This window comes from Streptosporangium sp. NPDC049376 (assembly GCF_044466505.1).
In the GTDB taxonomy this organism is placed as follows: domain Bacteria; phylum Actinomycetota; class Actinomycetes; order Streptosporangiales; family Streptosporangiaceae; genus Streptosporangium.
In genome coordinates, this window is the sequence record NZ_JBITMT010000023.1 from 1 (window position 1) to 56,605 (window position 56,605).

Sequence of the window (56,605 nt, forward strand, 5' to 3'; positions counted from 1 at the left end):
GGGTCACAGCGCCTCCTTTGTCGCAAGCTTTGTATCAATATGGTGCGTCATAACTTGCGACAAAGTCAACGCCCGACCATTGCGAGATCCCTGCCAGCCAGGCGTCCGTCGAGATTGGAACGGTGGACGACGGCAGCTCCACCCACGCCGGCCTGTTCACGCCACTGACCGTTCCGTTGTCGATCAGGCCCCGGTCCGCCTCCGGAACATGCGTATTCGCCGGACCGAGGCCAAGGCCTCGGGAATGTGGATTCGTCCGCGGGTGCACATCAGCCGGCCGGGGAGGTTCGCCGGAGTGGTTCGGGCCGGTCGGCCGCCCAGCGCAGCAGCCGGAACGCCCGTTCGCTGAGCCGGTCGGAGCCGAACAGCGCCACCGCCACAACCGTGACGGCGATCAACGACGGCAGGCCGAATATGGGCTGCGGCGCCCACACGGCGGCCGGAACTCCCGCCACGGCCAGCACGGCGGCGGCCCGCCTGCCCGGATGCGTTTCGTCGCTGACATGCCTCCATGTCATCGTCTGCTCTCCGCAGCGTCTCGACACGGGGTCACCCCGGACAACCCCGTGTTATGGGCCTGGTCATGGGTGCAGCACGAGCCAGCCGTTGACGCGGCCGTCCTTGAGCCTGCAGTGCGCCGCTGATGGCCAACGCGGGGGTCGTGGCCGCCACCGCCGAGGCCGCCCCCGGCACCTGGCGTCGCCTGGTCGGTCACATGCTGCGCGCCTACGCCGCCCCCGGCGCCGACCTGCCATCGCTGGAGCCCGCTCCCGCGCCGACGGCCCTGTACCGAGCCATGATCCGCCTCAATGGATCTGACGGTCTTCAACGTCATCGTTCCGCTGGGTCCGACCTGGGTGGACGGCGGCCTTATGCCGCCTCGCCCAGCAGGGTGAAATCGATCTCGGGCAGGTCGGGATCGAAGTCGTCGGGACGCAGACGCAGCACGTCGGTCATGTCCAACGCGGTGTGGAAGATCACGCAGTTGGCCAGCAACGAGTTGAATTTGATCATCCTCTCCTGCTCGGCCGGGTCGTTGTCGGCGATGACGCCGTCGTTGCCGAAGCGCAGCCAGGCCGAGAGCCCGTTGAAGCCCTCGACCTTGTTGGTGACCGCGGTGATGCGCCGCCGCGACGCGGGATCGGCGAGGAAGCGCAGCAGCGCCACGGTGCGCACGCTATGCCCGACCTCGCGAAAAACCCGGTAGATCTCGTTCTTGCGCGAGTGCGAGCCCAGTCGTCGCAGCAGGGTGACGGAGTTGAGCCGGCCCTCCCGGATGGAGATCGCCACCCGCATCAGGTCCGGCCACATCTTCTCGATGAGTTCCTAGTCGATCACATTCCGGTGCCCGCCTTCGCCACGGAACAAGAAGTCGATGTGGTGGTAGGCGACCTGGTCGGCGTGCTGGAAGAAGGTCAGCCCCTTAATTGCGGATACGCGGCATCAGATCGAACCCGAACGAGTGCGCGAGTGTGAAGACCGGGAACGACTGGCCCTGGGTGTCGGCGTGCACAGTCTTGGGCTGAACTTCGGAGGCATTGGCCAACAGCCCATCGATGATGTAGATCGCCTCCCACGCCCCGCACGGCACAAATCGGGAGAATAACGCGATGGGACGTTCCCCCGTGAACGCGGGTACGGCTCGGGTATGACGTGCTGGCGGCGGCTGAACGGGTGGCACAAGGCGGGGTCTGGCAGCGCCTGCACGAGGTGCTCCTGGCCAGGCTCAGGGCCGCGGGCGCGATCGACTTCTCCCGGGCCTCGGTGGACTCCTCCCACGTCAGAGCCTTAAAAGGGGGGGCGCAGACCGGCCCGAGCCCGGTCGACCGGGGACGATCCGGCAGCAAGCACCACCTGATCGTCGACGCCACCGGCATTCCCTTGGCCGTCATCCTGACCGGTGGCAACCGCGGGCGACGTCACTCAGCTGGTGCCGCTGCTGCAGGCGATCCCGCAGGCGTCCCGGCGTCGCGCCGGCCGATCGCGGCTACGACCACGACAGGTACCGCAAGCAGGTCCGCGCCCTCGGCATCCGCCCGCTGATCGCGCGACGCGGCACCGAGAACGGTTCTGGCCTGGGCAAACATCGCTGGGTCGTCGAGCAGGCCTTCGCGTTGCTGTACCACTTCCGCCGCCTGCGCATCCGCTGGGAAGTCCGCGACGACATCCATGAGGCCTTCCTCAGCCTTGGTTGCGCCTTGATCTGCTGGCGCCGTCTCAGTTCATGGCGTTAGGAGTTCTTAGCCTCCTCGAAGGCCCTCCTAAGCACTATAGTTCAATTATTCCGGAAATACGGAACAACAGAACAAGGGAGCTGGGATGCCCAGAGGACTGCTCGAAGAACGGGTCGCGGAGCTTGAGCGCCGGGTCGCCCTCCTGGAGGAGGCGCCCACCGACCGGCCACTCCCCGCGGACACCCCGCCGCGGCCCATCGCCGACGCGCCGCTCGACCTGCTCGATCTGATCCGGTCCAGAGCCGGAGAGGAGGCCCGCCCAGGCATGGTCATGTACGGCGGCGCGGTGACCTTCGAGGACCGCGACTACATGTGGGCGATGGAGCACGCGGCCGGCGAGGTGGCGGACGCGCGCTGGGCCGCGGCCGCGACCCTGCTCGAACGCCTCGGCAGCCGACCGCGTCTGGCCCTGCTCGCCGCACTCCTCAAGAAGCCGCGGACGCGCAGGGAGCTTCAAGAGGCGCTCGGCGAGACCTCGACCGGGCACCTGTACCACCACCTCAAGGACCTGCAGAGTGCGGGCCTGCTCATCCAGCCCCGGCGCGGCGAGTACGCGATCGCACCCCATGCGGTCGTACCGCTGATGACGATGGTCGCCATCGCCATAGATCTCGGCACCGCCGAGTCACCCCAGGAGGAGCACGAATGAGAAGCGCTCTGGGCGGATTACTGGACGCCCCTTCCCGGCCGGCGTGGCGGGCCTGGTCGAGAGGCGATGTGGAGGGCTGCGAACGCCACGCCGAGGTCCTGTCCGGCTCTTCCCGAGATCACCTGCTCTTCTTGTGCCACTCCGTGAAACAGTCCTACGAGAAGGCGTTGTCCCACTACGACGCCCTCGCCGCGGCGGGCCGCGCGCCGAGGGCGCTGGACGAGCCGGTCGTCGAGGCCTGGCTGCATCTGGGCCGCCCCGATCGGGCCATCGAGCACGTACGGCGGCGCCATAACGTCCGGCCGCGGGCCGTCGAGCAGGCGCTGCGCGTGCTCGACCCCAGGCTGACCCGCCCGCTAGGGGTACGGCTCGACGGCACCACCGTCCTTCCGTTCGCCGACCACGAGCTCACGCCGTACCTTCCGGCAGTGGCGGCGACCATCGACGGTGTCGACGTACTGGCGCATCTCGACACCGGCGGCACGTTCGTCGTCATGGGACCACGACGCGCCGCAGAGGCAGGTGTGGTGACCACCCCGGGCGGCACCAGCTCTCACGGGCTGCAGCGCGCCGAGCTACGTCACGGCATCATCGCCGAGCTGCGCTTGGGCGCCGCGTCGCTGACCAACGTGCCGGTTCAGGTGCTTTCTACCCTCGTCGGCCCCCAGGACCTGGTGATCATCGGTACCAACGTCCTGGAACAGTTCCTGTCCACCGTCGACCACCCCTGCAACCGCCTCATCCTCTCCCCGAGAGGCCGCCCCGACGCCGCCATCGAGCATTCCCACCTCCTCGCGAACAGTCCTGTGGCGGCGGAGTTCGGCTTTTACCTCTGGGCGGATCACTTCATGTTCGCGCGCGGCGGCTTCGGCCCACGCGACGACCTCACCTTCTTCATCGACTCGGGCATGGTCTACCTGGACGACGCCGTGAAGCCGCCGCGTCAGGCCTGCCTGCTGGCCACGCCCCGCCACTACCGCGCCTGGGGTGTCCCGCGTCACCTGACCGGCCGCCCACACTTCGACAGCCCCGAGCCGGTGTCTCTCGGCCCGCTCACCCGGAGGGACCCGCTCGTGGCCGTCGCGAGGTCGCGGACGACGCCGTGGCAGTCCTTCGGCGGCATACGCGTCGACGGCCTGCTAACGCACGGCTTCCTCAAGACGTACGCATGGACGCTGGACTTCGACAGGGGACGGTACGTGTTCCGATCGGCACCTGGCGCGGGCGAATAGGCAGTCAAATACAAGTTGGTGAGCAATGGAGAAGGGCACACTAAAAAACGGCCTGCCGTACTGAACGGCGGGCGTGGGAGAGCCGCTACGCCCGTGGCTCGGGCGATCTGATCCGGACCCCGTCCGCGACTCGGCGCGGGTGGCCAGGACCCGCCGCTCGGCTTCGGCTGGGCGGTACCTGTCAAACCTGTCGAGACATCAAGCTACGTTCGGTGTCTGTGCTGAGGCCTTGGCTTCATCGGCTTCGGGTGCCGCCGACGGCTCACTCACCCTGCACCGAGCGGCGCTACAGCAGAGCGCAGCCCTGGCCGAGCAAACCGCCGGACCAGCCGCGCGCAAGGCACACCGGATGTACACCACCTGCATCGCACCTGCCTGCACCGAACTCTAAGAATCCGCAGTTCAGAGCTATATCTGTTGGATTTTCACTGTTCGCTACGGGCCCCCCGAAAGCCCAGAGTTCCCGCGAACCCAAGGGGTGACGTTGGACCATTGGGGTAGTTGAGAAGTCATGCACCCTTGGGTGCGCCGAAACCCAAGATCGTTCATGGCGGCCGATCTCGGAGCGGTACCAGGCAGTGCCCGGGACACGGCGACGGCGGCCGGCCCGGCGCGCGGCTGGGACGCCTGAGCTGGTGTACGGAGTCAACCCCCGCGTGATCGGGCGTTTCCTGTCAGGGCAACGCTCGACACCGGACCATGACGTCCATGGACGGGCTGGCTACGCGCCTCCTCATCTTCACCACCACTACAAAAACCTCAACGAAGAGGAAGAGGCTTCACCGATCCTGAGATCCCTTCAACTGCTGAACCGACGTCTTCTGTACGGAGAACACGCAGTTCCTGGAGCTATGGCGATGATGGAGGGCTCAGGGAACTGCGTGGTTATTCCCTAGGCCCGCTCCCATCAGCGGCCCAGGGCCTTCTTTACCTGCGTGGCCTGCTGCTGGACGGCCTCCGCAAGTCCATGCAACTTGGTGCCTGCTTGGTCATTCCGGGTTGGGGAGATCGGCTGGTGGGCCCAGTGGGGGGTCGTTGGCCAGGTCGAACGCGGCGGCGAGGATGGTGAGGACCTGGATCGTGGCCTGAGGTGCCAGCTCGTACTCGCCGCGCCTTCGTTGTGTGATCAGCCTGGCGCTCTGTAGCGCGCGCAGGTGGTGGTAGAGCTGGCCGCTCGTCTGCTCGCCGTCTCCGCCGAGAGACTCTTGGAGGTCGGTGCTGGTGCACCGGCCCTGTTGTACGAGCGCGGCGAGCAGCGCCAGCCGCGGCCGGCTGCCCAGGGACTCCAGGATGGTGGCCACTGGCGCCCAATCGGCCGACAGCAACTCGGCGAGAGAAAGCTGCCTGTCCCAGAGGTTCTCGCCGCCGGCCAGCCGTGCTGCTCCGACATAGCCCACCGTCCCGAGCCTGTTCTCCTCCTTCGCCTGGCGGAGCATGCTGGTGGCTGCCGTGGTGAGGGGCGGCGACTTCGGGAGGCGTCGTGGGGCAGCGGTGTCGACTCGACTCTCCAGGTGGGCGATCCGGCGCTCTAATTCGGTGAGTTTGTCCTCGCTCATCGCATCCTCCTACGCTATTCCATAGTTACGAAATAGCGTAGATATCTGGTGCGGGTATGACAACATCCTTGGTAGGCGAGGTGTGGGCAGGACTCATGCTTGCCTTTGCGCGCCGAGAGCGGGATGTCGTCGTCCAGAGCGACGAGCTCGGCGATCCGGACGCCGGAGTAGAACAGCAGCCGGCTGATGGCGTGGTCGCGGGCGAGGGGGCGGCGTTCGACGGCGCGCAGGTAGCGCTTCTGCTGGTGGGCGTCCGTGGTCAACGGCTTCAACCGGCTCGACATCACCTCGATGTGGGGCGACGGCACGACCGTGGCCGCCGACGGCTCCCAGGTCGAAACGTGGGAGAACAACCTGCTGGCCGAGTCCCACATCCGCTACGGCGGCTACGGCGGGCTTGCCTACCGGCACATCTCCAACACCTACGTGGCCCTGTTCTCCCACTTCATCCCGTGCGGGGTGTGGGAGGCGGTCTACATCATCGAGGGCTTGTTGCGTAACGCCTCGGAGATCCAGCCCGACACCATCCACGCCGACACTCAAGGCCAGTCACTGCCGGTCTTCGGCCTGGCCGCGTTGCTGGGCTTCGACCTGCTGCCGCGCATCCGCAACTGGCACGACCTGATCTCCTACCGGCCCGATCCGGAGGTCCGCTACGCCCACATCGACTCGCTGTTCGGCGAGGAGGCGATCGACTGGCGGCTGATCGAGACCCACCGGACGGATCTGCTGTGCACCGCGATCTCCATCCGCCAGAACCGGATCTCCTCGGTCACCCTGCTGCGCAGGTTGGGCAACCACTCGCGCAAGAACCGCCTGTACCGGGCCTTCCGCGAGCTCGGCCGCGCGGTGCGCACCATCACGCTGCTGCGCTACCTGTCCGACCCCGACCTGCGCGAGCAGATCACGCAGGTCACCAACCGCAACGAGGCCTTCCGCGGGTTCGCCGACTGGCTGATGTTCGGCGGCAGGCTCATCCCGCACAACGACCCCGACTACCAAGAAAAGATCATCAAGTTCAACGAGCTGCTGGCCAACTGCGTGATCTACTCCATCGCCTGCGACATCACCGACGCCGCCAACGCCATCGCCGCCGAAGGCCACCCGGTCGACCCCGACGACCTGGCCACCATCTCCCCCTACATCACCCACACCATCCGCCGGTTCGGCAACTGGACGCTCAACCTCACCCCGCCCGCCGCCGCCCCCACCACCCGGCTCGATCTCGAACCCCGCGTCCTGTTCGCCCCCTGACGCCCGCCGCCCGCCCTGCCTTCGCGCCGACTGGGTCAGAGGCCGTCTGGGGAACCGGACGGATCGGTAGGGGCTGCGGTGGTCAGTGTGGTCAGCCTCAGGATCTTGGCGGCGTGGCCACGGGCTTGTTCCATGAGGGCAGCGGCCCGCTTGGCTGTGGTGTGGCCCTGGTCGTCCAGGTATCGCTGGAAGGCCCGTATGCCCGCGGTGATCTGCCGCCGGATTTCCTCTGCCGTCGCCTCCAATGTCGTCTGTTCGTGCAGGGGGGGCGGCCATGGTGCGCCCCCGTTGTCTGTCGGGCCGGATTACAAGGTGGTCTTGGCCTCGGTGAGGGTCTTGTGGACGACGCCGACGGAGACCTTCACGCCGGTGGCGATGGTGCGGATGGATTCGCCGCGCTCGCGGCGGGCGAGGATGGCGGCACGCTTGTCGTCATCGACCACGGGCCTGCGGCCGCCGATGCGGCCGCGAGCGCGGGCGGCCTCCAGGCCGTTCACGGTCTTGCGGACGATGTCGCGGCGGCGGTCTTCGGCCAGGGCGAGCGCCAGGTCGAGGATCAGGGACCGCTCGGTGTGCTCGCCGGCCGCGATGCCCTCCAGCACCTTGACGCCGACGCCGCGCTGGAACAGATCGTTCAGGACGATGAGGCCTTCCAGGAGGTTGCGGCCGAGGCGGTCGACCTCCTGGACGCACAGCAGGTCTCCGTCGCGGACGTAGGACAGGGCGGTCAGGAGATCGGGCCGGTCATCGGTGGCGAGCTTGCCGCTGATCTTCTCCTCGAACACCTTCCAGCAGATCGGATCGAGGGCGTCGTGCTGCCGCTGGGTGTTCTGCTTGTCGGTGCTGACCCGTACCAAGCCGATGAGCGCCATCGAAGAAGCGCCTTCCGTTCATCAAACGCGCCGTGAGAAGTAGTTGAACACTACTGACTGAAAAATGAACGGCAAGATGAACGCTTTGGCGGGGTGCGGCGATTCGTCCGGACGTGTTCGGGCCGGTGTTCGGCAGACGTTCGTTAGATGAACGCCCGGCCGCCTGCGCCGGTCCGCTCCACGGTGTCTTCCTGCCGCCTTTTGGCTGCCTCCTGACCAGCGGCTATCCCACCTCGTGGCCCGTTTCTGCCGTACTCTGGTGGCACCCCTCCTACGAGGACCTCGACCATGTCGCACACCCCGAAGGGGTGCTGGAACGGCTCGCCCGGTCCGGCTGGTGACGCTGCACGACGACCACGTCGAACTGACCCACGAGGTGCTGATCACCTCCTGTCCGCGACTGCGCGCCTGGATCGATCAGGAGCGTGAGCTGCTGCGCCTGGGTGAGGCCGCCGCCCTCTGGAACGAGCACGGCCGGGACGCCGGTGTCCTGTACCGGGGAGCGCGCCTGACCTCCGCCGAGCCGTTGTTGAGCCACCCCGACGACCTCACCGTCGCCGAGCAGGCCTTCCTGCGGGCCTCCGTGCGGGCGGCGGAGTCGGCCGACCGCGCCACCGCCCGGCGCAGGCGGCGTCGGTGAGGACGTGCGGCTGTGGGAAGTCGCCACCCGTCGCCTGGTCGGGACCCTGCCCACCAGTCACACCACCGCCGTCACCACCATGCAGTTCAGCCCGGACGGTGTCCGGCTGAACACCGCCGACGACGAGGGAGGCGTCCAGGTGTGGGACGTCACGACGCGCCGCCTGAGCGGCTCCCCCGTGACCGGCTCCGCCAGCGGTATCGCCACACTGGCGTTCAGCCCCGACGGTCGCCTGCTGGCCACCGGTGGGGAGGACAGGACCATCCGGCTGTGGAAGACGGAGCTGCCCCCGGATCCGCCCGCGGCGGTCTGCGCCGCCGTGGGGCGCTCCCTCACCCGGCAGGAATGGCAGCAGTATGTTCCCGGGGAGTCGTATCAGCAGATCTGCCCTTGACGATCCGCGGACCAAGCTCTCAGCGCGGGGCGAGGACGCAGAACTCGTTGCCCTCCGGGTCGGCGAGAACCGTCCAGGGAACGTCGCCCTGGCCGAGGTCGACGTCGACGGCACCGAGAGCTCGCAGCATGGCGACCTCCGCCGCCTGGTCGTCGCCGGGGTACGGCCGGAGATCGAGATGGACGCGGTTCTTCACGGTCTTCACATCGGGCGTGCGGACGAACTCAAGGTACGGCCCGACGTCCTTGGCCGAGCGCAATGTCGCATGGTCGTCGGTGACTTCGTGCAGGGTCCAGTCCATCGCCCCACCCCAGAACCGGGCCATGGCCCGCGGATCCACGCAGTCGACCACCACCGCGGCGATCGGCCCGGTGTCCTGGTAGATCGGCCGAGGCTCCAGCACGCAGAACTCGTTGCCCTCCGGGTCGGCGAGAACCGTCCAGGGAACGTCGCCCTGGCCCACGTCGGCGGACGTCGCGCCAAGGGCCCGAAGGCGCGCGACCAGGTCCGCCTGGTGGGCGGCGGAGGTGGTCGCGAGATCGACGTGCAGGCGGTTCTTCACCGTCTTGGGTTCCGGTACGGCGACCACGTCGATGTACAGCGCGGCGGGGTCGGGATAGGCGAAGCCCACGGGTTCGACGTTGGTCACGCCGGGTCCCTCGCTGGAGACGCCCCAGCCGAGGGCCTCCGCCCAGAAGCCGCCGACCACGGAGTCATCCCGGGCGTCCATCGCAATCTGTACAAGCCTCGTCGCCATGCCGCCGATCCTACGAGGGAGAACCGGCTCAGCCGGAGTGCAGGACCCGGAGGCGACCGGGTTCCGCCGGGTCCCGGTCGACGATCTGGACCGGTGCCCAGACCCACTGCCGGACGCTGATGCCCGGGGTGCGGGAGAACCGGATCCACCCACGGGTGCCCTCGACCGCGACGTGCGGCCATGCTTCGGCGACACGTGCCCGGTCCGTGCCGTGGGACCGCAGCGCGTCGGCGAGGACGGCGATCGTGTCGTAGCCCTCGAAGGCCACGAAGGAGGGTGCTTCGGCCAGCCGTTCGCGAAGGGCCGTCTCGACGCGTGCGCCGAGCGGGCTGAGGACTTCGGGCAGGTAGCGCAGGAAGGGGATCGCGACGCCGTCGTCGCCCAGCAGCGTCGCCCACTCGGCGGACTCAGGTTGCCCGGCCGGAGCGCCGATCATGATCTCGCCGAGGCGCGGGTCACGGCGGACGGACTTGACGATCGACGCCGCCGGTTCCGGGTGACCGACCAGAAGGAGAAGGGCTGTCGCGCGGTCACGGACGAGTGCGTCGCACACGGCCGCGGGGGTGAGTGCGAGCATGTCGAGTTCGGTGACGGTGCCGCCACGGGGGGCGAGGTGGTCCCGCAGGACGCGGGTCCCGGACGCCCAGTAGACACTCGGCTGGACCGCCACGGCGATCCGGCTGTGGCCCGCGCGGAGAAGGAAGTCCGCGTAGATCCGCCAGCCGTGGGACTGCGCGGGGGCCAGGCGCGCGACCCACTCCGTCGGCCGCTCGGTGAGCTCGTCGAGAACCGCCGACGAGCAGAGGAACGGCAGGCCGAGGGCGTCGGCCCTGGCTGCGGCGGCTCGGGCGACGACGCTGTGATACTCCCCCACGAGGGCGGTCACCCCCAGACCGGCCAGTTCGTCCACGGCCGCCGCGGCCTTCTGCGGATCGGCCGCGGTGTCCCTGACCACCAGTTCGAGCGGCCTTCCGGCGATGCCCCCGGCGTCGTTGACCTCGTGAACGGCCAGCTCAAGTCCGGCGATCAGGTGCCGGCCCGCCTCGACCCAGCCAGGCCGGGTCAGCGGGGCAAGAGCGCCGATCCGGATGGATGACTCGGCGGCCCGTTCCGCTCCAGATGACGACGATGACGTGTTCATGTGCTGGCGTCTCCTGTGCGGTGAGTCATTGAGCGGTTTGCCTGGATCACGGAGTGGCAAGGCCTGATCGTACGCGGCGGGACGCGCCCGGGTGACGAGGCCACCGCCGTCAGGGCCGGAACGCGTCGGCGTCGCGTGCACCAGTGCGCGAACGTCCGTGGTCCGCGTCCGAGCGGTCGTTCCACGGCGTCGGTGAGGAAAGGTCACGGTGGACCTCACCGGCAGCGGTACAACTGACCCTGGTCGGAGTGCTAGGCTGCCGTTCGTTCGGTATTGGATCGGTGTGGGAGGGAGGTGAGGTTTGATGACCGCGGTGAAGACCGCTGCCATGGGCAGCGCCCGGACCAACCTCACGTCCCGGGCCCCGGTCTGACCCACTTCTTCCCCCAGCCTTGAGCCATCGGGTTCGCCAGGCGGGGTGACGTCCGCGTCTCGTCGGGGCCCCTTCTCCGCAAGGGTCTCTCACGTTGCCATACACGTACACCGATCCATCCGGCCTGTTCAGGTACGGGTGGACCGGCGCACTCGACCGAACCTTCACCGAGCACTACGAAGCGGGCCTCGTGCCGGCCCGGATCTCCCGGGTCGATCGCGGCCTGTGCACGGCGATCACCACGTCGGGCCCGCTGCGGGCCACGTTCGCCGCGCCGTACCCGCCCGACCCGCTCCTGACGCCCTGCACCGGCGACTGGGCCGCGCTGCGCCCGGGCGCCGAACCGCACCTGGCGGCGCTGCTGCCGCGGCACAGCGCGATCGTGCGCTCGTCGGCGTCCAGGTCCTCCCACGGACAGGTGCTCGCCGCCAACGTCGACACGGTCGTCATCTCCCTGTCCCTGGCCACGCCCCTGGACGCGGCCAAACTGGAGCGGCTGCTCGCCCTGGCCTGGGAGAGCGGGGCGCAGCCGGTGATCGTCTTGACCAAGGCGGACCTGGCCGACGATCCCGAGGCCGTCCACGCCGAGGCCGAAGCGCTGGCACCCGGCGTGGACGTCCTGGTCACCAGCGTCGCCACCGGTCACAACATCGACGTGCTGGTCGCGCTGGTGCGCGGTACCACCGTGCTGCTCGGCCCCTCGGGCGCGGGCAAGTCCAGCCTCGGCAACACGCTGCTCGGCGAGGAGCGGCTGGCCACCGGCACGGTACGCGAGCAGGACGGCAAGGGCCGCCACACCACGGTCCGCCGCGAACTGGTTCCCCTGCCCGGCGGCGGGGTCCTCATCGACACGCCCGGCCTGCGCGGGATCAGCCTGCATGACGCCGCCGACGGCCTGGAGCAGGTCTTCGCCGAGATCGAACGCCTCGCTCGGGACTGCCGCTTCGGCGACTGCGCCCACGACACCGAACCGGGTTGCGCGGTTCAGGCCGCCATCGACGCGGGCGAGCTGGCCGGACGCCGTCTGGACAGCTACCGCAAGCTGCAACGGGAGAACGCCTGGGCGGCCGCACGTACCGATGCCCGGTTGCGCGACGAGCGCGTCAACCGGCAGAAGGCCATCACCAGTCACCTGCGCGCCACCTACAGGTTCCGGGACCAGCAGCCATGACCGGCCGCGTCCCACCGACCTCCTCGACCGCTCATCGGCCACCCGGAGGCCGCACCACCATGCCCGGAAGCCCGCACGACCCGGTCGGCGACCCCACAGTGGCGGCGTTCTTCGCCCTGCACGACAACCTGGCACGTCAAGGCTCCGGCTCCGACGTGCCCATCCGCCACCTGCTGTCCCTGGCCGGGCCGCCGACGCCGCGCCCGCGCGTGCTGGACGTCGGCTGCGGGCCGGGCCGCTCCTCGCTGGTGCCGGCCCAGGCCGGAGCCGAGGTCACCGCGGTCGACCTGCGTCAGCCGTACCTCGACTGGTTCGAGGAGTACCGCACGCCGCTGTCACAGCGCGCCCACGCGGCCGACCTGGCCGTACCCGGGATGCGCGAGGCGGTCGCGGCCACCCTGCAAGAGATCACCATGCGCCGCGAGCACGGCGCTGACTACCGGTACACCGGCTATGTCCTGCATCCGCAGAAGGACAAGGAGACGAACCCGACCATGACCTCTTCCTGGACCACCCGTCCCGAGAACGCCGGCGACGTCGCCGCCATCCGCGACATCAACCTCGCCGCCTTCCCCAGCCCGCACGAGGCCGACCTTGTCGAGGCGCTGCGAGCCGATCCGCAGGCGTGGCTGCCCGGCCTGTCCTGGCTGGCCGAGACCCCCGACGGCGATCTCGCTGGATACGCGTTGCTCACCCGCTGCCACGTCGGCGACTCACCCGCCCTCACCTTGGGCCCGTGCGCCGTCAAGCCCGACCATCAGCGGCGGGGCTCCGGGTCCGCCGCCATCCGCGCCGCTCTGCGAGCCGCCCGTGAGCAGGGCGAGAACCTGGTGCTCGTGCTCGGCCACGCCGAGTACTACCCCCGCTTCGGCTTCACCCCGGCCTCCGGGTACGGAATCCGCCCGCCCTTCGACGTCGAGGACAAGTACATGATGGCGCTCGCCTTCAACCCTGAACAGCCGGTCCCGAGCGGCGTCATCCGCTACCCGGCGGCGTTCGGCGTCTGACCTCCCGCTCCTCGAACGCGGCGAACGGCCCCCGGCACCGCTGGGGGCCGTTCGCCCGTCGCGAAGGTCGGTGGAGCGGCTTCGCGGCCGAGCATCCGTGGTGCGAGATGGGGCAGGTTCACGAGATCGCCAAGCATCATCCCAGGTCAAAGGGGGTAAGCCAATCGCAGCTTGGGGGTCCGGGCCGTACGCCGCTCCAACGAAACCGCGGCCACCGCCTACCGGGAGGGCGACCATGGGTGAGGCGTTCGCCGACATGCTGCCCTACACGCTGGGCCTGATCGTCTCACCGTTCCCAGTCGTGGCCGTCATCGCGTTGCTGATCAGCGCCAACGGGCGGGTCAAGGCCCTGCTGTTCGAGATCACCTGGCTGATCATGAGCTGGGTCGTGCTGCTGGCCCTCATCGCGCTGCTGGGCGCCACCGGTGCCACCGGCCACGAGTCGCCCGCCTGGGCCGGTTGGATCAGCCTGGTCATCGGCGTCCTCCTGCTCCTGACGGCCTTCTTCGGTGTCCGCAGGGCCGTACGCCGCAAGGAGGGCAGGGACCCGAAGGTACCCGGCTGGATCGCCGCGATGGACACGATGACCAAACCCAGGATCGCCGGAGTGGCGGCCGTGCTCATCGTGGCCAACCCGGTCAACCTCGCCTCCCTGGCCGGCGGTGCCGTCGCCGCGGGCCGGGTGCCACTGCCCGCGGGGCGGCAGGTGATCCTCGCGGCCGCGTTCGTCGTCATCGGCAGCCTCGGCGTGCTCGCCCCCTACGTCACCGCGCTCAGCAAGGACGGCCCGCAACGACTGCGGCGGATGCGCGGCTGGCTGATCCGGCACAACGGCGCCCTGTCCCTGCTGCTGATCCTGGTGTTCGGCATGCTGTTCCTCGCCAGGGGCCTGCGCGGCCTGCTGGCCTGAGGCGTACCCGCGAGTCAGTGAGTCCGTGGAGTCCGTGGGGTCGCGGTGAACCAGGTGCGGTCGTCGGTGAGCCACCGGCCCAGGGTCAGGTCCGCCTCGGCCAGGTCGCCGGCGAGTTCGGCTCCGTCGACGGGGTGGCGGCTGAAGGCGTGGGTCCAGGTTCGTTCGCCGACGTGGTAGTCGATGACGACGTCGACGCACGGCCCGTCCCGGCGGACCTCTCTGACCACGCGCCGGATGCCGTCGTGTTCGTGCGCGGTCGGCTGGGCCGTGTCGAACCAGTCCGGGGCGGTCCGCTGGAAGACGGCCGTGCCGTTCGGGGCGAGGTGTTCACGGCAGGTCCGCAGGAAGGCGCGGCGTTGCGCCGGGTCCGTGTTGATCATGGTGCTGGCGAGCAGGACGGCGTCGAAGACGCGTCCCAGACGCACCGTCTCGATCCGGTCCCGTACGGCGGGCAGCTCTCCCAGGCGTTCCAGCATCGCCGGGGACTCGTCGACCCCCATGACCGGGTGGCCGAGATCGGCCAGGGGCCGCAGGATCCGGCCGGTCCCGCAGCCGAGCTCCAGGATCGACGCCCCGGCGGGCAGAGCCGCGTGCACGATCTCCGCCTCCCCCATCGGCGGCAGGAGGTCGTAGAACTCAACGGCACAGCCGTCCGGGGTGATCTCCCCTGGACCGGACCCGTGGTAGGGGCTCAAGATCGTTCCCTTCTCGTCACTCGGAGCGGGCGGCCTGCGGTGAGGCGGTCGGATCATCGTCGGAGAGTTCCTGGACGGAGCGCATGTGACGCACCGGCGAGAACCACAGGATCACGGTGGGCACGAACAGTCCGACACCGGCGACGAGCACCGTCTCCCTGAGACCGATCCGGCCGCCCAGCGCCCCGCCCGCCAGCGAGCCGAGCGCCAGCGCGCCCCAGGAGATCATGCGCACGGTCGCGACGACCCGTCCGAGCAGGTGGTCGGGGGTGACGGCCTGCCGCAGACTGATGATCGTGACGTTGTAGATCGGAACCGCGAACAGTACGACGAAGTTCGCCGCCGCCGCGGTGACCAGCCCGATGCCGCCCCCGTGAACGGTCGCGAGGCCGAGCACCCCCACCCCGGGCAGCGCGGTGGACACCAGCAACGACCGCCCCGTGCCGAGGAAGCGTGTGACGGGTCCCAGGCAGAACGCGCCGCACAGCGCCCCCACGCTCCCCACCGAGATGATCAGGCTGACCCCACCGGCGCCGGTGCCGACGTCACGGATGAGGAACAGGAAGAACACGGCCGTCAGGGCGTCGAAGAAGAAGTTCCCCACGGCGCCGGCGATCATCGCCCAGCGCAGCACCGGATGGCGTAGCACCATGTCCAGGCCCTCGCGCAGCGAGGCCCGTATCGAGAGCGCCGTCCCGGACGGGGGCGGCGCCGGGCGTTCGTCCCTTTTGACGCCCAGCAGCGAAAGCGCGGACACGAGATAGCTGATCGCGTCGATGGCGACGACGACCGGCGGCCTCAGCACGCCGATCAGCAGGCCCGCGAGCCCGGGGCCCGCCACCTGGGCCAGCGATTCGGAGATCTGCAGCCTGCCGTTCGCCTCGACGAGGTGCCCACGCCCCACGAGGCCGGGAAGGAAGGCCTGGTAGGACACGTCGAAGACGACCGTCATCATGCCGATGACGAACGCCACCACGAACAGTTGCCCGATCGACAGGAAGCCGAGGCCGTACGAGACGGGGATCGAGCCCAGCAGCAGGGCCCTGACCGCGTCGGAGCCTATCAACAGCGGCCTGCGTCTCCCCCGGTCGACGAGCACGCCGATGAGCGGTGCGAACAGCAGGTACGGCAGGCGTTCGAGGAAGCCGAGGACACCGGCCTGCATCGGGGTCGCGTTCAGGACGACGACCGCGGTCAGCGGCAGCGCGACAAGGGTGATCTGCGTGCCGACCAGTGACAGGGACTGGCTCGACCACAGCAGCGCGAACGACCGGTTACGGACCACCGAGTCCGGTTTGAGACCGAGTTTCATCGTGCCGCTCCCCCATCCACTCGCTGCCCGCCTTCTCGCACGTCCCGGCACCGGATCACGGGCCGAGTTCCTCCAGCGCCTCGTCGAGCGCCGTCACGATCTGGGTCACGTCGTCCGCTGAGATCACCAGCGGGGGAATGATCATGATAGCCGGGCTTATCGCGAGTGCGGAGACGAGAACCCCCCGATCCTCCATCGCCAGCCGCAGATGGCTTGAGGCCGCCTCGTGAGCGGGCTCACCGTCCGGCCCGCGCATCTCGACGGCGTACATCAGGCCGGTGCCCCGGACCGCGTTCACATGCGGATGCCTTTCGGCCACCGCGGTGAGACCGGCGTACAGCTCCGCGCCCCGGTGCTTCACGTTCTCCAGTACGCCGTCGCCGGTCAGCGTGTCCACCACGGCGATGGAGGCGGCCAGCCCGAGGGGGTGACCGTCGTTCGTCGAGCCGATGAGGAACTTCTGGTCGTAGTCGAGACCCAGAATCCGTTCGTAGACCGCGTCCGACAGGACCACGGCCGACAGGGGCGCGTATCCGGCGCTCAGACCCTTGCCGAGGGTGAGCATGTCCGGCTGGACACCGACCTGTCCGGTGCGGGTGAACTCGCCCGTGCGGCCCATCCCGGTCGTCACCTCGTCGACGATCAGATAGATCCCGTGGTCCTGGCAGAAGGCCGCGAGCGTGTGCAGGTACTCGTCGGTGAGCACGTGGCCGCCCTCACCCACCACCGGTTCGACGACGACCGCCGCCACGCGTTCCGGACCGTAGGAGGTGATGAGCCGTTCGAGGTCTCCGGCCTCGCCGGGCCGCCCCGCGGTGAACGGGCCGGGAGCGTGTTCGACGTCGGGCAGCAGGGGGCCGGACTGTTCGTGCACGTACGGCATGCCGGTGAGCGCGCCTCCGGCGGCCCCGAGGCCGTGGTAGCCGCTCCACAGGCCGAACACCGCCCTGCGGGCGGGCGCACCGTCGGCGCGGTGCAGGAAACGGGCCAGCAGCACCGCCGTCTCGACCGCCTGCGCGCCGTTGCTGCAGTATCGGATCTTGTTCATCGTGGGGGGAAGGTGCGGCACGAGGGCGTTGGCCGCCTCGACGGAGATCGCGCTGGGCCGTCCGTAACCGATCAGGTTGGCGTAGGCAAGGGTGTCGATCTGCTTCTTGACGGCCTCGCCGACGGCCTGGTGGCCGTATCCCAGCGTGACGTTCCACAGCCCGGAGCGGGCGTCGAGGAACCAGCGTCCGCCCCGGTCGCGTACCCGCACCCCCCGTCCCTCGACCAGCATGCTCTCCGGCCTGAGCGTCCGAAGGTAGGCGCCCATCGTGGGGCTGTTCCACAGCGGGTAGTCGGCAGGATCGATCAAGGCTTCACCTCTCCGATGTCCGATTCGGCCGGGGCCGTACCTCTGACGGCCTCGATCACGCTCATTCCCGGCGGACCGGTGACGACCTTCTCGAACCGCCATCCGCCGTGTTCCAGCAGCCGCCGATACTCCGTCAGCGTGCGTTCCCTGGCCCCCTCGTACAGGACCATCATGGCGACGTCGCTCCAGCTCTGCTGGGAGGCGGGGACGCCGTGTTCGGGAAGCAGGTCCTCGAACAGCAGAAGGCGGGCCTCCCTCGGCGCCCCGCTCGCGACGGCGCGGAGGATCCGGACCGCCGCGGCGTCGTCCCAGTCGTGCAGCACCCGGGCGAGCAGATACAGATCGCCCGGCGGCGGCGGGACGAACAGATCGCCGGGATGGAGTGCGTATCGGCCGGACACCCCCTGACTCTCCAGGTACGGCCCGGCCAGAGTCAGGACCTGTGGCTGGTCGACGAGGACCGCCGTCGCCCCGGGCGCCTCCTGGAGCGCCCCGGCGGTCAGGACGCCGACGCCGCCCGCGACGTCGACGATCACCCCGCTCTCCGGCCAGTCGAGCAGCGGCAGGCACGGCAGCGACAGCAACCGCGCCTGCTCCACCATCGCCCTGCCGAAGGTCGTCTGCTCCTGCGGCCGCGGGGCGAGATACTCCCAGAAGCCCGTGCCGAGGACCCCGGGCGCCGCCGCGTGGCCCGTGGTGAGGGTCTCGGTCAGCGCGTGCGCGACGTCGGAGATCCCCAGCGTCGCGAACGTCGCCTGCAACGACATCGGGTGCGAGGCGCACAGCAGCCGTCCGCGTCCGGTGAGCGACACCTCATCCGGCACCGGGTCGAACGTGACGATCCCGTGGCCGGACAGCAGGCGCAGCACACGGCGCAACGCGTCCTCGTCGGCACCGGCCTCGGCCGCCAGCCACGTGACCGGGCGGGCGCCGCCGGCGAGCAGATCGGGGACGCCGAGCCTGCTGATCGCGCACACGCAGTGCCACGCGACGCCGCTCTGGTAGATGTCGAAGAGCGCGCGGATGTCGGCGATCGGCTCGGTCGCCGTCTCCGCCGAAGGGGCGCCGTTCATCTGTCGCACGCTAGATCTCCTCGCCGTGCAGCTCCGGGACCATGGTGACCTCAAGCCGTTCCAGGCCGTTGAGGAAGTTCGACCGCTGACGCACGGCCTCTCCCGCGGGCTCGACGGCGGCGACGCGCCGCAGCAGGACGCGCAGAAGACAGCGCAGTTCGATCCGCGCCAGCGCGGCGCCGACACAGTAGTGCGGCCCGCCGCCGAAGCTCATGTGCGGGTTGGGCCTGCGGTCGATCAGGAACCGCCCGGCCTCGGGGAACACCTCCTCGTCACGGTTGCACGAGGGGAACCAGACCACGACGCGGTCTCCCTCGCGGATACGGGCGGCTCCCAGTGTCGAGTCGGTCATCGCGGTGCGCATCGCGTGCATGGCCGGGGAGGTCCACCGGAGGATCTCCTCGACCGCGCTGTCGATCAGGCCGGGATCCTCCTTCAGCCGCCGCCACGCGCCGGGATGCTCGATGAACGCCAGGAGCGCGCCCGACATCGCGTGCGGGGTCGTTTCGAGGCCGCCGTTCATCAGGCCGTCGCAGTTGAGGATGACCTCCTCGTCGGACAGGGGGCGTCCGTTCACGGTCGCCTGGGCCAGCGAGGTCACCATGTCGTCGCCCGGGGCGTTCCTGCCCTCTTCGAGCCGATCGGCGAAGTAGGCGAAGACGCCGGCGTGCGCCGCCGTCCGCGCCGAGGCCGCGGCGGGGCCGGGGTCGGTGTCGTCGAAGGCGACGGCGATGAAACGGGCGAGTTCGTCACGGTCGCCCGGCGGGACGCCCATCATCTCGAACAGGAGCCATGTCGGGATCGCGACGGCGAGGTCGCGGACGGCGTCGAACGCCTCGCCGCGTTCGAGGAGCGTCCGCACGAGATCGTCGATCATCCGTTCGAGCCCCGGCTGCAGTGCCGCGACCGCCCGGCCGTTGAACCATGAGGAGTGGGCGGCGCGGAGCGCCCGGTGCTCCGTGCCGTCGGACACCACGAGCATCCGGCCGGAGGCGGCCTTCACCGCCGCCTCGTTCCCGCCGAGCCGCATGCCGAGCGCGGAGCCGAACCTGCCCGGGTGTTTGACCACCTGGCCGCCGAGCCGGTGCGTGGTGACCGACCAGAAGCCCCCCGCGCGTTCGGACTCGCACCAGGCGATCGGATGGGTACGGCGGGCCTCCCGCCACACGTCGAGGTGCCGGTCGCCGACGTAGAGGAGCGGGTCCGCGATGTCGAGCCCCACTCCTCCCGCCGTCCATGTGGGACTGCGTCGGCTCATTGCCCGCGCTCTCCCCGTCCGGGCTTCGCCCGGTGCCCGTCGATCGGTCCGCCGGTCAGGCCAACGCCCACAAAACACGAGAATAAGCCCATAATCCACCCCGAATTCCTCTTTGGCCGCCATTCTTGTGACACTGAAAACGCCGAAACCCGAAACGCTGGACGGCCCCGACAAATGTCCGATTTCGCGCCGCTTCCGGCACGGAAAGACGATCCGTCGAAAGCCGGGACCCGGACTCCGTTTTTCCTTTCAGGACATGTCATTGGGCCTGCTCCGCGGAGGAAGGACGCGCAGAAGATTGCGGTTGAGGATGAGCGCGTGCTCCCTGCGGGGCAGCCCGGCGAGGACCCGGGGCCCTCGGACGACCTCCTCGACCAGGCGTCCGAGCCCGCCGGAGATGCGGTTGAGCGGCCAGTCGGTACCAAAGATGATCTTGTGGTTAAGGCCGAGGCGGAACAGGTGACGCAGATGGGCGGGCCAGCCGCCGGGCGTCGCCGCGCCCGCGAAACCCCCGATGTCCAGATAGACGTTCCTCCGGAAGGCCGCGAGATACGCCGCGACGTCCACATGCGTGACGCCACCGTGCCCGAGGACGAAGTTCACCCGGGGGAAGTCCCGCACCGCCTGGTCCACCCGCAGCGGATGCGCCGGCGCGAAGTCGAGGCTTCCCGCGGTCGGGCCCGTGTGCACGAAGACCGGAAGCGACCGCGCCGCGCACACCTCGTAGTAGGGGTACAGCCCGGGGTCCGAGGGCGAGTAGCCGCACGGCGGATAGAGCTTGAGCCCGTCGAACCCGTAGGTGTCGACCAGTCTTTCGAAGAGCTCCACCCCCTCGGGGCCCCGGCGCGGGTCCACCCCGATGTACACCCAGAAACGGTCCGGGTGGCGGAGACGGATCTCGTGGTGACGCCGTGCCATCTCCTCGATCGTGAGCGGCGAGGCCATCCTGAGGGTGAAGTCCGGCACGAGGAGTACGGCGCGGTCCACCCCGGAGTCGTCCATCTCCCGCACCAACTGGTCCGCGTGATGGTCCTGGTGCTGGGCGACGTAGGCGTCAACGAGCCGGCCACGCCGTGGGGCGGCGCCCTCGGCCTCCAGACGGCGGTGCACGTTCGCCACGACGTCCTCGATGAACCTCATCGGGATGAAGTCGGTCGACGCCACGTGACAGTGACCGTCGTAGACCGGCACGGGCGGCGCTCCGCCCGCCCCGGCGTTCACGCGGACCTCTCCGTGGCGGCCACCGCGCCGTCGTCGCCCGCCAGCCGCCGGATGGTGCCGGCCATGATGAGCCTGCGATGCGATCGCCTGACTCCGGCGAAGACGGTCGTCCCCTCCCTGAACTCCCTGGTCAGCGAGTCGAGGGACACGCTCATCCGGAAGGAGGGCCAGCACGTCCCGAACAGGATCTTGTGGTTGACGCCCAGGTGGAAGAGCCGGTTGAGGTGCGCCTGCCAGCCGTCGGAGCTGAGGACGCCGGGGAACTGGCTGATGTCCAGGAAGACGTTCGGCCGGTGCAGGCACAGGTACGTCGACTCCTCGACGTGCGTGACGCCGCCGTGCCCGAGGATGAAGTTCACCCCGGGGAAGTCTCGCGCCGCCTCGTCGATCATCAGCGGCTGGCCGTGGGTGAAGTCCAGCGGGCCCCAGCCGGGACCCGTGTGGCTGAGCACGGGGACGCCCCGGTGCGCGCACACCTCGTAGTACGGGTACAGCCGGCGGTCGCTCGGGGAGTAACCGGCGGGGGGATAGAGCTTGAGCCCGGCGAAACCGTACTCGTCGAGACACCGTTCGAAGAGCGCGATCCCGTCGGGGCCCGACCGCGGATCGACCCCCCAGAACACCCTGAACCGGCCTGGATGGCGCTGCGACACCTTGTGGTGCAGTTCGGCGAGCTCCGGAGGTGACAGGATCCCGTCCGCGACGTGGGAGAAGTCGGGGGCGACGAGGAACGCCTGGTCGACGCCCGCGGCGTCCATCTCCGCGACGAGCCGATCCCCGTCGTGATCCTGGTACAGGGCGAGCAGCCGGTCGGTGACGCGTCCCAGCTTGACCGGCTGCCCGTGGGAGACCAGCCGGTGATGGACGTTGGCCGCCTGTTCTTCGAGGAACCGGCGCGGAACCGCCAGGTCCGTGGCGAGGTTGACGTGCGCGTCGACGACGGGCTCGTCCGTAGGCTGCCCCGTCATGTGGTCTGCGCCCCAGCCGGGCGGTCCGTCGATTCCTCGAACCTCATACTCGTCTCCTCCGGCGTTCCCGCAAAGAGTCGGTGACGCCATGAGCCGGGATGGCGGGTTTCGGGACTTGTGCGAACCGTATTCCGTTTCGCGCGGAGGGTGAGGTGAATTCCGCACCACCGCATCCGGACAATTCCACATCAATGAAATTGATAGTTCGCGTCCGCAATATTTGCGATTAATCCGCATTTGACATTACAAGGTGGTCAGACTCAAAGTCAACGTTGTTATCACTTCTGTTTTCGCGTATCCGGCTGAACAGGTGATACGGCGGTGAACCGCGCCGGAGGGGAGCGCGGCGACCGGCCCGTCACGAAGCCGCCAGGCCGGCGTCACGGATCCTGGCCCCCAGGATCGGCCCCGTGACACGCGTCGCGTCGGCCTTCAGCACGTCCATGTGCCCGGCCTCGATCCGGTGTGTCTCGACCGGCCCCTTGAGCGTCTCCCGCCACGCCTCGGAGGCCAGGCCGTCGTGACCCGGCTCCGGTGAGGCGTCGAAGAACAGGACAGGGCCGTGGAAGCTCCGCGACCGGTGTTCGGCCATGGCCCGGACGTTCTCCTCGGTGATCGAGACAAGGTCCTCGATCACCTTCTCCTCCAGCGTCCCCAGGGAGCTCCCCGACTCCCGCAGCACCGTGGCGAGCTCCGCCGCCGGTGGACGGTACGGCCCGTCCCAGCCCGGTGCGGTGATCCCGCCGAAGGCGAGGTGCAGCACGTCCGCCACGCCGTCCCGCACGACGCCGACTCCCGCGCCGCCGGGGAAGGAGTCGAAGAGCACGAGCAGGGCCACCTCCTCGCCCCGGCCTTCGAGCTCCACGGCGATCTGCTGCCCGACCACGCCGCCGAACGACCAGCCGACGATGACGCAGGGCCCGGCAGGGTGGATCTCCCGCATCTGCCGCAGCAACGCCTCCGCCAGGTCCGTGACGGACAGCGCCGAACGCCCGCCGAGAAGGCGGGGGTCCTGCAGGGCGTAGACCGGGTGGTCCGGCGGCAGATGGCTGATCAGCGCCGAGTAACACCAGCCCAGGCCGTTGATCGCGGGAACCAGGAAGATCGGCGCACGCTCTCCCCGGGGACGGTAGGCCAGCACGGCGCCGAGGTCGTCGGGCGGGCCACCCCGGGTGAGGTGCCGTTCCAGGAGCGCGACGGTCGGATGGTCGAAGATCGCACGCACCCCGAGCTCGACCCCCAGCACCTCCGCGATCCGGCTCACCAGGCGGACGGCCAGCATGGAGTGGCCTCCCAGTTCGAAGAACCCGTCGTCCGCCCCGACCGCGGGCAGCCCCAGGACCTCCGCGAAGATCCCGCTCAGGACCTCCTCCCGGGCGGTGTGCGGGCGGGACGGGACGAGGTCGCCGGCGGGACCGGGCGCGGGCAGCGCCGTACGGTCGATCTTGCCGTTCGTGGTCAGCGGCAGGGCGTCGAGCACCACCAGGGCCGACGGCACCATGTACTCCGGCACCCGTCCGGCCAGCCGGGCCCGCACCTCGGCGAGGTCCAGGCCGTTCCCGCCCACGGGGACGACGTAACCGACCAGCCTCCGCTCGTCCTCCGCCCGCTCCCCCGCGCGGGCCAGCACGACGGCCTGGTCGATCCGGGGGTCGTCCGTCAGCGCGGCCTCGATCTCCCCCGGTTCGATACGGAAGCCACGGATCTTCACCTGGTGGTCGGTCCGCCCGAGGAACTCCAGCTGCCCGTCGGACGCCCATCGCGCCAGGTCTCCCGTGCGGTACATCCGGGTGCCATCCGGTCCGAAGGGGTCGGCGACGAACCGCTCGGCCGTCAGGCCGGGACGGTTCAGATAGCCCCGGGCGACTCCGGCCCCGGCGATGTACAGCTCGCCGGGGGTTCCGGCGGGGACGGGCCGCAGGCGCGCGTCCAGCACGTAGATCTGGGTGTTGGCCATCGGTCGCCCGATCGGCGGGTCCCCGGGACGCCCGTCAGGGCCCGTGTCGACCGGCGCGAAGGCCGAATAGACGGTCGTCTCCGTGGGGCCGTAGGCGTTGACGACACGTGCCCCGCACGCGGCCAGCTTCCGCGGCAACCGGTCTCCGCCGATCACGATGAGCAGGTCCCGGAGCGCTTCGGGATCCGCCGTACGCACCATCTCCCACAGTCCGGGCGTGCCCGACGCGAGGCTGATCGAGTGACGGCGGATCAGCGCGCCCACCTGGTGAGGATCGCGTACGGCCTCCGCCGGGGCGACCACCACCGTCGCCCCGCTGAGCAACGGAAGGTACAGCTCCTGCCCGGCGACGTCGAAGGCGAGGTTGGTGGTCGCGAGCACCGTGTCCCCGGCCCCGAGGGGAAACCTCTCCCGCAGGTCGGAGAGGTAGTTCAGCAGTCCTCCCCTGGTGGCCGCGACGCCCTTGGGCCGCCCCGTGGAGCCGGAGGTGTAGACGAGGTAGGCGACGGTGTCTGAGGTCACCGGTGCCGGCAGGTCGGAACGGGTGAGGTTCTCCGCCGAGTGCCCGGCCATGCCGGCCACGGTGGCGTGGTCGTCGAGGACGACGCGCCGGACGGCTCCGGTCCCCTCCTGCGCGGTGTGGGTGTCGGTGAGGAGGATGAGCGGCCGGGTCTCGCCCAGCATGAAGGCCACCCGGTCCGCCGGGGTGCCGGGGGCGATCGGCAGATAGGCGGCGCCGGTCTTGAGCACCGCGAGGAGGGCCACCGGCGTCCACTCGGAACGGGCCAGCGCCAGCGCCACGTAGCGCTCGGGGCCTGCGCCCCGCTCCAGCAGGTACCGGGCCAGCCTGTTCGCCCGTTCGTTGAGCTCGGCGTAGCTCGTCGCGGCTCCTTCGTAGATGACCGCGGTGCGGCCGGGCGAGCGTTCCACCTGCCGTTCGATCAGCTCGACGACGTCGGCGCGCGGCAGCGCTCTGGCCGTGTCGTTCCACTGCCTGAGCAACCTGTGCCGCTCCGGCGGAGTGAGCAGCTCGATCTGGTCGATCGGCTGCCCGGGATCCGCCGCGACCGACTCCAGCAGGCGGGACAGCCGCGCCGACAGGGCGAGCGCGGTCGCCCTGTCGAACAGGTCGGCGCTGTACTCCAGCGTCCCGGTGAGTCCCAGCGGGGAGCCGTCCGCGCTGTGCCGTTCGCCCAGATAGAGGGTCAGGTCGAACTTCGCCGTGCCGCTCTCGGTCGGATGGGGAACGCTCTGGAGCCCCTCCAGGTGGAGGTTCGGCGCCTCACCCACGGCGGGCGAGAGGAACACCTGGAACAGCGGGTGCCGGGACAGCGACCGGGCAGGCTGCAGATGCTCGACCAGTTGCTCGAAGGGAAGGTCCCGGTGCTCGTACGCCGCCAGATCGGCGTCGCGCACCCGCCGCAGGAGTTCGTCGAAGGTCGGCCGCCCCGAGGTGTCGGTGCGCAGCACGAGGGTGTTCACGAAGAATCCGACCAGGTCCTCCAGGGCCTCCGCGTCGCGGCCCGCCGTCGCCACGCCGATGGGGATGTCCGTTCCACCGCCCGAACGGGTCAGCAGCACGGCCAGCGCCGCCTGTAGCACCATGAACACGGTCGCCCGATGGCGGTGCGCCAGCTCCAGCAGGTCCATGTGCGTCCAGGCGTCCGTCCGGAACGGGACCTCGCCGCCCCGGTAGGTCGCCTTGGCCGGGCGGGGGCGGTCGGCCGGGAGCGACAGCTCCTCCGGCAGCCCCGCCAGCGCGTCACGCCAGAAGGCCAGCCGGACGGAGATCCGGCTCTCCGGATCCCGCGGGTCCCCCAGCCTTTCCCGCTGCCACAGCGCGTAGTCGGCGTACTGGACCGGCAGCGGTTCCCACCCTGGTTCCCGCCCCGAGCGCCGGGCGGCGTAGGCCAGCGACAGGTCCGCGCTGAGCGGTGCCAGCGACCAGCCGTCACCCGCGATGTGGTGGACCACCATCACCAGGATCTGTTCCGCGGGGCCGGTGCGAATCACCTTCGATCGCACGGGAAGTTCGGCCGAGATGTCGAAGCGGTGGCCGAGGACTTCGGCGACCGCGGCGTCGATCTCGTCCGCCCCGCACTCGGTGAACTCCACCCTCACCCGCGCCTGATCCGCCGGGACGATCCGCTGGACGGGTTCGCCGTCCTGCTCGGCGAAGTGGGTGCGCAGGGATTCGTGCCGGGCCACCAGGTCGCGTACCGCCGCGAGGAACGCCTCGCGGTCCAGTTCGCCTCGCAGCCGCACGACCAGAGGCAGGTTGTAGGTGGCGCTCGGCCCGTCCATCCGGTGCAGGAACCACAGGCGGCGCTGGGAGTAGGAGAGAGGCAGGGCCGCCGGACGAGGGTGAACGGCCGCGGGTTCCTCCGCTCCGGGCCTCTCCGGCCTGGTTTCCGTCATGTCCGCCCCCTGTCAGTCGGTCGAATCGCGAAAGTCCGGCGAATTGCCGTTCCGGCCTCGAATGCGCGGAACCGGAGACGCCGATGTCCGGGCCGATGCCGTCCCGGCAATTCTCAATGAAATGGCGTGCGGGTCCGGTGATTCTGTCGGCGATATTCCGGGTTCCGGTCCTGATTCGCTTGTACGGGCCGCGACGGAGCGAAGGCAGGTCATTGCCGAACGACATGGACTCACAGGTGAACGGCGAAGTATCCGCAGGTGAAGGCGGTATTCGTCCAATGGCCACCGGTGGGGGAACCCCGTCGTTCTCTCTTCACGATCCACATTTCCACCCAGAAGAAAGGCAATGATTCATTCCGCGTCCGGGCGTGCGTTCCCGGGTGCGGGGTCGCGATTTTTCTGCGAACCGGTCTTCCATTTCGGGATCGAGTTGTTATTATTTCTGCATATGCTCACCGGAAATCGCGATAATTCCACGAGAGTGACCCGAACGCCGTAGCGGAAATTCGAGCACCGACGAGAGGAACCTCCGATGTCCAAGGAAGCGACCCTCTACTCCCCCGTCATCAAGGATGAGCGGGGAATTGTCTCCGTAGTGTTCGCCAAGGACCACCCTGGATATGACGACCCGGAGTACCAGAGGCACCGGGCGGGGATCGCCGAGGCCGCCCTGCGGTACGTTCCCGGGCAGCCCGTGCCGGACGTCGTCTACACCGAGGAGGAGCACGCGACCTGGCGCCTGGTGAACGCCGAACTCGCCGAGAAACACCGGCGGCACGCCTGCCGGGAGTTCCTCGCGGGCAAGGAACGCCTGGCGCTCCCGGACGACCGGTTGCCGCAGCTCGGCGAGGCCTCCGCCGCGATCAACGAGGCGACCGGATTCCGCTTCAGCCCGGCCGCCGGCCTGGTGGAGGTCCGTGACTTCTACGGTTCGCTGGCCGACCGCCGCTTCCAGGCGACCCAGTACATCCGGCACTTCTCCATGCCGCGTTTCTCCCCGGAACCCGACATGATCCACGAGGTGGTCGGTCACGGCAGTCATCTGTCGGCCCAACGGCTGGCCGACCTCTATGAGCTGTTCGGGAAGGCGGTTCGCCGGCTGCGCTCCAAGGAGGCCGTCGGCATGGTCTCCAGCGTCTTCTGGTTCGCCATGGAGTACGGCCTGGTCAGGGAGGACGGGGATATCAAGGCGTGCGGAGCCAGTCTGCTCTCCTCCTGTGCCGAGCTGGAGCGCTTCCAGGAGGCCGACATCAGGCCGCTGGACGTGGCGTCCATGGCCGGTCAGGGCTATCTGGTCGAGCAGTACCAGCCGGTGCTCTTCTGCGCCGACTCCTTCGCGCACATGGAGGAGTTCCTGTCGACGTTCCTGATCACCGTGAGTGACGCGGACCCGCTCGCCACCACCTGAGAACGTCCCCGTCCCGCTCCCCGAGGATCCGGACGGTCGCGCCGTACGCGGGTGGGCACCGTCACCCCGTGCGCGCCCCGCTCCGCACCGGTGTGGAGCGGGGCGGTGGGGCACGGGATGACGGCGAGCGTCGTGGACCGTCATCCGACGCAGTGCTTGATGAGGTCGCGGATGGTGACACCTCCGCTGGAGTTGAACGATCCGAAGTCGAAGGAGGTGTCGGTCTGGTCCTCCAGGTAGGCCACGAGCGCGACCAGGGCCATGGAGTCGAGCAGCCCGGCCCCCTGAAGGTTGGTGTCCGCCTCGACGACGAGGTCCGTCTCCTCGTTCCACCTGGCCACCCAGCCGACGAGGTCGTTCTCCAGGGCGGTCATGTCAAAGCCCATGCGCGGTTCCCTTCCTCTGTTCCTTCGTGCAGGACTGTTTCCCGTGCGGAACCGTCACCGGCCGTGTTCCGCGGCCCGCTCCTGCCGCCTGGCCTGCGCGGCTTCGGCGAAGTACGCCGCCGCGAGCGGCCGGCTCAGCTTCAGGTTGGCGGTCATGTAGCGGGGGTCGTTCCGCAGGGGCCGGTCGGAGAAGACCAGCGACGTGATCCGTTGATGGGGCTCAAGCGACTGGTTGGTCTTGTCGATCCGCTCACGGATCGACAAGACCAACGCGTCGTCCTTCGGGTCCGCCGGGGTGACGATAGCCCCGAGCCTGCCGGTTCTCGGAGTCGGGACCACGAGCAGTTCGACGACCCCCTCGACGCCGGCGAACAGGGACTCGATCTCGGCCGGGTGCACCTTGCGGCCGCTGTCGAGGACGATCACGTCCTTCTTGCGGCCCAGCAGGGTGAGGAAGCCGTCGTCGTCCAGCGTCCCGTAGTCGCCCGTCACGATCGTCCCGTCGGGACGGTAGGTCTCGTCGGCCGCGCCTGCCGTGTCGAAGTAGCCGGTGCTGAGCGGGGCGGGGCGGTGGACCAGCAACTCGCCGTCGGGCAGGAAGGTCACGGCCTCCGGGTCGATCAGCTTGCCCACGCTGCCCAGCCGGTGCTCCTCCTGCGTGTTCCAGGCGATCATTCCGGACTCGGTCATGCCGTAGGCCTCCAGCAGCCGCACCCCCTGAGCCCAGTAGGCCTCCAGGGTCTCCCGCCGGATGGGCGCCATTCCAGTGATCATGAAGCGGATTCCGCCGCCCAGGAAGTCACCGAGTGAGCCCCCGCCGGTCTTGTGGAAGAGCTGGAGCGCGGTGTCGTAGAAGACGGGCGGGGCGATCAGGAAGGTCGGCCGTTCGTCCCTGACCACACCGAATATCCGCTGGTAGGGCGCCAGAACCACGTCGGCCCCGATCCACAGGCAGCAGTAGACCGACAACCGCTGCTGGTAGTTGGACAGCGGCAGGAAGATCACATGCCGGTCATCCGCGCCGACGCCGAAACACTCGATGAAACGGCTGATGACGTACTCGGTACCCTTCCGGCTGACGTTGAGCCCCTTGAGCAGGCCCGAGGTGCCCGAGGAGAAGACGAGGCTGTGCAGGTCGCCCGGCTCGCCCCGGGGGGCGTCGGCCGGTACGACGTCCACCCCGGGCACGCCGTCCGGCCTCACCAGGGCGGGGTGGCCGGACGTCACCTCGGCGTCCGTGACGAGCAGCGCCAGTCCGTGACGGGTGACGAACTCGCCGGGGTCACCGATCACGGTCTCGTCCGCGAACGCCTTGAGCACGGCGCCGGTCATCATCGCGGCGAGGTCCCAGAGCACCCAGTCGATGCCGTTGCCCGCGCGGATGCCCACCACGTGGCCCGGCCGTACCCCGGCGGCGGTCAGCCGATCGGCGTACAGCACCGCCAGGTCGTGGAGCCGCCGGTGCGTCACCTCACGCCGGCCGCCTGTGGAGTCGATCTCCACGACGACCGCCGAGGCGTTGTCACGGTAGCGGTCGGCGAGTTCGTGAAGCCTCATTCCTGCCCTCCTTCTCCAACGTCCGTTCCAGGCTCGCGACGAGGTCGGTGAGCCGCCGGGTGACGAAGAAACCGATCCGTCCGCCGATCATGGATTCGTAGCCGCCGCTGCCGGTGTCCCACTCGATCCGGATCTCCAGCTCGCATCCGTCGTCCTCGACCGGCTGCCGGACCCGCACCGACCGTTCAAGCGAGGCCCACAGCCAGCAGGGGTCGGCCCGCAGCGCGACACCGTCCTCCAGCCGCCACGCGCGGTCGGCCCACACGACGTGGTCGTCACCCAGGGTCCCCCGGAACTCCGCCTCCGCCGACGCCGCCGTCGCGTCGGCCTCCGGGTCCGCCGCGAACGGATCGAGCAGGTACGGCCTGCCGTGGAGCAGGTCCAGAACCTGCCGGGCGGGGTGGGAGCTTCGGACCCGCAGGGTCAGCGGCGACGTCACCGCCTGGGGCCGGTCCCGCCGTCCCCGGTGGGCCGCGGCCTCGGTCAGGACGGCCTCCAGCGTCTCCAGGCCGCGTTCGAGGTCGGCCTCCGAGATCACCATCGGTGGCTGGATCCGCAGCACCCTGGTGTTGTACAGCGAGTAGGTGGAGGTCACGCCCGCCGCCAGCAGCCCGCCGAGCACCAGCCCCGCGATCGAGTCGTCGTGGAACTCAAGGCCGTGCATCATGCCCAGGCCACGATGGGCCGCGACCAGTTCGGGAAAGCGTTCCACGATCCGTGCGAGCCGGTCCCCGATCACCCGGGCCTTCTCCCCGACACCGGTGAGGAACTCCTCCTCCGTCGCGATGGCGATCGACTCCAGGCCGATCCGGCAGGACAACGGGTTGCCGCCCAGGCTGGAGCCGAAGGTCGAGGGAAGTGCCCGAAGCGTCTCCCACACCGCCTCGGTCCCCAGCACGGCGGAGATCGGGAGCATGCCCCCGCCGAACGCCTTGCCGATGCAGACGATGTCCGGGACCACGCCGAACCGCTGATGGGCGAAGAAGGCACCGCATCTGCCGAAGGCGGTCTGCATCTCGTCGAGGATCAACAGGGCGCCGTTCTCGTCGCACAGGCGGCGCGCCTCCCGCAGGTAGCCGGGAGGCGGCACGATCACCCCGGCCTCCGCCTGGACCGGTTCCAGCAGGACGGCGGCGGTTTCGCCGTCGACGGCCGCCGCCAGTTGCCCGACGTCGCCGAAGTCGACCAGTTCGAACCGCTCAAGGAACGGCCCGAACAGGGACTCGTGCTCGGGTCGCGCCGAGGCGCTCAGGGTGGCGAAGGTCTTGCCGTGGAAGCAGCCGCGGGCGCTGACGAACTTGGGACGCCCGGTCGTGGCGCGGGCGAGCTTGAGGGCGTTGTCGATCGTCTCGCCGCCGCCGTTGGCCAGGTAGGCGAACGGCAGCCGGCCGCCGGTGAGTTCGGAGAGGCGTTCGGTCAGGCGGATCTGCACCTCCTCGAACATGATCTTGGTGCTGTTCAGGACACCCAGGTCGAGCTGGTCCCGCAACGCCGCGATGAGGCGCTCGTTGGAGTAGCCGAACGACTGGTTGCCGTACTGGTCGAACAGCGCGAGAAAGGAGCGCCCGTTCTCGTCCAGCACGCTGCTGCCGGAGCCCCGTCCCTGGACTCCGCAGCCCATCACGAACGCCATCTTCGAGTAGGTGGGATGGTTGTGCGCCGCCTTGGACTCAGCGAGCACCTGACGGTGTGTCCGCAACACGGCTCCCCTTGGCGTAGTCGTCGTAGTCGTGGAAGAAGTACTGCAGGAGCCTGTTGCCGCGCCCCGCCTCGGTCCTGGCCCGCGCGGCGGCGCCCGCCAGGTCGAGTACGGCGACAAGGCTGAGCGGGGCCTCCCTGAACCTGACGTCCCGGTACGGCTCGTGCAGCGCGACGAAGCCGATCTCGGTGTAGAAACTTCGCAACCCGCCTCCGGCCTCGGCGAAGAAGTCGCCGAGGACGTGGGTCGCGCCGTGTTTCGTGACGCTGTGCACCAGCCCCCGGCGCATCAGCGACATCCCGATCTCACGATGGCGGACCTGGGGCAGGGTCATCAGGTGGCCGAACTCGACCAACCGGCCCGCGGCTCGCAGGCCCGTGACGTCCACGACGTCCTCACACGGCAGGCCGGCCACCGAATCCGGCACGATCTTGACCGTCCCGACCGCCTCCGTCCCCTGGTAGGCGACGATGTAGTCCGCGTGGGCGTCGAACCGGTCGAAGGTGTCGGCGGTGTCGGCGGCGTCGGAGAGGCGTCCCTGGTCCTGGACGTACACGGCGTCACGCAGCCGGAGCACGGCGTCCCGGTCGGCCTGTGACTGTGCCACACGGAAGGTGACAGAGCTCATTTCTGCTCCATTCAACCGGTTCGTCCGGTCAGCGAGACTGTCCGATGATCAACTGCTTGAAGTAGTCGAAATAGCCCGTGTGGAAGTGATGTAGCCGGTCACGGATCTCGACGTGCAGGTTCGGCAGCCGCGAGATCGGCAGGTTCGGCATCACGTGATGCTCGACGTGGAAGTTGTTGCCGTTGGTGAACCACGTCATCAGCCGGTTGGACCTGACGCTCCGCGTGTTGGCGAACACGTCCACGTTGAGCGTCTCGCAGCCGTGGTGCTCGGGCAGCTCGATCAGGGCGTGCACCGGAGCAGCGACGGTCAGCAGTGGCACCAGCCAGGCCCAGAGCATGAACGGCGAGCCGGTCACCACCGAGACGACGGTCAGCGTGACGAGCACGGCCAGGATCAGGAGGTGGTCGTAGCGGATACGCCGTGAGACGGTGCGGGTCTCACCGTCGAAGTCCCTGCCGAGCAGGGAACGCCCCAGGTTCACCAGGAACAACCGGTAGTGGTGGAACATGGTGAACCGCGCCGTCCAGTCCATCGCGCGCCGGAACCCGGACCCGCCGTCCGCGTCGCCGTACTGGTCTCCGTAGTCGAAGAACTCACGGTTCATCGCGGTGCCCAGATACCGATGGTGCCGCAGGTGGGCGACCCGGTAGGCGGTGAACGAGATGAGCATCGGCAGGCCGAGCAGGGTTCCCGCGATCGTGTTGGCCCGCTTGTTGCGGAAGGCCAGGTTGTGCAGGGTCTCGTGCTGAAGTTCGGCGGCGTGCGCGAACATGCAGCCGATCAGGACGACACCCGCGATCCTGGCCCACGGTGTGGGCTGCAGGGCGAGCACCAGACCGGCGGTGGTGAGGGCGCCGCACAGCAGGAGCTTGAGTGTGAAGATCGCTCCCCGGGTCTCGGTTCGCAGGTGCTTCAGCGAGGCCCGGAGTTCCGCGGCGCTTTCCGGTGCAACCGTCTCATCCGCCTGGGATTCCATCTCTCCCCCATCTCCCTCGGCCGTCAGGAGGTTTCGGTCTGTTTCCGCAACGCGTCGTCGACGAGTCCTGCCAGGCCGGCGGGCGTGGGCGCGTCGAAGAGCTCCCGCACGGTCAGCTCCACGCCGACCGTCTTGCGGATTCGGGCGAGCAGGCGGACGGCGGACAGGGAGTGCCCGCCGAGGTCGAAGAAACTGTCGTCGATCCCGGGCGGTTCGGCTCCGAGGATCGCGGCGAACAGCTCGACCATGAGCCTCTCGTGCGCGGAGACCGGAGGACGGCTCGCGACCGCCGTCACCTGCTGCGGGGGTGGCAGCGCCCTCCGGTCGAGTTTCCCGCTGGCCGTACGGGGCAGGCCGGCGATCCGCGTGATCACGCTCGGGACCAGGTGGGCGGGCAGCCCGGCGGCCAGCCTGGCGCGCAGACGTTCGGGGTCCGGCTCCGCGCCGGGATCCGCCACGACGTATGCCACCAGCCTGCGGTCTCCCGGCTGGTCCCCCCACACCGTGGCGGCCGCGCCGGCGACCCCCGGGGAACGGGCCAGGGCCGCCTCGATCTCGCCGAGCTCGATCCGGAAACCCCGCACCTTGACCTGGTCGTCGTTGCGGCCGACGAACGTCAGCTCGCCGTCCGCCGTCCAGCGCACGAGGTCACCGGTGCGGTACAGCCGGGCGCCGGGACCGGCGAACGGGTCGTCTCCGAAGCGTTCGGCGGTCAGGACGTCCCGGCCGAGATAGCCGAGGGTCACCCCGGCGCCACCGACGTACAGTTCTCCGACCGCGCCCGCCGGGACGAGTTCCATGCGGTCGTCGAGTACGTAGACCCGCACGTTGCGCAACGGCCTGCCGATCGGCGGGGCGTCCGCCTGCGACGGCGACAGCCGGGTGCTCATCGCCGTCGACACCGTCGCCTCGGTCGGCCCGTATCCGTTGATCAGCGTGCAGACCGGGCTCCACCGTTCGATCACGGCCGGCGACCCGGCCTCGCCCACGATCGAAACCGTCGTGCCGCCCGGCCATTCCTGCGGCGACATGACCTCCAGGGCCGACGGCGGCAGCACCAGGTCGTTGATCCGCTTCTCGGTGACCAGCCGGGTGAGGTCCGGGCCCGGCGTCAGGCGCTCCGCGGCGGCCGAGACCAGGGTCCCGCCGTTCAGCAGGGACTGGGTCATCTCGCCGACGAAGGCGTCGAAGCTGGACGACGCGAACTGCAGGGTACGGGTTCCCGGTCCCGAACCCAGGCGGTCCACCATGGCCGCCACCAGGTTGACCACTCCCGAGTGCCTGACCACCACGCCCTTCGGCACACCCGTGGAACCGGAGGTGTAGATGACGTAGGCGGGCTGGTCCGGGGAGAAGACGGCACCGCGCTCCTCGTCGGTGAGGTTCCGTCCGGGCAGAGTCCGTACGGCCTCGGCGACCTCGGCGTGGTCCAGGAGCAGGCATCGTGCGTCCAGTTCCGCGGCGAGCCCCGCGGTGACGGAGTTCAGCACCACCAGCGCCGGTTTCGCGTCGCCCACCATGAAGGAGAGCCGGGCGGCGGGGTAGGCCGGGTCCAGCGGCAGGAAGGCGGCGCCGGTCTTCAGCACGCTCAGGGCGGTGATGTGGAGATCGGCCGAGCGCGGCAGCGCGAAGGCCACGATCTGGCCGGGCCCCGCCCCCAGGCTCAGCAGATGCCGTGCCAGCCGGTTGGCCCGCTCGTTCACCTCGGCGAAGCTCAGCACGGTGTCCTCGAACTCGATCGCCGGGGCCCGCGCGGTCCGCGCCGCCCATGCCTCGACCAGCTCGTGCACCGCGGTGGGCGGGATCTCGTGGACCGGCCCGGTCCCCCACTCGCGCAGCCGCGCCCGCTCCGCGGGGTCGACCAGCGGAACCTCGTGAACGGGCGTGCCCGGCTCCTCCAGAACCAGAGAGTCGAGGAAGAAGAGGAAACGCCGCAGGTGGGCCTCTGTCTCCTCCACGCTGTGGATCTCGGGGTGCGCGTCGACGATGAGCTCGAACGTGTCGTCCGCCGACGTCCGGTAGAAGGTCACCGACAGGTCGTCCGCGGCGGAGAGCGAGATGGTGCGCACGGTCGCGGTGGCGCCCGCGAAGTCGAGCGCGTAGTCGAAGTCCATGACGTTGACGACCTGTCCCCACAGCCTTCGTCCCGTTCCCAGCAGCCCCGTCTCCCTGGCGAGCTCCGCCGAGGGGTAACGGGAGTGCTTCAGCGTCTGCCGCAGTTCGAGCGACACCTGCCGGGCGAAGTCGGCCACGCTCGTCCCGGGGACCATCGGCACGCGCACCGGCAGGCCGTTGGTCGTCATGCCGGGTACCCGCCGCACCTGCGGGGTCATCCGCGCCATCGCCGGTATGCCGAGGACGACCTCGTCCGCGTTCGTCATCCTGCCCACGTAGGCGGCTGTGATCCCGGTGGCCAGGTCCGACCAGCTCACCCCGAAGCGGTCGGCCGCCGCCCGCAGGCCTGCGATCCTGGCCGGGCCGAGGTCGGTCCGGCGCCGGTGGGCGATCCGTACGGCGGAGGAGGACCGGCCTGCCAGCCGTACCGGATCGGGGCGGTCGGCGAACCTGGAGAGCCAGTAGGCGTGGTCTGTCTCGAAGCGCCTGGACTCCTCGTACTGTTTCTCGCTGCTGAGAAGCTCCTGGAAGGCGGGGAAGGCTCCGTCCTCGCTCGCGCGTCCCTCGGCCAGGGCGGTGTAGATCGCGGCGAGGCGGTTGTGGACGAGCGCGAGGCTCCAGCCGTCCACCACGGCGTGATGGACACGGCGGTAGAGGACGAAACGGTCCGCAGCGGTCCTCAGCAGGGCCGCGCCGCAGAGTCTGAGTGGGTCGATCGGCCGCCTCATGTCGGCCTGCATCCAGGCGTCCGCCTCCGCGACGGGGTCGGCCTCAGCGCTGAGGTCGAGGTAGACGAGTGGCGCGTTACCCGCGGGATCGACGTACTGCCGGTATCCGTCCTCGGTGCTCACCAGGCGCAGGCGAAGCGCCTCGGCCTCGTGCTCGACCCGCTCGTTCGCCGCCCGCATGACGGCCGGGTCCACCGGCCCGTGGATTTCCAGGCAGTCGGTGATGCAGTTGGTCGGGTCCGTCAGGTCGGACGACTGAGCCATCCATGTACGCAGCTGCGCGGAGAGCAGCGGCCATTCTTCCACCCCGTGATCGAGCAAAATTCATCCTTCCGACACAGGCCATAGACATCGAAAATGCATTAGCTGTGCGTGCGGATCCCGCGCGGGCCGACTCGGCAGACCCAGCGAACTAAATGCCGGACAACGAGATCCGACACCTTGACGAACTGATTAACTGTATGAATTCAGATCAGTCATACATCGACATACTTCCTTCGCGTAGCAGATCGTGTCAAGGGTGCCATACGGCCCGTATGTCGCTGGTGACGATATGTTCCCCGGCTGACCAGCACGTCTTGTGCCTTCTCTTTCTCCTCATTACAGACGGTTCACAAAAATGAACCAGATGTAGCCGGACATCAGGGCGGGACGGCCACGGAGAGCAACAAATAGAAGGCGGGCCATTAAAGGATGCGGATCTTCGTTTTTCGCCTCCCGAATCCGGTGGGCGGCACGCGCATTCACACCTGTATCCGTGGCAAAGAATCCCGGGTGGCGCGACGGGCACCGTCTGCCATATTCGCCGGACATGGGAGGCGCGCCGACGCCGTTCGCGCTTTCCGCGGCCCGCCGGACGCGCCGGTGGCCGGGGTGGCCGGCGGGCCGTGCCGGACCGCCGGGCACCGGTCCGGCACGGCGGCGGTCCTCGCCCCGGGCGGGCCTGTCCGATAATGCCCAAAACTGCACAAACAGCATCACCCTTGGCCGGGTCAGTACGGCAAATATCAAAGCAACCAAAACGGCGAAACCTCGCCCCATTGGGTCGTCCTGCCTGCGATAGGTTGCCAAGCATGATCACCAAGATCGATGAGTGCGAACTCACCGGGCCCTGGGAGGGGTTCCTCGCCGAAGCCGCATCGTCGGCGGACAGCAGTGGTGCGGGTGTCCTCGTGCTGTCCGGGTCGAGCGGCCGTGTCGAGCGCGAGCGGTGCAGGCTCTTCGCCCGTGCCGGTGTGACGGCGATGTCGATCCGGTGGTTCGGCGGACCGGGGCAGCCTCCCGGCATCTGTGAGCTTCCACTGGAGACTTTTGTCGCCGCGTCCGAACTGCTGCGCGAGCGCGGTGCCGGACGTGTCAGCGTCCTCGGGCTCTCCAAGGGCGCCGAGGCGGCGCTGCTCGTGTCCGCCCTCTCGGACTGCGCCGACGCCGTGATCGCGCTTGCTCCGTCGTCCGTCATCTGGGCCAACGTCGGCCCGGGGACCGACGGCAGGAACCGTCCGCTCCGCTCAAGCTGGACCTGGCGGGGACGACCGCTGCCCTTCGTCCCCTATGACGACTCCTGGACACCGGCGGAATCCGAAGGCACACCGGTCGCCCTGCTCGGCTCGTACGAACGCAGCCTCGCCACCCATGCGGACCTGGTGCCCGCCGCGGCCATCCCGGTGGAGAGGATCAGTGCGGACCTGGTGCTGATCGCCGGTGGCGCCGACCGGATGTGGCCGTCCCTGCGTTTCGCGCGTGAACTGGAGGCCCGGCGCTTGGCGGCCGGGCGCGATGTGGTGCTCGTCACGCGTGACGACGCCGGCCACCGGGTCGTCTTTCCCGGTGAGGTGGCACCGCCCCCGTCCATCCACTTCGACCACGGCGGCACGTCCGAGGCCGACGCGGCGCTGGGGGCCGCCGCCTGGCCGTACGTGCTCGCGGCCGTTCGCTGAGGCCGACGGCGGAGGCGGGGCACCCAACCGGTTCCGGGGCGTACGGTATGCGATCGGCCAAGGGGCGTGTTGCCGTCCGGAAGCGCCGGGGATGATCACATAACGTCACGGCATGCCGGTGAGAAACCCCGCGTCGTCGTCCGTCGGATTCCGCACTCTTACGTCCTGCGCGGCGGCGGTGATAGCGCTGTGGGGAGTCAGACAGCTCAGCGCGGTGATCGCCCCGGCGTTCCTGGCGCTCACCCTGACGATCGCCGTGAGCCCGCTGCGTGACAGGCTGAAGGGATGGGCGGCGGCCTTCGTCCCCCTCACGGTCATTCTGCTCGTGCTGTGCGCCCTCGGCGGAGCCGTGGTGGTCGCCGCGGCCAGGTTCGCCGGCCTCGTCCCGCAGTACGCCGACCAGTACCGGCGTCTGCTGTCGTCCGCGGGCAGGGTCCTGCACGACATCGGCGTCGACCGGTCCCAGATCAGGAAGGCGCTGAGCGGCGTCGACCCCGACCGCCTCGTCCAGGCGGCGCAGAGCCTGCTGTCCGGTCTCACCGGGACGGTCTCGGCGGTGCTGATCACCGTTCTGGTCCTGTACGGCATGAGCCTGGACGCGGCCGTCCTGCAGCGGGCGACGGGTGCTCTCACGACCGAACGCCCCGGCCTGGTGACCGCGTTGCGGGGATTCGCCCGTGACACCTGTGCCTACCTGATGGTCTGCACGGTCTTCGGACTGATCGTGGCGCTGCTCAACACGGCGGTCCTGGCACTGCTCGGTGTGCCGTTGCCGCTGCTGTGGGGCCTTCTGTCGTTCATCACGAACTACGTCCCCAACGTCGGTTTCATCATCGGGCTGGCTCCCCCGGCCGTGCTGGCGTTGCTGGACTCCGGGGTGGCCACGATGCTGTGGGTGATCGCGGCCTACTGCGTGCTGAACTTCCTGATCCAGTCGGTCGTCCAACCGAAGTACGCGGGGCGGTCGGCCCGCCTGTCCACCACCGTGACCATGCTCTCCCTCCTGGTGTGGACCTGGGCTCTGGGAGCCCTCGGGGCGGTTCTGGCGGTGCCGCTCAGTTCCTTCGCCCGCGCCGTACTGCTGGACGCCGACCCCACGACGGCCTGGGCCTCCCCCTTCGTCACGGGGCACGACGAGCGTTCGGGCGAGAAGCCCCGCTGACGGAGCTCTCGGCGGGGCCGGCGTCAGCCGTCCTGACGGAAGACGATCGCGACGCCCAGCGCGGCGTCGGCGGGCACGAACATCTCCTCAGGGCCGGTCCGGACGACCGGGATGTCGTTGCCGGACAGGAGCTTTTCGGTGACGGAGAGGTCGCGTACGGCCACCGCGTAGGCGACGAACGCGGGCAGGGCCGCCGGTCGCTCACCGGGCAGCAGGTCGGCGAGCGCCGATGCGGGCACGACGGTGACGTTCGCCCGGTCGAAACGCGTTACCCGACCGTGTCGCGCCCGGCCGAAGTAGCCTTCGTAGCGGCGCTCCACCTCGGGCAGCGCCGTTTCGGCCACACACAGCACGCACTCGACCAGCCCGGTCGCGCCGTTGGGGTGGTCGATGTGCCGCTGGTCCTGGGGAGTCTCGGCCGACACGTTCTGGGCGAACCCGAGCCTGCCTTCCGGCACCCGTCCCGGTGACAGCCGGAGGTCGGAGACCTCCAGGTAGCGGGCGGGTTCCATGCTGGTCCCCGTGGGGGTCTCGACGGGCCGCTGGATGTCGTGGACGCCACCGTGGCTGACACCGTCTGCCGCCAGTCGCGCGGCCACGTGGTCGATGTCGGGTGTGTCGGCGATCACGATGTGCACGCCCTGGAAGCGCTGCAGCAGGGACGCGATGCCGTCGGCGGTGGCCCGGATGGCGGCCCTCAGCCCCGCCACCCTGTCCTCGGGCACCCGCAAGGGGATGGCGCGCGCGTCGCCGGGCATCCGGCCGGTGCCGTCGATGACGGCCACCAGCTCGACGAAACCACGCGGGAAGTACACGTGGGTGTTGGCCACCCCGAACGGCTCCGCGGGGCCTCCCGGCGTGGCCGGCATGACCGGGTAGGCGGGGACGGCCACGGCGAAGCCGAGCCGCCGGTAGCGCTCCATCGCCTGCTCCAGGTCGTGCACGATGTGGCCGACGTGGTGCAGGCCGTTGATGTCATGGCCCATGGCGGGACCTCCGGGTCTTCCGGTCCGATCATTTTGATAGTCAACTATTTTTTGAGAGTACACCATCATTTGTGAGCACGATAGAATCTTCTACGTGGCTGAGATCGGACTGCGCGAACGTAAGAAGGCCAGAACCAGGGAGACGATCCTGCGTGAGGCGTTCAGGCTCTTCCGGGAGCGCGGCTACACCGTCACCACCGTCGAGCAGATAGCCGAAGCGGCCGAGATCTCCCCGGCCACCTTCTTCCGCTACTTCCCGACGAAGGAGGACCTGGTCACGCTCGACCGCTTCCCCCCTCTCGTCGAGGCGCTGGCCTCCCAACCGCCAGGCGCTCCGGTCACCGTGCTACGCGGCGCGTTCCGCACGGCGTTCGCCGCCCTGTCCGCCGAGGAGATCGCCGCGGGGCACGCGAGGGAGGTGTTCGCGGCCACCGTGCCCGAACTGCTGGTGGCCAACCTGCGGAGAAGTCCCCACCTGATCGGCGAAGTCTGCTCCATCGTGGCGGAGAAGGCCGGATGCGCCGGGGACGATCCGCGGATCCGGAACGCGGTCGGCGCCGCCTTCGGCGTGGTGGCGATGGTCTGGGTGCAGTGGGCGCGGAATTCCGGCCTTGACGGCCCGGCCGAGATCGACACGGCGCTGGCACATCTGGAGTCGGGCCTGACCCTGTGAACCGGATGCCCTAGGCCGGGTGCTCGGGGCTTTCGGCATCGGCCACCGCCACGGCCTCCCGCGGCGCGCAGCGCCTTCGGTCGCACCCGGACGATCCGTCGCGCCGTTGCCCGCGGGGGTGTTCAGGACCTTCCTCGGCGAACGCGGCGCCGTGCCCCCGGCCGTTCATACGCCGGAGGTCCGGCATGTACGGGACGGATCGGCCGCTGACCGCCACGAACAGTCCGTGCCCTCCCCTACGCGCCAGCGCCCGGCTGTACGCACCGCAGGTTTTCACGGTTACGGACGGCCAGGTCGCGCACAACATGACGTCCGCCGCGATCCACACATGCTCAAGGTGTTCGACCAGAATGACAGGATGATCTGAATGCCGATTGATTCACACCTGCTCGCCGTGTTCACGGTGACCACCGTCGTCGCGCTGATCACCCCGGGCCCGGACATGTTGTTCGTGCTGGGCTGCGGTGTGCGGGGTGGCGCCCGCGCCGGGCTGCTGGCCACGCTCGGCGTGGTCACGGGGGACGCGTTGTACATCGCCGCGGCGGCGGCCGGGCTCTCCGTGCTGCTGACGACGCTTCCCGTCGTGTTCACGGCGCTGCGGCTCGGCGGCGCCGCGTACCTGATCTACCTCGGCGTCCAGATGCTCCGCAACCTCAGGAAGGGCCAGGCCGACGATCGGACCGGCAGCGGTATGACCGGTCGGCGTGCCTTCCTCAACGGGGTGGTGTCCTCCATGGCCAACCCGCAGACGTTCACCTTCATGGTCGCTTTCCTGCCCCAGTTCATCGACCCCGGGGCGGGGCCCGTCTGGCTGCAGTTCGCCATCCTGGGCGCGATCCTGATCATCTTGGAGTTCCTGGCCGACGCGACGGTCGGCGTGCTGGCGGGGCGGATCGGCGGCTGGCTGCGCGACCGGCAGGTGGTGCGCCGCCGTCTCGACGCCGCGACCGGGACCCTGTTCATCGGCTTGGGCGTGACTCTCGCGTCTGCTCCGAACTGACCCTTCCGCGGCCAGGGCGAACGCCGGTGTGCCCGCCTTGGCCACCGGCGCGTAGCCGATGTTCAGCGCCCGGGCCGTGGGACAGGCCGCGGACCGGGATGAGGAGGCTTTGGCCGTGTGACCGGGTCCGGCGGCGGGCCTGGACACACGGCGCCAACCCGCGGGCCGACGCCTGCGGAGTCGGGATATTTCAGTTGATGCCGAAAGCCGGGCTCTGCGAGGCTCTCCCTTGATGTCCCGAGCGTAGAAACACCTCGATCACCGACAGGTGACGGCCCGGTTGAGGCCACCACCCCGTCGGCGCTGCCCGTCGTCGCAGCCGTTCGGTTCGCCGGACGCGCCGCCGACCCATGTGAGCGACGAGGGTTCCGGCGACACGGAACCCTCCTGTGATCGATGTGGGCGTCCAGGACGCCAAGAGGGACTGAGTCTTATGGAACTTCACGAGTACGCGCGGTACGACGCGATCGGGCTCCGGAAACTGATCAGGGCGGGAGAGGTCACCGCCGAAGAGGTGGAAACCGCGGCGCGCGAGGCCCTGGTCGTGGCGAACGACCAGGTGAACGGCCTGGCGCTGCCGCTGTTCACCCCGGCGCTCGAACATGACGGGACCGGGCCCCTCGCCGGGGTCCCGTTTCTCATCAAGGACCACGGGCCGGTGGCTCGGGGAATCCCGTTCTCCATGGGGAGCCGGGCCCTGCGGGGCGTCGTCGCCCGGCACGACAGCGACCTGATGACCCGTTTCCGGGCCGCGGGCCTGGTCACCCTGGGCCTGACCACCGTGCCGGAGATGGCGATCAGCTTCGCCACGGAGTCCGTCAGGTACGGGCCGACGCGCAATCCGTGGAACCTGGAGCGGGGCGTCGGCGGTTCGAGCGGTGGCGCGGCGGCCCTGGTCGCGGCCGGTGCCGTACCCGTGGCCCACGGCGGTGACGGAGCGGGGTCCATCAGGATCCCGGCCGCCTGCTGCGGCCTCGTCGGCCTCAAACCGAGCAGAGGCCGTGTCCCGTGCGGACCCGACATGGGAGAGGCGATGCTCGGGATGGTCTACGAGTTCGGGCTGACCCGGACCGTCCGCGACGCCGCTCACCTGCTGGACGCCGTTCAGGGGCCCGGCGTCGGCGACAAGTACACCGCGCCACCGCCACGGGGCCGATACGCCGACGTCCTGGGAGCGGAACCGGGGCCGCTGCGGGTGGCGGTGACCACGGCCGCCTGGTCGGGGGCCCGGGTGGATCCCCAGGTGGCGACGGCGACGCTCCTGGTCGGCCGGACACTGGAGGAGATGGGACACGCCGTCACCGACGCCCGCCCGGCCCTCGACTGGGACGACGTCCTGCACTGCGCGACGGCGACATCCGTGGCGATCGCCTCCACGCTGCTCCTGGCCCCGCGCAGCCCTGACCCGGCCAAGATGGAAGCGGTCTCCAGACGGCTTCTGGAAGTCGCGAAGGATTACAGCGCGCTGGACATGATGGCCGCCTTCGGCGCGCAGAACCGGGTGACCCGATCGGTGGGCGCCTTCTTCACCGAACACGACCTGCTCGTCACGCCCACGTTGGGCGGGCTTCCAGCCCGTCACGGCACCCTTCGCTACGACGACCCCGACCACACCCTGACGAGCTGGCTGCGATCGATCTTCGACTACGGCCCGTTCACCATGGTCTTCAACGTCTCCGGACAGCCTGCGATCAGCCTGCCGCTCGGTCAGAGCGACGACGGGCTGCCGATCGGGGTGCAGATCATCGCGCCCTACGGCCGTGAGGACCTGCTGTTGCGCATCGCGCACCAGCTGGAGCGGGCGATGCCCTGGAACCGCCGGATCCCCCGGTTCTCCATCGGAAGGCGCTGACAGTCGTGGCCGCCGTGCGAGGGCCGCCCGTGACCCAGGCCGGCGCCGCAGGGACGATCCGAGCTCTAGCTCGTGACCCGTGGCACGGCGCGCAGGTTGTAGAGGAAGCGCCCGCCCTGGAGGAAGGAGATCAACGGGTGCAGCCCTCCGTCCGGCTCGACGCCGACGAAGCGGTTGTCGCCGGCGTGGACGTAGCGGGCGGTCGTGCCGCTCTCCCCGAACTGCGCCGCGAGGCCGTGCGGGATGTCGGTGATCTCCAGCCCGTCGGCATCGGCCCTCACCTCGTAGGTGACCGACGGCGCGGAGTACCTGCCGGTGCAGACCTCCGGCAGGAACGGCACCGGGGTGTCCGGCGGCAGCACCCGCGACGGCAGGCGGATCCCGGCGGTGGCCGAGAGGATCTCCGCCAGCACCTCGTCGATGAAGGCCGAGGTGTGGCCGCCGTTCGCATGGACGGCGAGCACCAGGCCTCGGCCGGGCACGATGCGCCAGATCGCTGACTGCCCCGGGGTGCTGCCGTCGTGGCCGACCACGGCCTCGCCGTCCCAGTCGAAGAGCATCAGCCCGAGGCCCCAGGCGGCCGGGTATCGCTCCCCCAGCCGCGGCAGTGTGACCTGTGGCCTGCGCATCTCGGCGAAGGTTCCCGAGGGCAGCACCCGTGTCCCGTCGGCCGCCACGCCGTCGGCCAGCAGCATCCGCCCGAACCGCACGAGATCGCGCGGCGCGGCGCTCGGCGTGGACCCGGCCGGCGCGTTCGACTGCGGCAGCTGCCGCCGGGGTGACACCCGCAGCGGCTCGCCGACGTGCCCGACCGCGGCCCGGAACATGATCGCCTCCTCGGCGTAGAGCGCCATGTGCCGCGCTCCGAGAGGATCGATCAGCAGCTCCCGCATAGCGGCCTCCCACGTGCGCCCGCGCAGCTTGGCGACGAGGGCGCCGAGGGCGCAGTAACCGGCGTTGCAGTACGAGAACAGCTCCCCCGGCCCGCTGACCTGCCGGGCGTTGCCACGCATGAACGCGACGAACTTGGCAACCGCGTCCTCCCCGCGTCCGGTGTCCTCGAACAGGTCCCCGTCGAACCCACCGGTGTGCGACAGCAGTTGCCGCACGGTGATGCTCTCCGAGGCGGCGGCGTCCAGCACTCCGAACTCGGGAAGGTACCTTCGGACCGGCTCATCGAGGTCGACCAGCCCTTCCCCGGCGAGTTGCATCACCAGGGCGACTGTCCAGGTCTTGGTGACCGACCCGATCTGGAACAGGCTGTCGACGGTGGCCTCAACCCCGGTGTCCAGATTGACCACTCCGGTGGCCGCCTCGGCCAGCTGATCCCCCATCCCGACGGCCACCGCGGCTCCCGGTACTCCATGCCGCTCGGCGGCCCGGTCGATCCATCCCTGAAGATCCGGAAGAAGCGTCATATCGAGGACCGTACTCGCAAGCCCTTCTCCGCGGCGCCGGGCGGCGAGGGGAACGGGAGCGCCCCGCTCTGTCCACGGTGCCTTTCGCGTGTGAGCGAGGTCCCGCGGAGACCGGGATCGCCCGCCGTCCTCTCGATGCCGGTGACGGTCAGTCCGGCGACCGCCGCCGGTTCGGTGATCGCCTCACGCGGTCCGGGCCGGCTCATCGGGCCGACCGGAACCATGGAGTCCCGGACGGCTTTTACATCCTCCCGAATGCGACAAAACAGGCATGATGCCAGCCTTGTCGAGGTGACCATGTTTTGTTTCGGTGGCGAATCGGGATTTCAGACAATTCACCAGCCGCCCAGACTGAGCCCTGCCTGCCGCCACCCGGGACCGTCTCCAGCGGTCACAGGGCAGGGCTTCTCACCAGAGGAGCGACGGCAGGTACCGCATCGACATGGATTCCGAGCAGAACGGGGCAGGAGAATGCTCTTCACGGGGCGTGGACGGGCCGTAGCGGTGATCGCAGGCCACGCTCTGATCCTGGGGTCGCTCGCCGGTTGCGCCACCGGCCCCAGCGCGCCGCCCGCTCCGCTCACCCAGACCGACTACGTGGTCCTGAAACGCGCGGAACTCCTGCTCATCCGCGACTGCATGCGTGAGCAGGGCTTCTGGTACTGGGTGCCGAAGATGTGGGAGCCGTCACGGGGGTTCGGCCTCGTCCTGGACGATCCGGGCTGGGCGCGTGAGCACGGGTACGGGGGGCTCGATCAGCAGGAGGTCATGCGGGAAAAGCGAGACGACCCCAACCTCGCCTACCGCGACAGCCTGCCCGCGGCCCGTCGAGCCCGGTACACCCTCGCCATGGGCGGCGGCGACGACGTCAAAGTGCTCACCGCGCACCTGCCCGACGGAGGGACGATCAACAACGCCCTCGGTGGGTGTCAGCTGTCGAGCAACGAAAAGCTCTACGGCGACCGTGAGCGATGGTTTCCCCTGGACGCGCTCGCCTCCAACATCGCGCCGCTGTACATGCGGGCGATCACCAAGGACGCGCGCTTCACCACGGCCCTGTCCTCATGGTCGCGATGCATGCGCGGGAAAGGCCACACCTACACCACGCCAATGGAGATCCGGGCGGCTCTTCCCGGCCTGACCAAAGGGCTGGCTCCCGCCCAGGCTCATGCCGTCGAGGTGAAGCTGGCGGTGGCTGAGGCCACCTGCGCACGCGCCACCTCGCTCACCTCGACCTTGCGTGCGCTGCAAGCCGAGTACCGGCCCAAGGTGGAGGGCCCAAACGCGGCCGGTCTCCGAACCCATGCCCGGCTGCTGCGCGAGGCACTTGAGCGTGCGAAAGAGATCAACCACTCCACCCCCTGACCTCCGCGGCGCAAGGTCGCGGATCGCCCTTCAACCAGGGCTCACGAAGGAGAGAACCATGCGCAAGATCCGTCTCGCGGCTGCAGCCGTGGGTCTGGCGGTCGCCGTAGTTCCCGTGTCCTCCCCCTCCTCGGCGGCCGGTACCGCCATGGAGTCGCACTGCCTCACGATGAAGAAAATCTACGGGCAGGACGGCGATATCAACGCCTACGCGGACACCTTCTGCTACGGGGGCGAAATCGGCTACGACTCGGGTGACGACCCCAACTGGGCCGACAACTCGGGTGGGTTCCGCGACAGTGCCGGCAACAACGCCATGTCCGTCCTCAACACCGGCATACCTGGGAAGTACGAGGTCGTCGCCCTGTACGACTACGAGAACTACGACTACGCCGCCGGGTACCGATGCCTGGGTGTGGGCGACTGGGAGTCCGACCTGAGCAAGTTCAGGTTCGTCGACTCCAACGGCAACACCAAGGGCCCCATGGCTCGTCAGATCTCCTCGCATCGGTGGGTCACCCGCAGCGCCTGCTCGGCCAACAGCTGGATCGGCCTGTAACGGGCGAGCGACGCCGCCATCGGATGGCGGCTCCCACGCTGAACAATCCGGTGACGCTCACGCGAGCCGTTTCCGAATCCGTCCACGCCGGCGTTCGCCGCGCCTGCGTCGTCGCGGCCCTCGCCCGATGGGTGACGGCCACCGGCCCCACAGCGGCAGGGTCCCCCGATGAAGGACGACTTCCATCCCGGCGCCGACGGGTGAGCGCCGAGCTGGACTCCCGGCCAGGACCTTGAGCAAAGCCAGGCTCGTGCCCTGTCAAAGGCGCGAGCCTGGCGCGCACAGCCATGAGTGACCCCACCGGGGAGCTTCCCGGGCAGGACAACCCACGGCCATCGGACACATGCGACATCACCGTGACGAGAGCCTCGCGCTCGGAACTCAAGCGCCCCTCGGCCGCCACGTCCACGCCAGGACAACCTCGGCTTCCGGCAGGCCGACGTCAAGGTCGTTCGTCGCACATCGATCCTCAACGCCCTTCGTCATGACCCGGTAGTCATGAAGGTGTGCCGAGTCGCGAAGTAGATGGATTCACGTACCGGTGACGTGCGGGAACACTCCGGTCGGCTGGCCCTTCTTCGACTCAGGGAACGGTCATCAGCGGCGGCTTCCGGGAACTCCCGGCGCGCATGGCGTCCACTCCCCGTGTTCTCCGGAACGCACGCCGTGGGATGAGGGGAGGCTCACTACGTTCCCAGGGGATTGGCACCCAGGCCCTCCGCCGACACCGGCGATAAACCGAATGCGCGGAACCGGCCGGGTGGTGTTGCATACAGACGTGACCGGCGGGCCCTCGCACTTCTCCAGGAGCAGTCGACCGCACGCGGGTGCCGGTGCAACGCTGGCCACCCACCGGACGAACCCGCGACGCCCGCCGCTTCGACCCCTTCCCGCTGCTGCGCGCCCTCCCGAGCAGGCCAACGCGCCCACATCCACTCTCGCCGTAGCCGACTGCCGACTCAACGGCGACGGCTGCGGTACGGCGCTGCTTCGGGGCTATCCGGACGCGAGCGCTCTCCTTGACCGGTCCCTGACGGCACGGGACGACCACGGCCCCGGGATCCGCTATGTCCGGCCACGCTGACCTGGTCACGACGCATCAGACGTCCGGCCGGGCCAAGGGCCTGCGCCGCATACATCGACTCCAGCAGGGAGAGGCACCGAACACGTGAAGGACACCGAGATCCCGCGGGCGGTGGCCGCGGCCGTCGACACGGCCGCCGAGTACGGTCTGGGCGCCGACGACGCCGCTGTGCTGCACAACTCGAACCGGATCGTCGTCCTGCTGCGGCCCAGCGGTGTGCTCGCCCGGGTCGCGCCCCTCGCGCACCGCCTCGACTCCGAGGTCGAAATCGCCCGGCGCCTCGCCGGGACCGGCAGCCCGGTGGCGGGGCTCGATCCGAGGGCCGAGCCCCGCGTCCATGTCCGCGACGGCTTCGCCGTCACCCTCTGGACCTACCACGAGCCCACCGCCGCACCCGAGAAGCACCCGCCCGCCGCCTACGCCGACGCCCTGGCCCGGCTGCACGCCGGCCTGCGCCGTGTCGACTTCGCCGCACCACACTTCACCGACCGCGTCGCCGACGCGCTCCGGGTGGTCGAGGACCCTGCCGCCAGCCCGGACCTCGGCGCCGCGGAACGCGCCCTGCTGACCGGCACCCTCCACGGAATCAGCCACGCGATCCTGGACCGCGGCACGCGGCAACAGCTCCTGCACGGCGAGCCGCACCCCGGCAACCTGCTCGCCACCGCGGACGGGCTGCTCTTCATCGACCTGGAGACCGCCTGCCGCGGACCCGTCGAGTTCGACCTCGCGCATGCCCCGGAGGACGTCGCCGCGCACTACCCAGGCGCCGACTCCGGGCTGCTCGCCGACTGCCGGATCCTCAGCCTCGCCCTCGCGGTCTCCTGGCGTTGGGACCGCGACGACCAGCTCCCCGACGGGCGCAGAAGGGGCCGGGAGTGGCTCGCCCAGATGCAGGCCGACCTCGACCGCCGGGAGCACGCCGCCGGTGGCGGTCACTGAGCGGCGCCCTGCCTGCGCCGTCCGGTCGACGACGGCGTCTCGGTCAGGCCGCCCGCATCCTCAAGATCGGCCGCTCCACGGCCTACGAGGCGTCGGCTCAGCGCAGTACGGCCGTCAGCAGATCGGCGCCCAGCGCCGTCAGATCGGGCAGGTTGACGGTGTAACGGACGTAACGACCGTGTCGCCGGGCCGTGAGCAGACCCGCACGGCGCAGAACAGCGAGGTGGCGGGAAACCTCCGGGGGTGAGAGTTCCCAGGCGTGGGCCAGCTCACCGGTGGTGTGCGGACCACGGGCGAGAGTGCGCAGCAGCCGCAGCCGTACCGGATGCGCGAGTGCCTCCAGCCGGAGCGTCACCGTTTCCAGCGACACCGGCTCCGACGGACTCGCCTCGGCCACGGGGTACTGCACCACCGGCTGCCACCCGGGCGCGTGGACCACCACCAGGTGCGGGCGGCCGAAGACGCTGGGGAGGAAGGTGACCCCGGTGCCGTGGGCGGCGGTCGCGTTGTCCTGCAGCTTGTCCACGATGATGCAGTCGCCGTCCGGTGTCAGGGTCACGGCGCCGGAGACCGATGCGAGCGCCGCCCCGATGCCCTGGCGCTTCAGCAGGTCGTTCTTCAGGCGCAGGTCGGTGGCGAGCTGTACGGCGACGCTCGTCCAGGCGGCGTCGAAGAAGGCTTCGGCGCACTGTTCGAGGGTGTGGCGCACCCGCGCCCGCACGGCGGCCGGGTCCGCGAGCAGCCGTTCCGCGAAGGCCTCCTGGGTCGCGCCGCGGGCCTGGGCCAGGTTGAGGGCCCGCTCGCGCGCCGTCGCGTCGGCGAGCGGCGACGGTGCGGAGAAGTGGACCCGGTTGCTGCCGCACGTGGTGATGAGCGCGGCGGTGACATAGGTTTCATCGTCGATCTGGTCCACATCGTCCAGTTCCTCGGCGAGGGTGGGCCGGGGACAGGCGGGAACCAGAAAGTCGGCTCGTGAGGATCGCCAGAGGAACTCCGCCTCCCTGAGCCGCTCGGCCAGCTCCGGCCGCAGCCCGGCCCAGACGTCCCCGGCCCAGCCGGCGAGTTGCGGGTGGTGCCCGGGTTCGGCCAGCACGTGCAGCATCGCGGTCAGCTCGGCCAGCGGGGAGACAGCGAACCGCAGCCGCCCGGACGGCAGGCCGCCGATGTCGATCCTCAACGTCATCTTCTCATCATCGCTGGTCGGACGGCTGACGACCGCGCCGGTTGACGGTGTTCGTCAACCGACGTAGCCCGCCCGGCGGCCGAGCACATCGTTGACGCCATGGCAACCACCACCGAGTTTCAGCCGCGCGCCCTCGTCCGTGCCTCCGGAGGCCCCCGCTATGCCGTCGCCCTGGTCGTGGACGCGCTCGGCACCGGCTTGCTACGGCCCTTTCTGCTGCTCTACGGGGTGACGGTGCTGAGGCTGTCCGCGCCGGTCACCGGAATCGCCATGACGGCCGGTGTCGTCGTGGGCCTGGTGTGCATGCCCGTGGTCGGCCGGTGGCTTGACCGGGGCGCCCGCAGCACGGTCGTGGCGGCGTCGATGCTGGTGCGGGTGCTGGGCGTGGTGTTACTGCTGGCCGCCCCGGCGGGGCACGTCTGGCTGTTCGCGACGGCGGCGCTCTTCCTCGGCATCGGCAACCAGGCATGGCCGGCCGCCCACGCGGCCCTCGTGGCCACGGTCGCCCACGGCCGCGAACGTGACGCCGCTCTCGCGGGAGGCCGCGCCCTGCGTAACGCCGGCCTGGGCGTGGGCGCCCTCCTCGCCACCGCATGCCTGGCGGGCGGCACCGCCGCACTGCAGGCGCTGGCAGCCGTCACCGGGCTCGCCTATCTCGCCGCGGCCGCCCTGGCATGGTCGGTTCACCTGCGCACGTATCCGGCCACCCCTCCGGCCGTGGACGGGGCCGGTGAGCCCGCGCCTCGGATGCGCGCGCTGCTGGCCGCCAACGTGATCTACGTCTTCTGCCTCAACGTCCCCGAAATCGCACTCCCCCTGATCCTGGTGACGCAGCTGCACGCGTCCCCGGTGTGGTCGGCGGCCATCTTCGTGGCGAACACGGTGCTGGTGGTCAGCCTGCAGGTTCCGGTCACCGTCCTGATGTCCCGCTTCTCCCGCCGGACCGTACTGGCTCTCGCCGGTGTGGTACTCGCCGCGTCCTACCTCGGCTTTCTCGCGGCCACCTCACTGGGAAGCGGCTGGGGCGCCCCGGCGGTCGCCACGGTGTCCGTGGTCTGCACCATCGGCGAGATCATCTACGCCGGTAGCGCCACCGCGCTCGTCACCGCCCTCGCTCCGGCCCATCTCCTGGGACGAGCCCTCGCCCGTTTCCAGCTCTCCACGGGCTTCGGCCTCGCGGTCTCTCCGGCGGTCATCACCGCTCTCGCCACCCGAGGCTCGGCCGCCCTCTGGGGCGGCCTCGCCGCCGCGACGCTCCTTTCCGCCTCCGCCGTCGCCACCGAGAAGGATCAAGGAACGCGGCTCAGCGATCGCTGACGCCGGGCACGAGCAGGCTCGTGAGCTCGGCGACCGCCTCGGAAGCGCGTCAAGAGAGCTTCCCTGCCGTGTCGCTTAGGTGAAGATGGCGTGATGATCGCTCCCTCCGGGCCACGTTCCGCCGCCGAGATTCGCGACTACCTGACTGACCGGCTCAATTCGGCGCTTCGCCGTCCCGGGATGTTCGGCGGGGAGACGGCTCTGCTGCCACTGCTCGACCACCTCGTCTACGCCGAGAACCAAGACGATGCCTGGGAGCAGGAGCGCCGGGCGATGGAGTCTCTAGGTGCCTTCACCTCGATCGGTGTGACGGGAGCGTTCAGGACCCTGCTACCGAACAGTGAAGAACACGGCCCGGCCTCGGCCTACGCGGAGTTCGCCCACGTTCACGGATGGCTGCGAGCGGACCGGGTACTCACGGCCGAGGAACATGAGTCCGTACGTCAGGAATCACGCACCTGGGTTGGACAAGACCGCCTGTTCAGCGAGGTAGTGGAGACCTTCGGCCCGCCTTCGGTGCTCTTCGGCGGCAGCAACCCCTTCTACGGGAAGACTCTGGGCTACCTGACCGAGCAGGTGAACGAACCGATGATCTTCTTCCATCTCTGGAACGGGACCGACCCGGACGCCCCGTCGACCTGGCCGCCGCTCCACAGTGAGCCCGTCCTCCTCGCCGTCCGCCACGGGAGAGGACGGTTCAGAGACACTTTCATCTTCAGCCCGGAGGGGAGGAAACGCCGTCCTGTCACCGAATGACGTTGGTCAGGTCGGCGCTCTCCTGCCCCGCGGGCGATACCGGGGCGCGGGAGTCAGATCGGGGACCGTCACCGTACGGGCGGCGCACGGGCTGTCCCGGCAAGGCCGGGACCCTTCTCTCTGGTGCCCAGCCTGGGGTGCCCCCGAAATACGGCAGAAACGGGCCGGGGGCTTGATCGCTGATCGTTAGGATCTTGGCGTTCCGGCTGCTTAGTGGTGGGTCGGCCATTCATGGGAGGCGCGAGCGGGCGGCTGCCGGCGATCGGCGTGAACGTCCGTGATGACTTCGGCGGGAGGACTGGCGCGGCTTGGCACGCGCAGTGACAAAAGGACTGCCGGTGCGGTGGTCAGGGGGCGGTTCATCGGCCGGAGAACTCCGCCGACACTGGGCGAGCGGACTACTTCTCGGTCGCGCCGGCCTCCCCGATGATGGATTCCTGGTAGATCTCCGCGTAGGTGGGAGAGCCCTTGATCAGGTCGTCGCAGAACGCGGCGACGTCACTGCCGATGAGCTCCAGGACCCCCTTGCCCGCGGCGGCGCCTTCCTCGAAGAAGTCGACGATCCCGGGGAGCAGGGGCCCGTCGGGCAGATCGACCGGCCCGACTTTGAACAGGTACTTCTGCATCTCCTTGTAGACGATCTGGTAGTCGGGCGGGAGCGCCTTGACGCGTGCCGTGTGCGCCCGCCACTGCTTCTTGCCCTCGATGATGTCTTGGATTCCCACGTCAGCCTCCCAGCCGGCTCAGTTTTCTTGCGACGTTCCCGTTCAACTGCTCGCGCCACCGGTCGCGATAGGTGCGAGCCTCTTCCCCGCCGGTCAGCGCCGCGCAGAAGCCTGCGATGTCGTCGCCGAGCACCTCCTGGGCACTCTGCCCGTCCGCCGCCGTCTCCTCCAGCAGCCCCAGCGCGGCGTCGAAGATCGGTGTCAGGTTGCGGCCGGTGAAGCTTCCGTAGGGGAACAGCTGCCCTTTGATCTGCTCCCACGCCGCCCGGTGGTCGTCCGGCAGGGCCTTGGCCCGGGCTTCGAACGTCTTCCATTCCCGGGTGAGATCGCTGCCTGTGACGGTCTCCCAGAAGTTCATCTCCGGCCCTCCTTGAGGCTGTTGATACGTGATGAGACGTATTGCCATCTCGCCCAGAACTTTGCGAGTTCCTCGCGTCCGGCGTCGTTGAGCGTGTAGAACTTGCGCGGCGGACCGACCTCGGAGGGCCGTTTCGTCACCTGGACGAGCTCGTTCCGCTCCAACCGCAGCAGGATGGTGTACACCGTCCCCTCGACGACGTCGGCGAAGCCGAGTTCGTTCAGCCGGCGCGTGATGGCGTACCCGTAGGCCTCCTCGCCACCGATGATCTCTAGCACGCAGCCCTCAAGTGTGCCTTTGAGCATCTCCGTCATCTGCTTGTCCATGGACCCCCTTCGGCTACTCGGTGCTACTGACTACCGGTACAAAGTAGCACCGAGTACCGCTATTCAGCAACACCGAGCAGCTGAGAACGCGAGCGCGCAAGGGCGGGTGGGCGGCCGTCCAACACTGGGTGCCGGGGAAACGGGTAGGCCCCCGCGGAGGCTGGGTGTGGGAATTGGCGGTAGCGACCTGGGGTTTCTTTGCCCGTCAGTGCTCCGCGATGGCCCGGACTCCCACAGTTCCGGCCAGTCGCCACTCAGTTGATCAGTGGGTACGGCGACGGACGCCAGGACCCCGGCGACCCTTCTCGGCCACCTTCGGCACAGCCGGCCCGGCGCTGGGGGCGAAACGCCGTCAGTGGCGGTGGCCTGGAAGGCGTTGGAGCCCTGTCGCTGGACGCTCACCGACGATGGAGCGCCCAACCGCGGGCCGTACCTGCCGTTGGGCTTGGCCTTGTTGAAGTCCGAGGAGAGGTGGCCGGTGCCGTTGCCGACGGGTACCTCCACCGTGATCACCGCGAACGCCCATCACCCCGCTCCTGCCTCGTTTGCGGCCACGGTGTACGACAAGCTCAACAAGGGCCGGTCGCTGATGGTCTGCGACGGCGATCAGGCCGAGCTCGGCTACGAGCTGAGGCAGGTTCATCAAGGCCTTGCCGAAGGGCGCTGCCGAAGGTCTGCCGGCGCCGAGGGAGACGGGCGGTGGCCGCAACCGCACCAGACCGGCGTCCTCACTCGCCGACCGGCTCATCGTCGCGCCCCGGCCGTAGGGCGCCCGCGCGCACGGCGGCGAGCGTGACGCGCACCGCCTGGTCGGCGATCGTCTCGTCGACGGGTTCGGCGGTGATGAGCAGGCGCAGGTAGATCGGCGCGGCCAGGGTCTTCAGCACCTCGGCGGGATCGGTGTCCCCGGGAAGCTGGCCGCGCTCGATGGCACGTCTCAGCACCGGCTCAGCCCTGGCCAGCCGGTCGTCGAACACCTGCCGGCGGGCTGCGGTGATCTCCGGAAGGTGGGCCGCCCCCGTGAACATGGCGGCCAGGATGGCCTGCCCGGCCGGGCTGGTGAACGCCTGGACGATCGAGCGCGCCAGCGCCCGCAGGTCAGTCTCGATCGCGCCGGTGTCGGGCACGGGGATGTCCGTCGCCATGTGTTCGGCCAGAGCGTCGATGAGCAGGCTCTCGCGATCTTTCCACCGGCGGTACACCGTCGTCTTGTGGACCCCGGCGCGCTGGGCGACGTTCTCGACGGTCAACGCGGCGTAGCCCTTGTCGACGAGCTCGGCGAGGGTGGCGGCGTGGACGGCGACGCGTACTTTGGCGCCGCGGCCGACCGGCCGGGCAGGGGGTTGACCAGACCGCATTGCAACTCCAAGTTGCGATGTGTTGGCCCCATTCCTCTGAGGTGGCACATCATGCACAGCCCTCCCGCCTGGACCTTCAACGACATCCCCGACCAGACCGGTCGTGTCGTGGTGTTGACCGGAGCCAACAGCGGTATCGGCTACATCACCGCCCGCGAACTGGCCCGCCACGGCGCGCAGGTCGTCCTGGCCTGCCGCGACCCCGAACGGGGCCGGCTCGCGCTGACCCGCATGCAAGGCGAGGTGCCTGGCGCCCGCCTGGAACTGCGCCGGGTGGACCTGGGCAGCCTGGCCTCCATCCGTGAGTTCGCCTCCGGGTGGGACCGTGGACGGCTCGATCTGCTGGTGAATAACGCCGGGGTGGCGATGGTGCCGTATGCCCGGACCGCCGACGGGTTCGAGTCGCAGTTCGGCGTCAACCATCTGGGCACCTTCGCCCTGACCGGCCTACTGCTGCCGCGCCTGCTCGCCGCGCCCGACCCGCGGGTGATAACCGTCAGCAGCGAAGGCCAGCGCTTCGCCCGCTTCGACCTGCGCAACCTCAACGCCGAGCGCAGATATCGCACGGCGTTCGCCTACGTGCAGTCCAAGCGGGCCAACCTCTACTTCGCCATGGAGCTGCAGCGCCGGGCCGACGCCGCCGGGCTGCGGCTGCGCAGCATGGCCGTCGCCCCCGGGCTCACCCGCACCAACGTGCTCACCGGCGGCGCCAACAGCGACAGAGGACGACTGTACGCGACCCTCACGCGCCTGGTGGTGCGCGCGGCCTTCCGCCCGACGCCGGAAGGGGCGAAGACCTCGCTGTACGCGGCGACGGTACCGGACCTGTCCGGCGGCAGCTACATCGTTCCCGACGGGCCACTGCAACTGCGCGGCGAGCCCGTACGCCGCACCCGCGAACGCGCCATCCGCGACACCGATACGGCCACACACCTGTGGCAACTGTCCGAACGCCTGACCGGAGTCACCTACGCCTTACCGGCGCGTACGGCGGCTGGCCTGCACTAGCGTTCATCGCCCACGAGCTGAGGAACCATGCCCATAGATCCGCGCCGGGCCCTTGGGCTTGTTCGAGCTCGCGCAGGCCCGGCACCCTGACGGATCACCGGCCCGGCCGGTACGCGGCTACGGGGCCGACGTCGGGCTTCTCCTCCATTGGTCGAGGTGGGCGTTGATGAACTCGCCTATTGATATGGGCTCGTGCCCGGTGATCTGCTTCACGGCTGGGGAGAGCTGGCTGAAACCGCCGTGTCGGACGCGGTGGTAGAGGTCGTCGAGGATGCCCGCCATCCAGGGGTCGAGGCCGTCGAGGGTTTCCCGCGGGGACGGGTCCTCGGCGCGGATCCGGTGGCCGAGACGCGCGGAGAGCTCCCGCGCGACGTTCGCGACGGGAACCGGATCCGGACCGGTGATCGTGTGCGCTCGGCCGTGGTGATCCTCCGGCGCGCGGAGCGCGGCCACAGCGACGTCGGCGATGTCGCGTGCGTCCACCCACGCGATCGGGGCACCGCCCGAGGGCAGGCTCAGGACACGGTCGTCCCGGATGGCGTCGCGGTAGAACCGAGAGTCGGTCAGGACCTGGTGGAACCAGGACGGACGGAGCAGGGTCCAGGAAGCAGCCCGAGTGACGACCGCGTCCTCGACCCGGCGCG

50 protein-coding genes and 1 pseudogene (1 of these 51 cut by a window edge) are annotated in these 56,605 nt (G+C 69.5%); 21 read left to right on the top strand and 30 right to left on the bottom strand.

Annotated elements, in window-relative coordinates; all coding sequences use genetic code 11:
- Nucleotides 1-269: 269 nt before the first annotated feature.
- From ACIBVQ_RS34870 to ACIBVQ_RS34880, 3 genes are all read right to left on the bottom strand, one after another.
- Entirely contained in the window at nt 270-518 is a 249-nt protein-coding gene (locus ACIBVQ_RS34870) for a hypothetical protein (protein ID WP_399182816.1), read from the bottom strand.
- Nucleotides 519-870: 352 nt separating this feature from the next.
- Nucleotides 871-1,311 carry a Tn3 family transposase gene (locus tag ACIBVQ_RS34875; RefSeq protein WP_399182818.1) on the bottom strand — a complete coding sequence of 147 codons (441 nt, stop codon included), beginning with the start codon at nt 1,309-1,311 and terminating at the stop codon, nt 871-873.
- Between the two features lie 112 nt (nt 1,312-1,423).
- The gene (locus ACIBVQ_RS34880; RefSeq protein ID WP_399182984.1) at nt 1,424-1,681 is read right to left on the bottom strand and encodes a Tn3 family transposase; all 258 of its coding nucleotides are present in this window, start codon (nt 1,679-1,681) and stop codon (nt 1,424-1,426) included.
- Between ACIBVQ_RS34880 and ACIBVQ_RS34885 the strand changes: the two are divergent.
- The 3 genes and pseudogenes from ACIBVQ_RS34885 to ACIBVQ_RS34895 all read left to right on the top strand — a co-directional run.
- Nucleotides 1,622-2,234 (top strand): annotated as a pseudogene (locus ACIBVQ_RS34885) (IS5 family transposase); the annotation flags it as partial. The gene ACIBVQ_RS34880 and the pseudogene ACIBVQ_RS34885 sit on opposite strands and share 60 nt — an antisense overlap.
- A gap of 85 nt (nt 2,235-2,319) precedes the next feature.
- Entirely contained in the window at nt 2,320-2,883 is a 564-nt protein-coding gene (locus tag ACIBVQ_RS34890; protein ID WP_399182820.1) for a hypothetical protein, read from the top strand.
- A gap of 143 nt (nt 2,884-3,026) precedes the next feature.
- Nucleotides 3,027-4,115 carry a retropepsin-like aspartic protease gene (locus ACIBVQ_RS34895; RefSeq protein WP_399182822.1) on the top strand — a complete coding sequence of 363 codons (1,089 nt, stop codon included), beginning with the start codon at nt 3,027-3,029 and terminating at the stop codon, nt 4,113-4,115.
- A gap of 989 nt (nt 4,116-5,104) precedes the next feature.
- Here ACIBVQ_RS34895 and ACIBVQ_RS34900 read toward each other — a convergent pair.
- The gene (locus ACIBVQ_RS34900; protein ID WP_399182824.1) at nt 5,105-5,671 is read right to left on the bottom strand and encodes an ArsR/SmtB family transcription factor; all 567 of its coding nucleotides are present in this window, start codon (nt 5,669-5,671) and stop codon (nt 5,105-5,107) included.
- A 14-nt stretch (nt 5,672-5,685) separates the two neighbouring features.
- Nucleotides 5,686-5,934, bottom strand: a complete 249-nt coding sequence (locus ACIBVQ_RS34905; RefSeq protein WP_399182826.1) for a hypothetical protein — start codon at nt 5,932-5,934, stop codon at nt 5,686-5,688.
- Here ACIBVQ_RS34905 and ACIBVQ_RS34910 point away from each other — a divergent pair.
- A complete protein-coding gene (locus ACIBVQ_RS34910; RefSeq protein ID WP_399182828.1) occupies nt 5,927-6,925 on the top strand; it encodes a Tn3 family transposase in 999 nt (332 codons plus the stop codon). The genes ACIBVQ_RS34905 and ACIBVQ_RS34910 overlap by 8 nt on opposite strands.
- A 305-nt stretch (nt 6,926-7,230) precedes the next feature.
- Here the strand turns inward: ACIBVQ_RS34910 and ACIBVQ_RS34915 are convergent, their stop codons facing one another.
- Nucleotides 7,231-7,797 (bottom strand): recombinase family protein, encoded by a 567-nt coding sequence (locus ACIBVQ_RS34915; RefSeq protein ID WP_399182830.1) that lies wholly within the window; start codon nt 7,795-7,797, stop codon nt 7,231-7,233.
- A gap of 337 nt (nt 7,798-8,134) precedes the next feature.
- Between ACIBVQ_RS34915 and ACIBVQ_RS34920 the strand changes: the two genes are divergently transcribed.
- Both ACIBVQ_RS34920 and ACIBVQ_RS34925 read left to right on the top strand, forming a co-directional pair.
- Entirely contained in the window at nt 8,135-8,437 is a 303-nt protein-coding gene (locus ACIBVQ_RS34920) for a hypothetical protein (protein WP_399182832.1), read from the top strand.
- Nucleotides 8,438-8,441: 4 nt separating this feature from the next.
- Entirely contained in the window at nt 8,442-8,831 is a 390-nt protein-coding gene (locus tag ACIBVQ_RS34925; protein WP_399182834.1) for a WD40 repeat domain-containing protein, read from the top strand.
- Between the two features lie 19 nt (nt 8,832-8,850).
- Here ACIBVQ_RS34925 and ACIBVQ_RS34930 read toward each other — a convergent pair whose 3' ends face one another.
- Both ACIBVQ_RS34930 and ACIBVQ_RS34935 read right to left on the bottom strand, forming a co-directional pair.
- Nucleotides 8,851-9,588 carry a VOC family protein gene (locus ACIBVQ_RS34930; RefSeq protein WP_399182836.1) on the bottom strand — a complete coding sequence of 246 codons (738 nt, stop codon included), beginning with the start codon at nt 9,586-9,588 and terminating at the stop codon, nt 8,851-8,853.
- A 28-nt stretch (nt 9,589-9,616) separates the two neighbouring features.
- Nucleotides 9,617-10,729, bottom strand: coding sequence for an ABC transporter substrate-binding protein (locus tag ACIBVQ_RS34935; protein WP_399182838.1), 1,113 nt, complete (start codon nt 10,727-10,729; stop codon nt 9,617-9,619).
- A gap of 467 nt (nt 10,730-11,196) precedes the next feature.
- Between ACIBVQ_RS34935 and rsgA the strand changes: the two genes are divergently transcribed.
- The 3 genes from rsgA to ACIBVQ_RS34950 all read left to right on the top strand — a co-directional run bounded on the left by rsgA (nt 11,197) and on the right by ACIBVQ_RS34950 (nt 14,190).
- On the top strand, nt 11,197-12,273 hold the full coding sequence (rsgA, locus tag ACIBVQ_RS34940) for a ribosome small subunit-dependent GTPase A (protein ID WP_399182840.1): 1,077 nt from the start codon (nt 11,197-11,199) through the stop codon (nt 12,271-12,273).
- A gap of 494 nt (nt 12,274-12,767) precedes the next feature.
- Nucleotides 12,768-13,280 carry a GNAT family N-acetyltransferase gene (locus tag ACIBVQ_RS34945; protein ID WP_386197123.1) on the top strand — a complete coding sequence of 171 codons (513 nt, stop codon included), beginning with the start codon at nt 12,768-12,770 and terminating at the stop codon, nt 13,278-13,280.
- 235 nt (nt 13,281-13,515) lie between these two features.
- Complete coding sequence (locus tag ACIBVQ_RS34950) at nt 13,516-14,190, top strand: GAP family protein (protein WP_399182842.1); 675 nt, start codon at nt 13,516-13,518, stop codon at nt 14,188-14,190.
- A 14-nt stretch (nt 14,191-14,204) separates the two neighbouring features.
- Here ACIBVQ_RS34950 and ACIBVQ_RS34955 read toward each other — a convergent pair whose 3' ends face one another.
- The 8 genes from ACIBVQ_RS34955 to ACIBVQ_RS34990 form a co-directional block, all read right to left on the bottom strand.
- Nucleotides 14,205-14,888 carry a class I SAM-dependent methyltransferase gene (locus ACIBVQ_RS34955; RefSeq protein ID WP_399182844.1) on the bottom strand — a complete coding sequence of 228 codons (684 nt, stop codon included), beginning with the start codon at nt 14,886-14,888 and terminating at the stop codon, nt 14,205-14,207.
- A gap of 16 nt (nt 14,889-14,904) precedes the next feature.
- Nucleotides 14,905-16,200 (bottom strand): MFS transporter, encoded by a 1,296-nt coding sequence (locus tag ACIBVQ_RS34960; protein WP_352012231.1) that lies wholly within the window; start codon nt 16,198-16,200, stop codon nt 14,905-14,907.
- Nucleotides 16,201-16,255: 55 nt separating this feature from the next.
- A complete protein-coding gene (locus ACIBVQ_RS34965) occupies nt 16,256-17,557 on the bottom strand; it encodes an aspartate aminotransferase family protein (RefSeq protein WP_386197110.1) in 1,302 nt (433 codons plus the stop codon).
- Entirely contained in the window at nt 17,554-18,630 is a 1,077-nt protein-coding gene (locus ACIBVQ_RS34970) for a methyltransferase (protein ID WP_399182986.1), read from the bottom strand. The genes ACIBVQ_RS34965 and ACIBVQ_RS34970 overlap by 4 nt, the downstream gene beginning before the upstream one ends.
- A 10-nt stretch (nt 18,631-18,640) precedes the next feature.
- Entirely contained in the window at nt 18,641-19,888 is a 1,248-nt protein-coding gene (locus ACIBVQ_RS34975) for a cytochrome P450 (protein ID WP_399182847.1), read from the bottom strand.
- A 249-nt stretch (nt 19,889-20,137) separates the two neighbouring features.
- A complete protein-coding gene (locus ACIBVQ_RS34980; RefSeq protein ID WP_399182849.1) occupies nt 20,138-21,109 on the bottom strand; it encodes an amidohydrolase family protein in 972 nt (323 codons plus the stop codon).
- Nucleotides 21,106-22,077: an amidohydrolase family protein gene (locus tag ACIBVQ_RS34985; protein WP_362912979.1), complete on the bottom strand. Its 972-nt coding sequence runs from the start codon at nt 22,075-22,077 to the stop codon at nt 21,106-21,108. Before ACIBVQ_RS34985 ends, ACIBVQ_RS34980 begins: the two co-directional genes overlap by 4 nt.
- Nucleotides 22,078-22,435: 358 nt before the next feature.
- Complete coding sequence (locus ACIBVQ_RS34990) at nt 22,436-26,452, bottom strand: amino acid adenylation domain-containing protein (protein ID WP_399182851.1); 4,017 nt, start codon at nt 26,450-26,452, stop codon at nt 22,436-22,438.
- 532 nt (nt 26,453-26,984) lie between these two features.
- Between ACIBVQ_RS34990 and ACIBVQ_RS34995 the strand changes: the two genes are divergently transcribed.
- On the top strand, nt 26,985-27,860 hold the full coding sequence (locus tag ACIBVQ_RS34995; RefSeq protein ID WP_399182853.1) for a phenylalanine 4-monooxygenase: 876 nt from the start codon (nt 26,985-26,987) through the stop codon (nt 27,858-27,860).
- Between the two features lie 140 nt (nt 27,861-28,000).
- On the opposite strand, the gene ACIBVQ_RS35000 is transcribed toward ACIBVQ_RS34995, so the two are convergent.
- From ACIBVQ_RS35000 to ACIBVQ_RS35025, 6 genes are read right to left on the bottom strand one after another with little or no spacing between them, the layout of a single operon-like run.
- A complete protein-coding gene (locus ACIBVQ_RS35000; protein WP_352012224.1) occupies nt 28,001-28,246 on the bottom strand; it encodes an acyl carrier protein in 246 nt (81 codons plus the stop codon).
- Between the two features lie 54 nt (nt 28,247-28,300).
- Nucleotides 28,301-29,803, bottom strand: coding sequence for an AMP-binding protein (locus ACIBVQ_RS35005; RefSeq protein WP_399182855.1), 1,503 nt, complete (start codon nt 29,801-29,803; stop codon nt 28,301-28,303).
- Nucleotides 29,769-31,502, bottom strand: a complete 1,734-nt coding sequence (locus ACIBVQ_RS35010; protein WP_399182857.1) for an aspartate aminotransferase family protein — start codon at nt 31,500-31,502, stop codon at nt 29,769-29,771. Before ACIBVQ_RS35010 ends, ACIBVQ_RS35005 begins: the two co-directional genes overlap by 35 nt.
- Entirely contained in the window at nt 31,474-32,130 is a 657-nt protein-coding gene (locus ACIBVQ_RS35015) for an N-acyl amino acid synthase FeeM domain-containing protein (protein ID WP_399182859.1), read from the bottom strand. The genes ACIBVQ_RS35010 and ACIBVQ_RS35015 overlap by 29 nt, the downstream gene beginning before the upstream one ends.
- 28 nt (nt 32,131-32,158) lie before the next feature.
- Nucleotides 32,159-33,109, bottom strand: a complete 951-nt coding sequence (locus tag ACIBVQ_RS35020; protein ID WP_399182861.1) for a fatty acid desaturase family protein — start codon at nt 33,107-33,109, stop codon at nt 32,159-32,161.
- A 23-nt stretch (nt 33,110-33,132) separates the two neighbouring features.
- On the bottom strand, nt 33,133-36,258 hold the full coding sequence (locus ACIBVQ_RS35025; protein WP_399182988.1) for an amino acid adenylation domain-containing protein: 3,126 nt from the start codon (nt 36,256-36,258) through the stop codon (nt 33,133-33,135).
- A gap of 767 nt (nt 36,259-37,025) precedes the next feature.
- Here ACIBVQ_RS35025 and ACIBVQ_RS35030 point away from each other — a divergent pair.
- Together ACIBVQ_RS35030 and ACIBVQ_RS35035 are read left to right on the top strand one after the other, a co-directional pair.
- Nucleotides 37,026-37,889 carry an acyl-CoA thioester hydrolase/BAAT C-terminal domain-containing protein gene (locus ACIBVQ_RS35030; RefSeq protein ID WP_399182863.1) on the top strand — a complete coding sequence of 288 codons (864 nt, stop codon included), beginning with the start codon at nt 37,026-37,028 and terminating at the stop codon, nt 37,887-37,889.
- Between the two features lie 112 nt (nt 37,890-38,001).
- A complete protein-coding gene (locus ACIBVQ_RS35035) occupies nt 38,002-39,051 on the top strand; it encodes an AI-2E family transporter (protein WP_399182865.1) in 1,050 nt (349 codons plus the stop codon).
- A gap of 23 nt (nt 39,052-39,074) precedes the next feature.
- On the opposite strand, the gene ACIBVQ_RS35040 is transcribed toward ACIBVQ_RS35035, so the two are convergent.
- The gene (locus ACIBVQ_RS35040; protein ID WP_399182867.1) at nt 39,075-40,037 is read right to left on the bottom strand and encodes a VOC family protein; all 963 of its coding nucleotides are present in this window, start codon (nt 40,035-40,037) and stop codon (nt 39,075-39,077) included.
- A 94-nt stretch (nt 40,038-40,131) separates the two neighbouring features.
- Between ACIBVQ_RS35040 and ACIBVQ_RS35045 the strand changes: the two genes are divergently transcribed.
- From ACIBVQ_RS35045 to ACIBVQ_RS35055, 3 genes are all read left to right on the top strand, one after another.
- A complete protein-coding gene (locus tag ACIBVQ_RS35045) occupies nt 40,132-40,710 on the top strand; it encodes a TetR family transcriptional regulator (protein WP_352012215.1) in 579 nt (192 codons plus the stop codon).
- A gap of 367 nt (nt 40,711-41,077) precedes the next feature.
- Nucleotides 41,078-41,710 carry a LysE family translocator gene (locus ACIBVQ_RS35050; RefSeq protein ID WP_399182870.1) on the top strand — a complete coding sequence of 211 codons (633 nt, stop codon included), beginning with the start codon at nt 41,078-41,080 and terminating at the stop codon, nt 41,708-41,710.
- 433 nt (nt 41,711-42,143) lie between these two features.
- Nucleotides 42,144-43,562 (top strand): amidase, encoded by a 1,419-nt coding sequence (locus ACIBVQ_RS35055; protein WP_399182872.1) that lies wholly within the window; start codon nt 42,144-42,146, stop codon nt 43,560-43,562.
- A gap of 65 nt (nt 43,563-43,627) precedes the next feature.
- On the opposite strand, the gene ACIBVQ_RS35060 is transcribed toward ACIBVQ_RS35055, so the two are convergent.
- The gene (locus ACIBVQ_RS35060; protein WP_399182874.1) at nt 43,628-44,980 is read right to left on the bottom strand and encodes a serine hydrolase domain-containing protein; all 1,353 of its coding nucleotides are present in this window, start codon (nt 44,978-44,980) and stop codon (nt 43,628-43,630) included.
- 504 nt (nt 44,981-45,484) lie between these two features.
- Here ACIBVQ_RS35060 and ACIBVQ_RS35065 point away from each other — a divergent pair.
- The 3 genes from ACIBVQ_RS35065 (at nt 45,485) to ACIBVQ_RS35075 (ending at nt 48,930) form a co-directional block, all read left to right on the top strand.
- Nucleotides 45,485-46,345, top strand: coding sequence for a hypothetical protein (locus tag ACIBVQ_RS35065; RefSeq protein WP_399182876.1), 861 nt, complete (start codon nt 45,485-45,487; stop codon nt 46,343-46,345).
- Nucleotides 46,346-46,403: 58 nt separating this feature from the next.
- Complete coding sequence (locus ACIBVQ_RS35070) at nt 46,404-46,904, top strand: hypothetical protein (RefSeq protein WP_399182878.1); 501 nt, start codon at nt 46,404-46,406, stop codon at nt 46,902-46,904.
- A 1,168-nt stretch (nt 46,905-48,072) separates the two neighbouring features.
- Nucleotides 48,073-48,930 carry a phosphotransferase gene (locus tag ACIBVQ_RS35075; RefSeq protein WP_399182880.1) on the top strand — a complete coding sequence of 286 codons (858 nt, stop codon included), beginning with the start codon at nt 48,073-48,075 and terminating at the stop codon, nt 48,928-48,930.
- A 97-nt stretch (nt 48,931-49,027) separates the two neighbouring features.
- On the opposite strand, the gene ACIBVQ_RS35080 is transcribed toward ACIBVQ_RS35075, so the two are convergent.
- Nucleotides 49,028-50,113 carry a DUF5937 family protein gene (locus ACIBVQ_RS35080; RefSeq protein WP_399182882.1) on the bottom strand — a complete coding sequence of 362 codons (1,086 nt, stop codon included), beginning with the start codon at nt 50,111-50,113 and terminating at the stop codon, nt 49,028-49,030.
- Nucleotides 50,114-50,212: 99 nt separating this feature from the next.
- Between ACIBVQ_RS35080 and ACIBVQ_RS35085 the strand changes: the two genes are divergently transcribed.
- Together ACIBVQ_RS35085 and ACIBVQ_RS35090 are read left to right on the top strand one after the other, a co-directional pair.
- The gene (locus ACIBVQ_RS35085; RefSeq protein ID WP_352012207.1) at nt 50,213-51,430 is read left to right on the top strand and encodes an MFS transporter; all 1,218 of its coding nucleotides are present in this window, start codon (nt 50,213-50,215) and stop codon (nt 51,428-51,430) included.
- Between the two features lie 93 nt (nt 51,431-51,523).
- On the top strand, nt 51,524-52,186 hold the full coding sequence (locus tag ACIBVQ_RS35090; protein WP_399182990.1) for a hypothetical protein: 663 nt from the start codon (nt 51,524-51,526) through the stop codon (nt 52,184-52,186).
- 398 nt (nt 52,187-52,584) lie between these two features.
- On the opposite strand, the gene ACIBVQ_RS35095 is transcribed toward ACIBVQ_RS35090, so the two are convergent.
- The 4 genes from ACIBVQ_RS35095 to ACIBVQ_RS35110 form a co-directional block, all read right to left on the bottom strand.
- Nucleotides 52,585-52,911, bottom strand: coding sequence for a DUF1048 domain-containing protein (locus tag ACIBVQ_RS35095; protein WP_399182884.1), 327 nt, complete (start codon nt 52,909-52,911; stop codon nt 52,585-52,587).
- Nucleotide 52,912: 1 nt separating this feature from the next.
- On the bottom strand, nt 52,913-53,269 hold the full coding sequence (locus tag ACIBVQ_RS35100; protein WP_399182886.1) for a DUF1048 domain-containing protein: 357 nt from the start codon (nt 53,267-53,269) through the stop codon (nt 52,913-52,915).
- On the bottom strand, nt 53,266-53,595 hold the full coding sequence (locus ACIBVQ_RS35105; protein ID WP_352012203.1) for a PadR family transcriptional regulator: 330 nt from the start codon (nt 53,593-53,595) through the stop codon (nt 53,266-53,268). Before ACIBVQ_RS35105 ends, ACIBVQ_RS35100 begins: the two co-directional genes overlap by 4 nt.
- A gap of 728 nt (nt 53,596-54,323) precedes the next feature.
- A complete protein-coding gene (locus ACIBVQ_RS35110; protein WP_399182889.1) occupies nt 54,324-54,953 on the bottom strand; it encodes a TetR/AcrR family transcriptional regulator in 630 nt (209 codons plus the stop codon).
- A gap of 51 nt (nt 54,954-55,004) precedes the next feature.
- On the opposite strand from ACIBVQ_RS35110, the gene ACIBVQ_RS35115 reads away from it, so the two are divergent.
- Complete coding sequence (locus ACIBVQ_RS35115) at nt 55,005-55,961, top strand: oxidoreductase (RefSeq protein ID WP_399182891.1); 957 nt, start codon at nt 55,005-55,007, stop codon at nt 55,959-55,961.
- A 117-nt stretch (nt 55,962-56,078) separates the two neighbouring features.
- Here the strand turns inward: ACIBVQ_RS35115 and ACIBVQ_RS35120 are convergent, their stop codons facing one another.
- Nucleotides 56,079-56,605, bottom strand: the 3' portion of a protein-coding gene (locus ACIBVQ_RS35120) for an NAD-dependent epimerase/dehydratase family protein (protein ID WP_399182893.1). The gene runs 328 nt beyond the window's last position; the window shows 527 of its 855 coding nt (coding positions 329-855); its start codon lies beyond the right edge, outside the window; its stop codon occupies nt 56,079-56,081.

Excerpts from the sequence above, each read along its gene's own strand:
- ACIBVQ_RS34870 (WP_399182816.1), bottom strand. The coding sequence starts at position 518 with ATGACATGGAGGCATGTCAGCGACGAAACGCATCCGGGCAGGCGGGCC.
- ACIBVQ_RS34875 (WP_399182818.1), bottom strand. The coding sequence starts at position 1,311 with ATGTGGCCGGACCTGATGCGGGTGGCGATCTCCATCCGGGAGGGCCGG.
- ACIBVQ_RS34890 (WP_399182820.1), top strand. The coding sequence starts at position 2,320 with ATGCCCAGAGGACTGCTCGAAGAACGGGTCGCGGAGCTTGAGCGCCGG.
- ACIBVQ_RS34900 (WP_399182824.1), bottom strand. The coding sequence starts at position 5,671 with ATGAGCGAGGACAAACTCACCGAATTAGAGCGCCGGATCGCCCACCTG.
- ACIBVQ_RS34915 (WP_399182830.1), bottom strand. The coding sequence starts at position 7,797 with ATGGCGCTCATCGGCTTGGTACGGGTCAGCACCGACAAGCAGAACACC.
- ACIBVQ_RS34930 (WP_399182836.1), bottom strand. The coding sequence starts at position 9,588 with ATGGCGACGAGGCTTGTACAGATTGCGATGGACGCCCGGGATGACTCC.
- ACIBVQ_RS34935 (WP_399182838.1), bottom strand. The coding sequence starts at position 10,729 with ATGAACACGTCATCGTCGTCATCTGGAGCGGAACGGGCCGCCGAGTCA.
- ACIBVQ_RS34945 (WP_386197123.1), top strand. The coding sequence starts at position 12,768 with ATGACCTCTTCCTGGACCACCCGTCCCGAGAACGCCGGCGACGTCGCC.
- ACIBVQ_RS34950 (WP_399182842.1), top strand. The coding sequence starts at position 13,516 with ATGGGTGAGGCGTTCGCCGACATGCTGCCCTACACGCTGGGCCTGATC.
- ACIBVQ_RS34960 (WP_352012231.1), bottom strand. The coding sequence starts at position 16,200 with ATGAAACTCGGTCTCAAACCGGACTCGGTGGTCCGTAACCGGTCGTTC.
- ACIBVQ_RS34970 (WP_399182986.1), bottom strand. The coding sequence starts at position 18,630 with ATGAACGGCGCCCCTTCGGCGGAGACGGCGACCGAGCCGATCGCCGAC.
- ACIBVQ_RS34975 (WP_399182847.1), bottom strand. The coding sequence starts at position 19,888 with ATGAGCCGACGCAGTCCCACATGGACGGCGGGAGGAGTGGGGCTCGAC.
- ACIBVQ_RS34985 (WP_362912979.1), bottom strand. The coding sequence starts at position 22,077 with ATGACGGGGCAGCCTACGGACGAGCCCGTCGTCGACGCGCACGTCAAC.
- ACIBVQ_RS34990 (WP_399182851.1), bottom strand. The coding sequence starts at position 26,452 with ATGACGGAAACCAGGCCGGAGAGGCCCGGAGCGGAGGAACCCGCGGCC.
- ACIBVQ_RS34995 (WP_399182853.1), top strand. The coding sequence starts at position 26,985 with ATGTCCAAGGAAGCGACCCTCTACTCCCCCGTCATCAAGGATGAGCGG.
- ACIBVQ_RS35000 (WP_352012224.1), bottom strand. The coding sequence starts at position 28,246 with ATGGGCTTTGACATGACCGCCCTGGAGAACGACCTCGTCGGCTGGGTG.
- ACIBVQ_RS35005 (WP_399182855.1), bottom strand. The coding sequence starts at position 29,803 with ATGAGGCTTCACGAACTCGCCGACCGCTACCGTGACAACGCCTCGGCG.
- ACIBVQ_RS35015 (WP_399182859.1), bottom strand. The coding sequence starts at position 32,130 with ATGAGCTCTGTCACCTTCCGTGTGGCACAGTCACAGGCCGACCGGGAC.
- ACIBVQ_RS35020 (WP_399182861.1), bottom strand. The coding sequence starts at position 33,109 with ATGGAATCCCAGGCGGATGAGACGGTTGCACCGGAAAGCGCCGCGGAA.
- ACIBVQ_RS35030 (WP_399182863.1), top strand. The coding sequence starts at position 37,026 with ATGATCACCAAGATCGATGAGTGCGAACTCACCGGGCCCTGGGAGGGG.
- ACIBVQ_RS35035 (WP_399182865.1), top strand. The coding sequence starts at position 38,002 with ATGCCGGTGAGAAACCCCGCGTCGTCGTCCGTCGGATTCCGCACTCTT.
- ACIBVQ_RS35040 (WP_399182867.1), bottom strand. The coding sequence starts at position 40,037 with ATGGGCCATGACATCAACGGCCTGCACCACGTCGGCCACATCGTGCAC.
- ACIBVQ_RS35050 (WP_399182870.1), top strand. The coding sequence starts at position 41,078 with ATGCCGATTGATTCACACCTGCTCGCCGTGTTCACGGTGACCACCGTC.
- ACIBVQ_RS35055 (WP_399182872.1), top strand. The coding sequence starts at position 42,144 with ATGGAACTTCACGAGTACGCGCGGTACGACGCGATCGGGCTCCGGAAA.
- ACIBVQ_RS35060 (WP_399182874.1), bottom strand. The coding sequence starts at position 44,980 with ATGACGCTTCTTCCGGATCTTCAGGGATGGATCGACCGGGCCGCCGAG.
- ACIBVQ_RS35070 (WP_399182878.1), top strand. The coding sequence starts at position 46,404 with ATGCGCAAGATCCGTCTCGCGGCTGCAGCCGTGGGTCTGGCGGTCGCC.
- ACIBVQ_RS35080 (WP_399182882.1), bottom strand. The coding sequence starts at position 50,113 with ATGACGTTGAGGATCGACATCGGCGGCCTGCCGTCCGGGCGGCTGCGG.
- ACIBVQ_RS35085 (WP_352012207.1), top strand. The coding sequence starts at position 50,213 with ATGGCAACCACCACCGAGTTTCAGCCGCGCGCCCTCGTCCGTGCCTCC.
- ACIBVQ_RS35090 (WP_399182990.1), top strand. The coding sequence starts at position 51,524 with ATGATCGCTCCCTCCGGGCCACGTTCCGCCGCCGAGATTCGCGACTAC.
- ACIBVQ_RS35100 (WP_399182886.1), bottom strand. The coding sequence starts at position 53,269 with ATGAACTTCTGGGAGACCGTCACAGGCAGCGATCTCACCCGGGAATGG.
- ACIBVQ_RS35105 (WP_352012203.1), bottom strand. The coding sequence starts at position 53,595 with ATGGACAAGCAGATGACGGAGATGCTCAAAGGCACACTTGAGGGCTGC.
- ACIBVQ_RS35110 (WP_399182889.1), bottom strand. The coding sequence starts at position 54,953 with ATGCGGTCTGGTCAACCCCCTGCCCGGCCGGTCGGCCGCGGCGCCAAA.
- ACIBVQ_RS35115 (WP_399182891.1), top strand. The coding sequence starts at position 55,005 with ATGCACAGCCCTCCCGCCTGGACCTTCAACGACATCCCCGACCAGACC.